Consider the following 57671-nt stretch of genomic DNA (forward strand, 5'->3'; position numbering starts at 1 on the left):
TATTACTACGCCAATCTATTATCCAAGTGGCAAACTGCACATCGGTAACTCGTACACAACGATTGCCTGCGATGCTGTTGCACGTTACAAACGGTTGATGGGCTTTGATGTGTTTTATCTTACTGGAGTGGATGAGCACGGTCAAAAAATCGAAACAAAAGCAGCAGAACTAGGTGTTGAACCACAGGAATATGTGGATAAAATGGCTGCAGACGTGAAAAAATTATGGAAAACACTTGATATCAGTTACGATAAATTTATTCGAACAACGGATGATTATCACAAAGTAGCTGTTCAAAAAATCTTTGATCGTTTACTAGAACAAGGCGATATTTATTTAGGTGAATACGAAGGCTGGTATTCAGTTTCTGATGAAGAATTCTTTACAGAAACACAACTAGCTGAAGTTTACAAAGACGATGAAGGCAACGTGATTGGTGGGAAAGCCCCAAGCGGACATGAAGTTGAATTAGTCAAAGAAGAATCTTATTTCTTCCGCATGAGTAAATACGCGGATCGTTTGCTTGAGTACTATGAAGCACATCCTGAATTTATCCAACCAGAATCACGCAAGAAAGAAATGATTAACAACTTTATCAAACCTGGTTTAGAAGACTTGGCTGTTTCAAGAACGACATTTAGCTGGGGAATCCCTGTGACACGTGATCCAAAGCACGTTGTATATGTTTGGATTGATGCATTATCAAACTATATTACAGCGTTAGGTTATGGTTCAGATGATGATAGTTTGTTTGAAAAATATTGGCCTGCTGATGTCCATATGGTTGGGAAAGAAATCGTTCGTTTCCACACAATTTATTGGCCAATTATGTTAATGGCGCTAGACTTGCCATTACCTAAAAAAGTTTTTGGACATGGTTGGTTATTGATGAAAGACGGCAAAATGTCCAAATCAAAAGGAAACGTTGTTTATCCTGAAATGTTAGTTGAACGTTATGGCTTAGACGCATTACGTTATTACTTATTGCGTGCAGTTCCATTTGGCTCTGATGGTGTCTTCACACCAGAAGATTTTGTTTCTCGTGTAAATTACGATTTAGCCAATGACTTAGGTAATCTATTGAACCGCACTGTTGCGATGATCAACAAATATTGTGAGGGTATCGTTCCTGATTATGCTTCATTAGTAACGCCTTTTGATAGTGAACTGTCAACAACTGCTGCAAACGTAGTTGGACGTTACCATGATGCCATGGAAAAAATGGAATTTAATACAGCTTTAGCTGAGGTCTGGGTATTGATTTCTCGTGCGAATAAATACATTGATGAAACAGAACCTTGGGTATTAGCAAAAGACGAAGAAAAGAAAAATGAATTGGATAGCGTAATGGTTCATTTAGCTGAAACATTACGAATTGCAGCCATTCTGTTGCAACCAATCATGACTGAAACACCAGTCAAAATCTTCAAACAATTGGGATTGGATGCGGAATCCATGAACTTGGAAGGCTTACACTTTGGTGAGTTTCCTTCTGGAACAAAAGTTATTGCTAAAGGTACACCAATTTTCCCACGTTTAGATATGGACGAAGAAGTTGCTTATATCCAAATGAAAATGTCTGAAGGAACCCAAAGTACAGAGGACACAGTGAAGTGGGACCCAGAAGAAACAGAATTTGTTTCTTCAAAAGAAAAACAAATCAAATTTGATGTATTCGACAAAGTTGAATTAAAAGTTGCTGAAGTAATCAGCTGTCAAAAAGTGGAAGGTGCAGATAAATTACTGCAATTCCGTTTAGCCGCAGGGGATAGTCAGGACCGTCAAATTTTATCTGGAATCGCAGAATATTATCCTGATCCAAGTGAGTTAATTGGCAAAAAGCTTGTGATCGTGGCAAACTTAAAACCACGTAAGATGCGTGGTCAAATCAGCCAAGGAATGATTCTCTCAGCAGAAGCACCGGATGGCTCATTGCAAGTAGTTGAAGCGCCAAAAGGCATGCCAAATGGTTCAGAAATTGCGTAAATAAAAAAGGAATCCAATCGTAATGATTGGATTCCTTTTTTATTTACATATAAATGATGTCGTATCACTTTACTGAAGGAAATCTTTTCAATCGTTTTTTCAAGCGAGTAGGTAGCAACGCACTTAAAACGGTGAAAGGAATCGCAAAGATGTACCAAGAAATTGTTCGTCCAATGCCATATCGTTGGTAGAGGCTCATTAACATCAAGTGAAGTAAGCACAAACCAATAATTAACGAACCGGCGAGAAACCATTGATTATCCCATTTGAAATAACGTAAGCTCATGACAAAAACAGGATAAAGGTAAAAATAGATGCCAACCAAGGTGACACGCCAATTTTTAGTAAAGGTTCCAATGTTAAGCAAAAAGAAAATTGCAGATAAAATAATTCCTAGCGGTGGGAAAAGACTAACTAAAAAAGAATAGACGATGCTCCATAGAATCAAACCGGGTCCTCTGAATAACGCGACTAAAATTACTAGACCAGTGAGTAAAAGGAGCTGTTGACTAAACGAAGCGATGGTCAAAAGACCAAAAAGAATCAGCGTGGCCCAATGCCAGCGCGACTGTTGTTGTTCTTTTCGTGTAACTGAAACATGATCTGTGAGAAAATTTGCTAATTTTGGATGTGAACGTTGAAAGTCCAAAAGCAAAACCTCCTTTAAATAGAAACTGGCTAAATTGTAATCAAAAAGGAAAGAAAAAACATCCGACTTAAGGGGGATTTTTTTGAAAACCCTTTATTAGATTTGTGCGTAGCCAAGGGGAAAAAACTCGGTTATACTAGCAATTATATTAATAAAAATAGGAAAGAGGATGAGGAATGGGAAATAAATTAAAACGTGAAATTAATTTGTTTGGCGCATTAGCAACAGTTATGGGAACTGTTATTGGAGCAGGAGTTTTTTTTAAGACCGCTTCAGTAACTGCTAGCACACAATCACCGAGTTTAACACTTTTTGTATGGTTATTGGGTGGCTTTTTGACCATTTGTGCCGGGTTGACTGTTGCAGAATTAGCCACAGCAATTCCAGAAACAGGTGGAGCAGTTAAATACATAGAGGCTGCATATGGAAAATTACCAAGTTTCTTATTAGGTTGGGCGCAAAGTCTGATTTATTTTCCAGCAAACATTGCGGCTCTTTCAATTATTTTTGCAACACAGTTGACGAATCTCTTTCAGTTATCCACTGATTATCTGGTATTGATTGCAGCTGTGACTGCTTTGTCAGTGACTGGATTGAATTTATTGGGGACAAAAGTTGGTGCAACTGTTCAATCTGCTACACTTATTATCAAATTGATCCCGATTGCAGTAATTGTTGTTTGGGGGTTAATGGTTCCCGAATCTGGTACGGTTCAGCTCTTTCCAATTGAAGCGGGTAAAGATGTTTCCTTTATGGAAGGATTGAGTAGTGCGTTACTGGCTACTTTGTTTGCGTATGATGGTTGGCTAGGTGTCGGCGCAATTGCTGGTGAAATGAAAAAGCCAGAAAAAGATTTGCCTAAAGCAATTATTTTAGGATTAAGTTTTGTGACAGTGGTCTATTTGTTGATTAACTTTGTTTTCTTGAAGACTTTACCAATCGAAGGAATTGCTGGAAACTTGAACGCAGCATCGGATGCTTCAGCAGTGATTTTTGGTTCATTTGGTGGAAAGTTAGTTACGATTGGTATTCTGATTTCTGTTTATGGCGCGCTGAATGGCTACACGTTGACTGGAATTCGTGTTCCTTATGCGATGGCCTTAGAAAATGAACTACCATTCAGTAATCAGTTAACAAAATTATCAAAGAAATTCACAGTTCCTTACGTGCCAGCAATGTTTCAGTTGGTGATTGCCTGTATCATGATGACGATGGGTTCATTTGATTTTCTGACAGATATGTTAATTTTTGTGATGTGGCTGTTTAGTTTACTGATATTTATCGCTGTTTTTGTTTTACGCAAGAAAGCGCCAGAGATGAATCGTCCTTACAAAGTGCCGCTTTATCCGGTGATTCCGCTAATTGCGATTATTGGCGCAATTTTTATCTTAGGAATGACAATCTTAACGCAGACATCACTTGCGATGATTGGGATTGGTGTGACGTTATTAGGAATCCCAGTTTACTTATATAAAAATAAGAAATAAATAAAAAAGAGATTGGGGCTTACTCAATCTCTTTTTTACTTGTCTAACGCATTGCTAAGCTTAAAGATGGTTTTTTTAGCACATTTCTTCAGTTTATTCGTAACAAAATAACTTGAAAATGAATTGTTGTTCATCAAGTAGTTTCCTGAAAAAATAAAATAAAAAGCAGTGATTTCTAAAAAGAATTTCTTGTTTGCTAGAATGAGAAACTTGAAGTTCTGAAACTCTCACAATCTTTTTTTCCGTCCCACTTCTGTCTCAACCGTTTATGTGCTAAAGTAGGAAAGAAAAGGAGCGATTTGAATGATATTTGATTCTCATACTCACTTAAATGCGGAACAATTTAATGAAGACATTCCCGAAACAATTGAGCGTGCTAAAGAGCTGGGCGTGACAAAGATGGCTGTGGTTGGCTTTGATCAACCAACGATTGAAAAATCCTTACAGCTTAGTCAAGACTACCCAAATATTTATAGTATCATTGGCTGGCATCCAACTGAGGCTGGTAGCTATACCAAAGAAGTTGAACAACAATTACAAGAACGATTGACGTTACCTAAGGTTGTGGCATTAGGAGAAATTGGTTTGGATTATTATTGGATGGAAGATCCAAAGGAAGTTCAAGCAAAAATTTTTCGTCGTCAAATTGCGATTGCCAAAGAAATGAATTTACCAATTAGCATCCATACGCGTGATGCGATAGAAGATACGTACCAGATTTTAAAAGAAGAAAAAGTCCACAATATTGGTGGAATCATGCATAGTTTTAGTGGTGACTATGAGTGGGCACAGCGCTTTCTTGATCTGGGTATGCATATTTCCTTTAGTGGTGTTGTGACATTCAAAAAAGCTTTAGATGTCCAAGAAGCTGCAACGAATGTTCCTTTAGATAAGATGTTGGTAGAAACGGATGCCCCTTACCTTGCGCCGGTACCTTATCGTGGTAAGCGAAATGAACCTGGGTATACTCGCTATACGGTTGAAAAAATTGCGGAACTTCGCCAAGTACCTTTTGAAGAAATTGCTACACACACATGGCACAATGCACATCGCTTATTTGGGATTTCAGAAAAATGAGTAAATTGACTATTGAAGAAATTGTAGTCGTTGAAGGAAAAGACGATACCAGACGATTGCAAGAAGTCGTGAATGTCGATACGATTGAAACAATTGGTTCAGCAATTAACGAAGCGATTTTGATGCAGATCGAGCATGCACAAGAAACAAGAGGGGTGATTGTTTTTACAGACCCAGATTTTTCAGGCGAAAAAATTCGTAAAACAATTATGGAAGTCGTACCACAAGCGAAACATGCCTTCTTACCTCGAAAGCAAGCTCAGCCAAAGAAAAAGGGTAGCTTAGGTGTTGAACACGCAAGCAATGAAGCCATTCTTGAAGCATTGAAGAAAGTTGTGACACCTAGCGAGGAAGAGTTTGACGAAATCCCTAGACAGATGCTTTTGGACTATGGTTTAATAGCGGGAGCACAAGCCAAAGAAAAAAGAGAAAAACTTGGGGATGAACTTAGGATTGGTTACACCAATGGCAAACAATTAGCGAAACGCTTGAAAATGTTTCGCATTACACCAGAAGAATTGACACAAGCAATGAAAAAAGTGGAGGCAAAACATGACTGAATATCGTGAGATCGCAACACCCTCTCGAACAAAAGAAATCTTGAAAGAACATGGATTTCAATTTAAAAAAAGTTTAGGACAAAATTTTTTAACAGAGCCTAACATTCTACGAAAAATCGTTGAAACAGCTGAGATCAACCATGAAACAAATGTAATTGAAGTAGGACCAGGAATTGGCGCACTGACTGAACAATTAGCCATGAATGGAAATCAAGTCGTCGCATTTGAAATCGATGATCGTTTGATTCCAGTATTAGCAGATACACTTCACCGTTATCCAAATGTTAAGGTTGTTCACCAAGATATTTTAAAAACGGACTTGGCTGCTGCTGTCAAAGAATATTTTACAGAAGATTTACCATTAAAAGTGGTCGCAAATCTTCCCTATTACATTACAACGCCAATCATGATGCACTTTCTTGAATCGGACGTACGTGTGGATGAAATGGTTGTTATGATGCAAAAAGAAGTTGCAGATCGAATTTCTGCAAAGCCTGGTACCAAAGCTTACGGCTCACTTTCAATTGCCGTGCAATATCATATGGATGCGTCCTTAGCATTTATCGTTCCTAAAACAGTTTTTGTACCACAACCAAACGTTGATTCAGCGATTTTAAAATTGACACGCAGAGAAGAACCAGCTGTTGAAGTCACGGATGAAAAAGAATTTTTCCGTTTGACGAAAGCCTCATTCCAATTGCGTCGCAAAACATTATGGAACAATTTGCAACACGCTTATGGAAAAGACGAAGCAACCAAAGCGTGGTTGACTCAAAGTTTAGCTGATGCAGGAATTGATCCAAAACGTCGTGGGGAAACACTGTCATTAGAAGAATTTGCTGCATTAAGCAATGCGATGATGGCGAATAAACAAGGGTAAGAAGTATTGTTCAAAAAATAGTTATCACAGAAAAGCGGAGCAGGATGCTCGCGTTTTTCTGTGATTTTTTTATCAAGTAGGATAAAATTTGGAGGAAAATGCGTACTTATAATAGGGATAGGATGAAAAAAGCAGCACAACTAAGTCACTTTCTAAATCATCTTTCGAATGACGAAAGGATGCTTTAGGAGTAAGTTAGCAACACAATTATTTTAATTGGAAAAGAAGAATGACTTGGTGGCTCTATAATAAAATTGATGAGCTGACAGACATATCCAATTTGAAAAACATTTATACGATCCAACTAAGTGAGTAAAAAAAGAATTTGTCGAAGATTGTTGGCAACTTCTTTAAGTGTCTTGACAGATACATGGAATATCAGTACAATAAACAACATCAATGTGTCAAGACACATAAGGAGAGAAAAAATGAAAAAAAATTCTGTTCGTCACTTAACTATTTCTGCACTGCTGATTGGGATGGGAATCATCATTCCTTTAGTTATGCCAAAAATCATGATTCCACCAGCATCTTTTACCTTAGCTTCGCATGTGCCATTATTCTTAGCAATGTTTTTTTCACCAGGGGTAGCTGTTGCTGTCGCTTTAGGAACAACGTTTGGGTTCTTTTTATCGACACCAGTCATTATTGCATTAAGAGCATTGTCACACATTATTTTTGCAGTAGTTGGTGCTTGGTATTTGCAAAAGAAACCTGGAATCGTCTTGAAGGATGGAAAATTTACGCTAGCAAACTGGAAATTTCAAGGCTTTAATTTTGTCATTGGGGTTATCCATTCAATTGCCGAAATGTTGGTTGTGAGTGCTTTTTACTTTATGGGTAATATGCCTGATACGTATTATTCAGAAGGTTATTTCTACACAGTATTTATTTTGATGGGAATCGGTGGATTGATTCACAGTTTGGTTGACTACAATATTGCTTACTTTGTTGCGGGCACGTTGAGCAAATATTTTGATATTCCTGTATTTACTGCAGCGAAAGAACAGGCGAGGAAGATGGAGAAGCTTGGCTAAAAATAATTGAATGAGAAAAATTGATTAGATTTAGTTATTGTTGAATTTTTCAAATACATTAGTAAAAAATAGGTAACCTAAAACAGATTTTGTTTTAGGTTACCTATTTTTGTTTAACACGTTTGGCTAGTAAGTGAGAAAAAATAGTTGTAAAATCATTTGCGCTAAAATCTTTTGATTCATCAATTGTAAAATGCTGTCATTTGGGATTGAATAAGAAAATTAGTAAGAAAAAAGAAAGTTCACTATTAGCTAAGCTTTGTTTACAACTTGAAGAATGCAAGAGCACTTCCTTTTTTGCATTAGCAATCAATTAGCTTACGGCATCTAGAAAATAGCTGCCAAAAAAAGTGAGCGATTTAATGGAAAAATATTTTTGATTGTTCTTTTAAAATGAATTTTCGAAAAATATTTTTTCTAAAAAAACAAATTTTAAAATAGAAAGTCTAAGATGCGTACCCAAAATTAAAAATAATAAAAAAACTTATTGAAAGCGCTACCTTTTTGTGACATAGTGTAACTGAAGGTGCCTGATAAATAAAATAGTACGATTGAATAAAGAGGTGGTTGGAATAAAAATAACTTTTATTTGGCGTGGTTGGCGTACATATTGTTGTTTAATGGCTATATAATATTGTTATTTATATGCTCAATTATCTTCCTGATTAGTAATTTAGTTCGTTTGCTATGTAAAAAAGCACCAAATGGCTACGATATGTTTTGTAGCAAGCCTACTAGCTATGAATTTTGTCTTAACTTGGTTAACAACTTCCGTTAGTCTGATTGAGACAACTATTTAATGGAGGGAACAAAAATGAGTCTAGGAGACAAACTGAAAGAAGAACGTCTAAAGAATGAGTATACGCAAGAAGATATTGCCAAAATATTGAATGTTGCACGCTCCACTGTTTCAAGCTGGGAAGTGTCGAGAACATATCCTGATCTTTCTTTCCTGATTACTTTAAGTAAATTATATGGAGTAACAGTCGATTATTTAATTAAAGATGAAGAAGAGACAATTGACAACAATCAGACAATAAAAACAATGGGTTCTTTGAATCAGAAACAAAAATATTTTGGATTTGGCTTTTTGGCTTGCTTCATCTGCGCACTGTTGATTGGCTTATTTTTTCTGAATACGGCGAATCAGAGTACAAAAAAAGAAAAAGGACAAAAAGAACCGGTCGAGTATATTATTCCTTTGACGGATATCATGGATGTTACGGTCAAAGAAATCCCTTACGGTAAAGATAATAAATATCAAGTTCCTGAAATAACTGCAAATGTAAAATTACGTGAAGGCTGGAAAGAACCGGGATGGGTTTTTCATTTTGATAATAATACGGGAGCTGCGTATATTCATCTTTCACAAAATAAAGTGTATAAAGGTGAACCTTTTCCGACCAACTATTTTCCAAAATTGAGTTTTGTCGCTGCACAGTATGTGAGGGATACCGAGTACATGGATATTCCTAAAAAGATTATCTTGATTGACGATAATACCGCAGATCCCCCAAGTACAGCAAAAGAGCAACGGGTGATTTGGGAAAAATAAAAAAGGAGTGTTTAGAAATGAAAAAATTTGTTTGTCTGGGCTTGGTTACGTTTGGAATGTTACTGTTTGGTCAGCCAGCACAAGCTGCTGAAATTACTAACGATGTGGCACCAGAATTGGGGAAAATTTACATAGATGAGCGTGAGTCTGACTTGACTGACATTCTTTGTACGACTTCTGAAGGTAGATATGTGATTAATGAGAATAAGCTCGTCTTACTAGATAAAGAAATCCCAGGTGTAACGCCTTTTATCTATCATGATGTACAGCTTTTAAGCGGTGATGTAACAGGCTACAGCTTTACGATTGCAGGAAACACTCGATATACTTACCTAACTACTAATCATAATAGTGATTGGAGTCCGAGAGCAATGATTGTAAATCAAAATGGCGCGCAAATCCAATATTGGGAAGTGTACGGGACACCAGCTTCAATCGCTGATACAACATCAGCTACTGCAACGTATTATTTCGGTTTAAGAAACTTATCTTCCAGTGCCATGAATTATGGAATGAATATGATGTTTTAAAATAAGCAAACGAGTGTCTGGAACATCATCATTTTGATGAATGTTCCAGACACTTTTTTACGAACAAATGATGTTCAAAAAGTAAATTTCTCGAAAAACAAGCCGAATAATTTCAAAAATAGGCAGAGCTATTTCCAAACTGTTTTTCTTTTTTAGAGCTGAACGCGTTTGTCACAAGCTCTTTTATCTTTTTTTGTAATCGAACAAGGCCCTAGTATTGCAAAAAAAAGAACTGCACCGTTGGTTGCGGTACAGCTCTTAAAAAGGGGGCATCAATTAAAATTAAGATAAAGTAATCACATCTTCTGTTTCTTTATCGAAGAAATGTCCTTTATTGATATTGAAAGCAAGGTCAATCATCTCGCCTGGTTTGTGGAAATCACGTGCATCGACTTTTGAAATAAATTCAGTTGAGCCAGTTTTTGTGTAAAGCATTGTTTCTGCACCTAGTAATTCTGAAACCACAACTTCAGAATGAACGACTGCTTCTGGTGAAGCATCTAAAGCAATTTGTTCGCTATGGATGTCTTCAGGACGAATACCGAAGATGACTTCTTTGCCGTTGTAGCCTTTTTCTACTAAGATTTTATTTTTTCCTTCTGGAATGCGAAGTCTTAATCCGTGACCATCAGTAATCACACCGTCATTTAGCGTTACATTGAAGAAGTTCATTGCAGGTGAACCAATAAATCCAGCAACGAAAACATTCACTGGTGTGTCATAAACTTCTTTTGGTGAACCAATTTGTTGAATAAATCCGTCTTTCATAATAACGATTCGATCTGCCATTGTCATCGCTTCTGTTTGGTCATGGGTAACGTAGATTGTTGTTGTTTCTAAACGTTGGTGTAATTTAGCAATTTCTGCACGCATTGCTACACGTAATTTAGCATCTAAGTTTGATAAAGGTTCATCCATCAAGAAGACTTTGGCATCACGAACGATTGCACGACCTAAAGCAACACGTTGACGTTGTCCACCAGATAATGCAGCTGGTTTACGAGATAGGTATTCGGTTAGACCTAAAATTTCTGCCGCATTTTCAACCCGATTTTTGATTTCAGCTTTGTCATATTTTCTCAATTTCAAACCAAATGCCATATTATCAAAAACAGTCATATGAGGATAAAGAGCGTAGTTTTGGAAAACCATTGCGATATCACGATCTTTTGGAGCTACATCATTCATGACTTTTTCGCCAATTTTTAATTCGCCTTCCGTAATATCTTCTAAACCAGCAATCATACGTAAAGTAGTTGATTTCCCACATCCAGATGGTCCAACAAAAACAATAAATTCACGATCTTGAATATTTAGATTAAAATCAGTAACTGAATAATTTTCTGCATTATCGTATTTTTTATAAACATGTGTCAACGCCATTTCTACCATAGTAAATTCCACACTTTCTATAAGTTTTATTTGACTAAAGTATAAATGAAAGCGCTAACCTGTAACAACGGCAGAATGAACAAGAATTTGTCTGTTTTTTGGTCAGAGTGACGAAGAAGCAAAGAAAATCAAAAAAATGGTAACAAAAAATTTAAACGGTTTCCTAAGTTTGTTACACTAAAGAAAAGAAAGGAAGTGTGACTGATGAAAATTGCTTTGATTGCACATGATCGAAAGAAACCATTGATGATTAAATTAGCGACAGCTTATCAAACGATTTTAGCGAAACACGAGCTTTATGCAACTGGGACGACAGGTTTACGAATTCAAGAGGCAACTAATTTGCCAGTTCATCGTTTTAAATCAGGTCCGTTGGGAGGTGACCAACAAATTGGGGCAATGATCTCGGAAGACGAAATTGATTTAGTCATTTTCTTGAGAGATCCACTGGCAGCGCAACCACACGAACCAGACGTAACAGCGTTGATTCGTTTATCAGATGTATACGAGATTCCTTTGGCCACCAATATTGGCACAGCTGAAGTTTTACTGCGTGGATTAGCAGCAGGATATTTAGATTTTCGGACGGTCGTTCATGAAATGGAAAAAGAAGCGATTTCAACGGAACATGAATGAATTTTCGGTATTTTATCCAATAATATGAATAAATACTAATGGAAGTTGTTGAATAGCGAACATAAAAGACGGAAATCATAGTAACATTCAGTTTTCCTGTTTGCTAGTCAATGATAATTATGTTATATTTTGTGAGGGAATTGTTTCCCAAAATAAAATCAGAGTAGGAAATAAAGCGTTAAGTGCTGGGAGGATGGGATGTTGCCACCTGGACGAAGGATAAGGGAACTTATTCGCGGTTTTATTTTCGCATTCGCTGCATATTATTGTGTAGCAGCTCTTAAAGGAGATGCTAAAATGAAAAAAAATCGATTAGACGCACGGATGATAGCGATCATGGGGCTGTTGATTGCCTTAATGGTTACTTTATCACGACTAATATCTATCGAAACACCTTTTATCAAACTCAGTGTAACATTTATTCCACAGGTCATCATGGGGATTTTATTTGGTCCTTTTTGGTCTGGTATTGGATCAGTGTTAGCTGACCTTGTCGGAATGGCATTATTTTCAAAATCAGCATTCTTTATTGGGTTTACCTTGAATGCTTTTATCGAAGGTGCGATTTACGGCTTCTTTTTCTATAGAAAAGAAATTACTTGGAAAAATGCTATCTTAGCAACACTGAGTGTCACGTTGATTATCAATTTGATTTTGACGCCACTTTGGCTAGCTTTGATGTATCATGTCCCACTGTTTAGTTGGGTCGTTTGGGCACCACGATTGTTGAAAACAGTTATTTGGATCCCGCTTCAATCAATTGCAATTTACTATGTTGGACGAAGTATTCCTTATAAAAAGATTTTGCAAAGTCTAACAGTTCGCACGAAATAAAAATAAAAAAACAGGCAATCTTCCCATCCCAGAAGATTGCCTGTTTTTTTATTGATGTGTAAATTGTGCTTGATAAAGCTGATTGTAGTAACCAGCTTTTTTTAATAATTCATCATGTGTACCCATTTCAACGATTTCACCATGATCCATGACCAGAATTTGGTCCGCATTTTTAATAGTGGAAAGTCGGTGCGCAATTACAAAGCTGGTTTTCCCTTCCATCATTGTCAAGAAGGCTTGTTGGATTTTCTTTTCGGTTAGCGTATCAACAGAACTAGTTGCTTCATCTAAAATCAGCATGGGCGGGTTACTAATCATCGTTCGTGCAATCGTTAATAGTTGTCGCTGACCATCGGAAATTTTTAGTCCTTGACCACCGATTTTGGTTGAAAGTTTTTCTGGTAGTCGCTCGACAAATTCATACATATAGGCAGCTTTTAATGCTTCATTGATTTCCTCATCACTAGCACTCGGATTGCCATAGCGAAGGTTCGCACGTAAGGAACTGTCAAATAGCCAAGTGTCTTGTAAAACCATACCAAAGCTTTTGCGCAAAGTCGTTCGTTTGATGTCACGGAGATTGTGACCATCAATCAGAATCCTTCCGCTAGTGGTATCATAAAATCGCATTAAAAGATTGACCAGCGTTGATTTCCCGGCACCTGTTTTTCCGACGATTGCAATTGTTTGCCCAGGTTTTGCTTTGAAATTAAAGTCTTCAATCAAACGCTGATTTGGATCATATGAAAACGAAACGTGTTCAAAAACGACTTCTCCTTTGATTGTGTTGGGATCCAAAGCAAACGCATTAGGGGCGTCAGGTGTCTCTTCGGGCTGATCAATCAACTCGAACGCTCGATCCAATCCAGCAAAGGCCGTTTGAATTTGCGTAGTGATTCCAGATAATTCGATAAAAGGCTTAGAAAATTGACTCGAATAGATGGTAAAACTGGAAATAACACCAACGGTAATTGCTGACCCGCTTCGTAAAGCAAGCAAGCCGCCAACTAAACCAATTGACAGATAAGCTAAATGATCGACAAAACGGGAAGAAGGATTTGTCAAAGAAGAAGAAAATTGAGCACGCTGTCCCTTGACGTAAAGTTCTTGATTCAATGTTTCAAATGCCTGTTGACTAGCTGTTTCTTGTTGAAAAGCTTTTACGATTTTTTGATTTCCAATACGTTCAGTCACAAATCCGGAAATGTCACCAATAATTTTTTGCTGTTGATTAAAGTCGTTTTGGGAAGAACGTGCGACCAGAAAACTGACTAAAAAGATAATCGGGGTGGCACATAAAACGACAACTGTTAGCAACGGACTCAAATGAATCATAAAGATAAAAGATAAAATGATGATCGCAACGCCAGAAAATAATTGATTGAAGGCTGCTGCAATGGCGATAGAAATGTTATCCATATCATTGGTAAAACGACTGACGATATTTCCGTGTGCTGTTTGGTCATAATAGCGAAGAGGCAAACGGTTCAATCGTTCAAAAGCATCTTTTCTCAGCGCCGCTACCGAGAGATAAGCAAGCCGGTTACTTAAGACTTGAATCAACCACTGACTAAGAACATTGACGAGTACTACACCACCAAAGAGTAACAATAAATGAAAGAGTTCTTGAAATTGAACCCGTCCGATACCAATCATCAGATCAATACTTTGGCCAATTTGTAACGTCATGACGACGGTCGCGATACCGTTCAGCAAACCAAAGAAAATCGCTAAAGTAATTTCTTTAGGATAAGCCATCAGGTAGGGGATAAATCGTTTGAATAACTGCATTGAGAATTTTTTTTGTTTCATTTTATTCCTCCTCCTGCGATGCCACGATTTCTTGGTATTCTTTTGATGTACGCAACAGTTCAGCATTTGTTCCTTGAGCGACAATCCGTCCTTGATCCATGACTAAAATAGTTTCTGCTTCTTGGATTGAACGAACTCGTTGAGAAATAATCAGTACGGTACAATCAAGGGAAGTTTTCAAAGCTTTGCGTAAATTCAAATCTGTTTGATAGTCAAGTGCACTTAATGAATCGTCAAGAATTAGTAACGCTGGTTTTGCAATCAAAGCACGTGCGATGGTCAAACGTTGTTTTTGACCACCAGAAAAGTTTTTCCCGTTTTCCATAACTTTGGTGTCCAAACCATCAGGAAGTTGACGAACAAAATCGTCAGCTTGTGCAATTGTTAAAGCTTCCCAACATTCTTCATCTGTGGCATTCGTTTTGCCCCAATGCAAGTTGTCTCGGATGGAGCCAGTGAAAAGCACAGCTGTTTGAGGAACCATGGCAATTTGCGCTCGCAATTTTTCCATTTCCCATTGTCGGACATCTAGCTCGTCAACGAGAACCTCACCATTACTTACATCGTAGAAACGAGGAATGAGCTGAGTCAGAGTTGTTTTACCACTACCAGTGGGTCCAATGATGCCGACAATCGCATTTTTTCTCACTTGAAAATTGATGTTTTCCAAAGACAAACCAGAAGCTGGTGTATAGCGGAAATCAACGTGCTTAAATTCAAGGATTATCTGACTGTCAAGCGCAGGTGTGCTTGCGTCTGGCATTTCTTGGATTGAATTTTCCATGGTCAAGACTTCTTTGACACGTTTTCCTGAAGCTTCAGCACGGGTAAAAATCACGACTAAATTAGAAACAACAATCAAAGCTAACAACATTTGGTTCATATAATTGATTAACGCTAACACTTGTCCTTGCTGTAGTCCGCCAATATTGACTTTGATTCCACCAACTGTCAACAGGCAAATAATGCCTACATTCATGATTAATGTTGTGGCAGGGGTCAAAAGTGCAGAAATATTTGAAACGAGCAAATAATTTTTTGCCAGATCATCGGTACTTTCGTCAAAGGTTTTAACCTCTGTCTTTGTTCGACCAAAGGCGCGAATGACACGAACGCCACTAAGATTCTGACTAACGATTTCGTTTAAGTGATCTAATTTTTCTTGTACTTTTTGGTAAAGAGGAATTGTTTTTTTAATAATGAAATACAAGATTACCGCAAAAATGGGTAAAAAGAGTAAAAAGAACAAGCCAATTTGCCAATCAATGATAAAGGCCATCACGACAGAACCAATGCTTAAAAATGGCGCGCGGATCAATAGCCGGATAACCATCGCTAAAGCTAGTTGCAATTGATTGATATCATTGGTCATTCGGGTAATCAAGGTATCTGTTCCAAAATGATTTAGCTCGCTGTGGGAAAGTGTATTGATTTTTTTCATGAGTTGGTTACGTAACTCCGTACCGAAACCTTGCGAAGCAACTGAGGAATAGTATTGACAAATAATAGCACAAATCAGTCCGATAATTGACATGACAACCATCCAAATACCCATTTGAATGACTACACCTGTATCATTTTTTCTAAGTCCGTTATCAATCAACGAAGCCATCAATAAAGGGAGAATTAATTCAAAAACTGCTTCAAGAAATTTGAAAAAGGGTCCCAAAATGATTTGCTTACGATAGTCTTTTGCATAACGCAATAATTGAATCATATGATTCCTCCTAAGTAGTAAAATTTTCTATATTTATAGTAGAAAGAAAAACGATAAGTACATTACACATTGTAGCTTATGAAATTTGGAATGAAAAGCCAGCAAGCTCTTTCATTAGAGTTTCTTTTCATTTTTCCAGCTTATTGATACAATAAAAAGAAAAAGGAGGCACTTATGACCGAATTTATCCGTGTAGTATTGCTATTTTTTATTTATTCATTTGTCGGTTGGTTATGGGAAACAGTTTACTGTTCCATTAAAGCCAAACATTTCGTGTATCGAGGATTCTTAGTTGGTCCAATTACGCCAATCTATGGTTTTGGGATTTTAGGGGTATTGTATTTTATTGAACCATTCCAATCGAACCTTGTTTTACTGTATGTTTTATCAACTGCTCTGGTCACGATTTTGGAGTACCTGACTAGCTTTGGCTTAGAAAAATTATTTCATGCCACTTGGTGGGATTACCATGATGTTCCATTGAATATCAATGGAAGAGTTGCTTTACCAGTTTCACTTTTCTGGGGTGTGGGCTGTGTCTTGATCGTGAAAGTAATCCATCCGCATATTTTGATTTTGGAACGATTTTTGGCGGAACACTTTAGTTTTTACTTGCCAGTTCTTTTGATTGGGCTAATTATGATGGATCTTGGTTACACATTAGCGAATTTACAAAGTTTCCAAAAAGCAGTCACAGATTTACAGAAAGCAATTAATGAACAAAAAGCAAACTTGCAAGAAGTCTTTGAAAAAACCAAAGACGAATGGGAAGAACGACAAAAAACTTCTGGCACAGTTTTTGGCAAGGGAATTGTCTCAAAACCAGAGAAAAAAGCTGCTGGTGATTGGTTACAAGCATTTAAAGAATCGACGAAAACCAATGATTATTTGCCACGTTTGAATTATACGCAACGACGCTTCTTAAAGAATTTCCCACAATTGTCATTGAAAGAAGGAAAAGATGTCAATGAAATTCGCCAATTAGTAAAAGAATTGCGCAAAAAAAAATAACTAGCAAATTTGCTCAAAAATAAAGCAATTGAACGAAAAAAAGTTCAATTGCTTTTTTATTTTAGCTAACAGTTAATCGAAAATGGATGTGAACGAATTATATTTGTAATAAATTGTAATATTTCTGACATATGAATTGTAATAATCATTTGTATAATGTAAGAGTTGGTATTTTAGGAGAAAGGTGTTGGAGTTCGTGAAGGCAAAAAAAGCCTTAGTTATGCTTGCTGTCTTATTGTCAGCAAATTTAGCACTACCCTTAGTGACTCAAGCAGAATCTCTTGATTCTTTAAATGAAAAAGAACAAGTTGCAAAACGTCAGGGTGAAGAAATCAGTGTCGAAGTACAAGTGGCATTGAATGATGTTAATGAAAAGTATCAAGAAGTTGAAAAAATAAAACAAGAGATTGTTCAAAACAAAAAAACGATTGATCAATCAAAACAAGAAATCAAGGAGACCGAAGCAACGATTGAGAAACGCAAAGAAGCCGTTGCACAACGACTAAAAGATGTTCAAATCAATGGTTCAAACGAGCGAAATTTACAAGCACTTTTAGACGCTGAAACTGTGGCCGAATTTATCAATCGTGCATACGCTGTTCGTGTTCTTCATCAAGCAGAAAAAGATAAAATTGCTAGCTTAGATAATCAAAGACAAAAGTTAGTTGATCTCAATCAAAAATTAGAGGATACACAAACTTCATTAAAGGATAATCAAGTTTCCCTAGAAGTCGAAGCGGACTCTTTGAATGAAAAAGTTGATTCTTTAAAACAAAAACTAACAGATAATCAAGTGACGCTTAGCGAAATTGCTAAGAATAAAGAAGCTGAAAAAACGCGAATTGCTACAGAAAACGCGAAAAAAGAGGCTGCTGAAAAACAAGCAAAAGAAGAAGCAAAAGAAGAAGCCCAAAAATTGGCAGCAGAAAACGCAGAGAAGGAAACTGAGCCAGCCAAAGAAGAGTCAAACGAAAAGCCAAAAGAAGACACATCAAAAGAGGAAGTACCAACGTCAGGTGCTACTCGCATGATGGAATCTACGGCATATTCTTATTCAGAACCCGGTTCAGGACATATCACTGCAAGTGGGTTAGATTTGTATGACAATCCACAAGCAATTGCCGTTGATCCAAGCGTGATTCCACTGAATTCAATCGTAAATGTTGAAGGCTATGGTGTAGCAATTGCCGCTGATACAGGTGGAGCAATCAAAGGAAATATTATTGATGTTCACTTTACAACGGTTGAGAAATGCGTTGCTTGGGGACGTCGTCAAGTAAAAGTAACCGTCATGAGTTAAAACTTTTCATAAATAAAAAAGAGGCTGAGACAAAGCGCATGCGCGTTTTGCCTCAGCCTTTCTTTTTATTGTGCTAAATTAGTCAAGCGATTTCCTTGTTTGACGTTTACATCAATTACATTGTAAAACGCATTTGGTGTGTCATCAATATCCCAAACGGCTAAAACCACGTGGTAGCCTAGATGATCTGTAGGAATTGTTACCTCATGAGTTTTATCTGTTGAAGCAACATCACCATCGTGATCGATTGTATCAATTAATTGTAATTCATCGCGAGTTAATGGTTTGTTTTGATCCCAACCATTTTTCGTAATATAGTAATGCCATTTTGTTGTTGCATGGTCGGCAGTAAATGTCCAAGAAAAATTATTTTTACCGGTGAATACTGTATGTTTGGTCCAACGATCAGCTGTTTGTTTGTCTAAAGTATAATCACCCAATACACCATCAGCTGAAGCAATGTGCCCATCAGCAGGTCCAGCTTGTGGGAACCCTTTTTTTCCTTCCAGTGATTGTGGGTCATCAATTACAGCACCATATTTATCATGCGCGGCACTCCAACCTAGCTGATTTTTGTCTAAAAAGCCTTGATAACCACGACTGGCTGGTTCTTTGACATACCCATGTGCATCAACAGAAACAGTTGTTAATGCAGTCAACCCAGTTGCAACTAAAACGAAACTTAACCCTAGCAGTGTACTCTTTTTCATCTTGAAACCCTCCAAAATAAATAATCTGTTTGAAATAAAACTCAGTTATTTCAACAACAAGTAGTATAAAATGGAACAGTTTTGAAAAATTATTTTGTATGTTATTGCAACAAAAATTATTTAATCAACTATAAGTTGTCTTCAATCGAATGATGAAGTCCGTCATTGCTGTTAGACCTAACCAATCAAAAAAATGAATTCCTTGATCGATTTCGGCAATTGCGCTTTGATCGCCTTGAGCTAAACGATCCAAGGCAGAAAAAATTTTATAATAAGCTATATTTAAGCTATTTGTATGTAATTCTGCTAGTTTTTTTAGTTCAGTAAGAAAAAGAGTTCTTAAAGTAGCTGATGAACGAGTAAAAGACAGTCTGACGCCATTTAAAATAAAATTGGCTAATAAGTTTTGCTGGACAGTTGTATCTTGATAAATCCCCATTTTAGTGACGCTATGATAGAAGGAACGTACGATATAATCTGTTTTAAAAATAAAAAGACATCTTGAAAAGATTGAAAGCTCAAAGCGCCCCCAGGTATCAATATGTTCTAAATAGTTCATAATCAGTTGTATTTCTTTTTTCACCTCAGGAGTGGTTGCTTTATTTTCCAAATGATTAAGGATGATTTTTCGTTGGGCGTAAAGTAAACGGTAAAAAATATTTCCGGTTTTTTCATATTCTTTTAGTAATTCGTCTTCTTGTGCAGAAGTGAGTCCAGGAGTCGTAAGAAAATAATTGGTTAATTTTTGCTTTGGCGACAGCGAACCCTCGTTTAGTAAAAATTCGTATTCCTCTAAGGTCACATTCATTTTTTCTAAATAATTAATCAAAAGCTCAAAACTGATTTTTGTTCCACGAGATTCGAAAGCAGCGAGTGTTCCTCGTTGGGAAATTCCCATGGTCAACTGCTCCTGAGTAAAGCCACGTTCTTTCCTTAACTTCCGGATCAAAAAAGCATGTTCTGGCATCTTCAACACTCCTTTTGTTATTTTATTTCTAGCTTAAGATAACACACTCCAATTCGAATGAAGAAAGTCTTCTTTTGTGCTGCCTTTTTATTAAAAAGTGTGAACACCCTTTTGTTTTAAGGATATTTTGTTGCAATAGCGTACAAAAAAATCTTTTTTACAGGAGGCTGTTTATAATTGAGAAGGATTTTAAAATAAAATAAGTGTTGGAGGGTAAAGAATGCAAAAAAAATTATTGTTATTTTCAATTAGTGTCATGGGAGGATTACTTGGCTGTGCTAATGGTGTTGCTGCGGATACCGCAGATGAAATGCCAAGTATTGCGAACAAGCAAATTTCAGTTGGTTATTATCATAACTGGCCTGGAGAAATGGGGGCAGGTTATGTGGGCGGAGCCCCCGCTGATATCCAATTAGAACAAATCAATCCTTTTTACAATGTCATTTCGGTTGCGTTTATGAAGGGTGAGGGAATTCCAACTTTCAAACCGTATAATATGAGTGATCAAGCATTCCGAAACCAAGTGGCAACCTTAAATGCACAAGATCGTGCGGTTCTTTTATCATTAGGTGGCGCAGATTCACATATTGAACTTTCAACTGGACAAGAACAAGCTTTTGCAAATGAAATTATTCGCTTGGTCGATACTTATGGCTTTGATGGATTAGATATTGATTTGGAACAAACGGCTGTAGCGGCAGGTGATAATGCGAAAGTAATCCCAGCAGCGTTAAAAATTGTGCGCAACCATTATGAACAACAAAATAAACACTTTATTATTTCAATGGCTCCAGAATTCCCGTACTTAAGAACAGCAGGGAAATATGTCCCTTACATTACTGCCTTGGAAAACGATTATGACTTTATTGCTCCACAGCTTTATAATCAAGCAGGAGATGGTATTAGCGTTGGCTCAGAGTGGATTGCTCAAAACAATGATAGCAAAAAGTTTGAATTTTTATATGGAATCTCAGATGCATTTGATAAAGGAAATAATGGCTTCATTCATATCCCAGCCAATAAATTAGCTTTAGGACTTCCAGCAAACCAAGATGCAGCAGCAAATGGTTATGTCAAAGATCCGAATGTTGTCTATCAAGTATTTGAAAAACTAGCGGCAAAAGGGACGCCTTTAAAAGGAATCATGACTTGGAGTGTTAACTGGGACGAAGGAAAAAATTCAGCAGGAATTGGTTACAATGAATCATTTGCACATGCGTATCAAGGATTATTTGAAGAACAGGTACCTGATACAGAGAAACCATCTGTTCCAACCAATTTAACAGCATCTGCGACCTCAAACAGTGTTTCATTATCTTGGAAAGCGTCTACTGATAATGTCAAAGTAGATCATTACACTATTTATGAAAACAATCAGTTAGTTGGCACAAGTAAAACAACAAGTTTTGTGCACACTGGTTTATCAGCAGCAACAAACTATAGCTATACAGTCGTAGCAGTAGATACGTCAAATAACCAATCTGCGCACTCAACTAAGCTAGATGTGATTACAAAAGAGGCATCCGAGTTAAACAAGCCATCTGCACCAACAAATGTAGAAATTAGCAAAGCTACAGCAAATAGTTTAACTTTAGCATGGGACAACAATGCACCAGAAGAAGAAGTAACCACCTATGAGATTTATCGTGAAAATAAAAAAGTGGCAACGACAACTGATAATCAATTCACGGATCAAAATCTAACACCAGAAACAACGTACATGTATCAGATCAAAGCGGTAAATCGAGTTGGTCTATCTGATTTTAGTCAGCAAGTGACAGGAACGACAACATCTGACAGTGGTCAAGTAGGTGAATGGAAAGTTGGCGTGACTTATCATATTGGGGATATTGTGACTCATCAAGGACATCAATATAAATGTTTACAAGAACATACTTCGATTTCCGTTTGGAGCCCAGACCAAGCACCAGCTTTATGGGAAAAGTTAAAAAAATAAATTTGAATCAGTCAATGAAGCAAACATCTAACTACTGAGAAAAAAGGCGTGAGGTCTTTTGATTCGTGGTTAGATGTTTGTTTTTTTAAATAATATCAATTAAGTTGCTTTTTACGAAGTTGAAAGATATTGTTTTTTTGTTTAGTCATTAAAAATACAACATAGTTGCATATTGATGGTTTTATCAACTGATAAATAACGGTAATTAAAAAGCGGAAATTTACAAATAAGACTATAATATTAAATTGTTATTACGTAAGTATTTCTCGAGTATTACACATAACGAATCACCTTTAAATTCTTTATGTTATTCTGTATAATTAAATCAAATATTGCCTTTTTATAGACTGAAAATTGATTTTTTGTCGATTAGTTTGTGTGCATTTTGTGTATAAACTAGGATAGAAAATGTTGATTAGGTGACAAAATTGTTAGGTTGGGAAGGAGTAGTTCAGTGATGAATATATTGAAAAATGGATATATGACCGCTGCAATGCTTTGGCCTAAGAGAAAACTGACCTCGACGATTGTGTACATTATGAGTTTTTCGTTTAATGAAGGCGACTTGATTAAGCAGCTTCACTTGAACTATCCAGGAAAGGTGACTGTTTTTTTTGTAGACAAGTGCCGCGAGTATGCGGAAAAGTTAAAGAGTGAAGGGATCGATGTTCGCCCATTTACGCCCAAAAGTCTTTTTTTAGGAAGAAATCTCACGTTATTAAAACAAGCAAAAGTAATTATTGTTGATAACTACTTTCCTGAGTTAGCCGTGATGACGCCAAATCAAGTAGTCATTCAAGTCTGGCATGCTGATGGTGCAATCAAAAAATTTGGCTGGGATGATCCACAGACGAAACAACGTAGTCGGCAAGACAAAAAAAGATTTCAAAAAGTTTATGACTCCTTCAATTATGTAGTAGTCAATTCGGATAAGATGGCAGAGGTTTTTCAAAAAAGCTACAGTTTAAATCAAAAAGTGATTCAAAAGTTCGGTTCTTTGAGATTAGAAACAGCTCAAAAAGTAGCAGGATCAGTTGAACAAACAAAAAAATTTATTTTATATGCACCAACGTATCGTCCAGAAAAAAAAGATATGGAGCAAATTCTTAGTCAAGTATTAGCTACATTTTCTAAACTACCTGAGGAACAATTTTATGTACATCTGCATCCGACAATTCAGCAAGAAAATTGGGTATTACCTAAAAATGTACATTGGTGGAACCAAAACATTATGAAAAGTTATCCAAATGTCAAACTATTGATTACGGACTACTCGGCAAGTACTTTTGAGTATCTTACTATACAGGAACAGTCAAAAATTATTTTTTTCTGTCCTGATTTTGATAAATATAAAAAAAATCCAGGAATTCAAAATGATTTTCTTGAGTGGGCACCTGGACCAGTCGTGAAGAATCAGGAATTGTTGGGGCAAATAATTCAGACCTATTCATATGAAGCAAATGAACAAGGGGTAAAACAAGCAAAACTGTTATGGAATCAGTATGAAAATGGCAAAACTGTTGGAAAGATAATGGCGTTAGTGAAAAAGGAACTGGGTGAGATTGGTGGAAAAGAAGAGTAGGACAGAATACATAAGTGGAGTCCCTGTTGATAATTTGACCTATCAAACAATTGTGGAGGACATCCCCAAATATCTAGCTGCAAACAAAAAAATGTTAATCACAAGTGTTAATCCTCAAATTACATTGCAAGCTTATCAGTATCCAGAGGTAAAGGCTTATTTAGAACGGGCAACACATCGAATTGCTGACGGGATTGGCGTGGTTAAGGCTTCTAAAATGTTACGAGGAAATATTCGTGAACGGATAACTGGTATTGAAGTGATGGAAAGAAGTTTGCAGTTTGCGAATCAATTTGGCTACCGGATTTTCTTATATGGAGCGAAAAAGGATGTTGTGAATCAAGCTGCACGAAATATTCAAGAAAAATATCCGAATATTGAAGTAGCAGGTACACTTCATGGCTACACAAGTAGAAATACAGAAGAAGTGATTAAAAAAATCAATCAAGCAAACTGTACCTTTCTCTTTGTCGCTTTGGGTTCACCTAAGCAAGAAATCTTTTTGGAAAGAAACGTAGATCAATTGAATGCCAAAGTTTTTCTAGATGTTGGTGGTACTTTTGATGTCCTTGCAGGAGCAGTCAAGCGGGCACCAAAATTTTATTTAGACAACAATCTTGAATGGCTCTATCGTTCGCTTTCGATGAAGCGTTATGATCGTTTGGTGCAGATTCCGAAGTATTTGTATTCGATTGTGCGACATAGGGACGCCAAAATGGAAAACAAGGTGCAACAACTAGATGTAGAAATCAAAAAAGAGATAAAAGAGTGGAGACATGAGTGAGTATAGTGCGAAGAAATCTTGAAATAATTTATCATCGATGGGTGAAAAAAGTTTTTTCTCTCCTTAATAAACATCCGAAAGAAAAACTAATTTTTTTTGAAAGTTTTCATGGCAAACAATATAGTGACAACCCACGTGCTATTTATGAATATATTCGGGAAAATTATCCAGAATACACCTGTATTTGGGCGGTAAAGAAAGGCTTTGAAGCCCCTTTTATTGAAAATGATGTTCCTTATGTCAGACGGATGGGCTTGAAGTGGCTACTAACAATGCCAAGATCAAAATATTGGTTTTTCAATACTAGGATGCCTGGGTGGATGGTTAAAGGTAAAAATATGTATGTTCAAACATGGCATGGAACACCGTTAAAAAGATTAGGCTTAGATATCAAAAATGTAACGATGCCAGGAACGGATACAAATAAGTATCGGGAAAATTTTAAAAACGAAGCGGCCCGTTGGGATTATTTGATTTCACCTAATGCATACAGTACGGAAATTTTTCGAAGTGCTTTTGCATATGAAGGGGAGATCCTAGAAATCGGTTATCCAAGGAATGATATTCTTCTGTTACCTGATAATAGTGAAAAGATCAAACAAATCAGAAAAAAGTTAACTATTGCTGAAAATCAAAAAGTTATCCTCTATGCACCTACTTGGCGAGATAACCAATTTATAAAAAAAGGTGCTTACAAGTTTGATAATCAATTTCCTTTCACTGAAATTTTAGAACAAGAATCAGACACGATTATTTTGACTAGGCTACATTACTTAGTGGCAGAACAATTTGATCCTAAGCAATATGGGAATCGCGTAATAGATGTTTCTAGTTACGAAGATATCAGTCATTTATATTTGATTGCAGACTTGTTGATTACGGACTATTCTTCTGTTATGTTTGATTTTGCTTTAACGAAAAAGCCGATGATTTTTTATATGTATGATTTAGATTCTTACGGACAGGAAATTAGAGGATTTTATGAGGGGGTGTTGAATCAATTGCCAGGACCAATCATTCAGAAACATGCAGACCTTATTTCTGAAATCCATGCAATTAATTCAACATCTTTTACAACTAATAGAGACTATCGTGCATTTTATCAACGTTTTTGTATTGATGATATTGATGCGACTGAGAAATTAATAACGAAAATTTTAGGAGGAACAAAATGAAACGAGTAATTACTTATGGAACATTTGATTTATTACATTATGGTCATATCAATTTATTAAAGAGAGCTAAAGAACAAGGAGATTATCTAGTCGTAGCTTTATCAACAGACGAATTTAACTGGGAGCAAAAGCAAAAAAAATGCTATTTTTCTTATGAAAAAAGGAAACAGTTACTAGAAGCTGTACGGTACGTTGACTTGGTAATTCCAGAAAACGGCTGGAGTCAAAAAGCATCGGACATCAAAGAATATCATATTGATACTTTTGTGATGGGAGACGACTGGGCAGGTAAATTTGATTTTCTGGAAACAGAAACAACAGCTGAAGTTTTCTATTTACCAAGAACACCTGAGATTTCAACTACACAAATAAAGAAAGACTTGAATAAGTAGTAATTTAATTAATGTTGTAAAGTTGAAAAGAGGTGTTTTTTTGAAATACGAATGCTCATTTATCTTACTGAATAATAACAACTTGCGAGGTAGTTTGAAAGACACCTCGCTTCTTGACGTTTTCTCGGAAAATTACTCATTACAAATCAATCAAGAAAATTTCCAGATTGTCAACGTAACGAGAATGCTATTAGCAGATGAGTTTATTTTTCAAATTGAAGTCGATCGAGAATTACCGGTAGAGATTAAAGATAACTCAGTAGTTAAATTAGTTGATAGGAACATGACAATAGTAGAATTAAGGACGCATAATTGGTTCACTGAACAACAGATTCTACAAGAAAATAGATTACCCATATTTGACTGTTTGATTGAAAATCAGCAATTGAAATTTTCATTTTTCGAGTTGAATCAAAATAAGTTTACGATAGATGTCCGCTCAGAGGCTGGAAAACTGTATGAAAAGCTTCCTTATTCTAGAAGTCAAACGGCGGGAATAACGACCGTAGTTATAAATAATCTTGACTTAATTGGTCAAGTAAATGAACTTGGTAGGTACCATTTTTATCTTGAAACTGAAGGCAAAAAATACGAATTTTTACTAGCTAAAATTCATACACAAAAAAATAAATATCTTGATTTTTTATATAGAGATGCTACTCGTGAAGCAATGATCTATGCCTCTCAAAAAACATCGTTATCATTTACAATACAACCACCAGTCAAAATGAATGAACTCCGTTACCATAAGAAGGCTAAGTTGTTAGCTTTGAAGAAAAAGCAATCATTGATTTTAGAAGTTAAGATTCCAATAGAATATCGTGAGGGATTTGCCTATTTGTTAAAAATCCAACACAGAGGAACTTTAACAGCTGCCTATCAAGCACAACCAATAAAGAAAACTGGAAAAAAACTTGTCTTTTCAATTGATCTTGCTGCATATGACTGGGAGTATTATTACTGGGATTTATATTTAGAATGCAAAGGTGAGCAAGAAACCTATGATTGTAGAATAATCAATAAGTCATTCTTTTTATATTTAAAATTACAGTACTTTTCGGGAAGGTATCAGTCAAAAATAGATGATAACATAGTGTATCCATATCAAACAATGAAGTATGCAATCAGTCTTAATTTTCGTCCTTTTAGCGAATATGAGACGAAAAAATACAAACAAAATGAATGGATTGCTTATATCTTGGCTCATACGATAGGACTCTTTTTTTTAGGGAACGATATTTGGCTGATTCATGAAAAATACTCAAATACAGCACAAGATAATTCGTATTATTTTTTCAACTATTTACAAGAAAAAACTAGTCAACGTGCCTATTTTGTAATAAAAAAAGAGTCACCAGAGTATAACAAGTTAAATCACTATCATCGACGTCGAGTTGATTTTATGAGCGTGAAACATTTATTTTTGCTACTTATAGCTAAAAGAGTTGTTGCTTCGGAATCTAAGGGACATGGATATGCTTGGCGTGTACAAACAGGACCAATCAAACCCATTCTAGATAAAAAAAGATATGTCTTTCTTCAACATGGTGTTTTAGGTCTTAAGAAACTTGATAATACATTTAATGCAACACGTTCGAATAATCAGGCAGAGCTTTTTATTACTTCCGCAGAGTGGGAGAAAAAAATAGTTCAAAAATATTTAGAATATGCTCCTCAAAATATTGTGGTAACAGGGTTAGCTAGATGGGATGAGTTACAAAAAAATAAAGGTAATTTGATAAAGAAAAAACAATTTTTAATTATGCCAACTTGGAGAACTTGGTTAGAGGATCTAACCCAAGAAGAATTCATTAAATCAGATTTTTTTCAACAATATTCTCAATTGCTATCAAATCGCGAACTACTAAAATTCTTAGAAATTGAAGAATACACCATTATTTTTTATATTCATCCTAAATTAGCAGAATATATTCAATTGTTTGATGTTTCTGCACATAAAAACCTACGTATTATTCCAATGGGGGACGTTCCGCTAAACAAACTTCTTTCTGAGAGTGAATGCTTAATAACGGATTATTCCAGCATTTATTGGGAGGCCTTGTATCAAGGAATACCAACAATATTTTTCCAATTTGACATAGAAAAATACCAACAAATGCAAGGAAGTTATCTTGATCTTAATGAAGAGTTACAAGAAATTCGCTGTTTTGATGCAAAATCTTTGATTTTACAAATGAAACAAAAAAGTTATCTTTTAAGCGATGTGAGCGCACATGCAAAAACAATCTTTCCCTATATAGATAATCAAAATTCAGCTAGGATTTTTGAAGAAATTAAACGATACAAACCTAGTTTAATAAATAGAATAAAACAAAGAATTAAAAGAAATCGACTAGTTGAAATGGTTAGAATACGCGTCAACGATATCGTCGGATAAAAGGAATTTTTAACATTCCTATATTGCTTATGAGGTGAACAAATTGAAAACAACGTTAGTAGCTAAGAAGCTAATTTATGATAATCAATCAATTTATATTGAATTATCTGGTGAAGAGATAATTGAAAAATTTTACTTGACAGAATGTATATCTGGAAAAACGCATCAAATGCTTGCAAGTAAAGAAGGAATGGGGTATCGCGTTTCTATTCAGGGATTAAATATTTTTAATCGTCCCTTACAAATAGTCACTATTTTTGGAACAATCAAGGTTACTGAGTTAACAGATAGATCAGATAGCTCGCTACCTATCCATTTATTAGAAGAAAAATATTTCTTTATTTCTGAATCGAAGATATTTAACTACATGATTTCTCCAAAGCAAATCGTAAAAAATGATGGACAAATCATAGCTCAATTGACAAATACTCATTTGACAATTGAAGAAATCGCAGACTATCGACAAGTCGATTTCTTTGTTAAAAATGAATCTGGTTACTATTTGAGAATTAATGGCTACCAAAAAGATAATAAACTTTCTGTTAATCTAAACGAAGTGATTCAGGAGCTAACAGTTATCCAAAGCTTCAGTAGTTCTTCTTTGTATCTTGTTGAATATGTATTAGATCAATACGTTGCTACGAAAATTGTCACTTCAGAAGTAGAAAATGGGAATGCTCAATTTTATCCTTTATCAGAATCATTCTTCCTACTAGAAAATGTACAACAAACAATGCTTATCCGAAATAAAGCAGTTGTAACCTCTGTACAGGATATCCAGAATTTACAAAATGTATATATTCAAACGCAACAAGCAGATTATTTTAAGTTGACAAAAGAATGTCTTACTTTGTTACCAAGTCAACAAATCCAACTATTTAAAAAAGAAAATCAAGAATTTGTACCTTATAAGTTTTCCAAAAAAGAATTACATGTCTTAAAAAAATATCCTGAAATCATTGGAAACCAAGTGAAATTTTTTATTAAAGGAAATTCTATTTGGATTGAACCACTCATAAACGCACAACCGGTTTTAAAAAATAATTTTAGTAGCTTAGAAATCAGAATAAATAATCTAGAAGAAATTGCTTTGGAAGGAAAAACAAAAGAACTTTATATTCCTTGGCAAAAATCGGGTGAACGATTCACATTAGATCTATTGGAGACACCTCTTTCACCAAATCAAGAATATAAAATTATAGGAATCAATGGTGTTACAAAGCAAAAAATTTATTTAGACTTAAAAGTTCAACCTCAGAATGTATTAAGCTATTCACTCATTCAACATCACAAGCAAACCACGTTGATAACTTATGATTATGAAACTTTTATAGCTAAGAATTATCCAGTCAAAGTTACGAAATCTGTAGGAATCAAGAATATCTGGTCTGAAGGGGAAAAACTATTTTTAGTACCAGAAAAGAAATTCTCTTTGAAACAAAACTTAATAATGAAACGCCGTGGAAAAAATGACTTGATTTTAATTCATTTGTCCCTGATGGAAGATGGTAGCTATTCTGCTGATCTTTCAGATATAAAGAGCGAACTGGAACAAGATACAAAACTTTATGGTGATTTTTATCTTCAAGAAATCACGTCTGAAGCAATTAAGCGTTCGCCATTAAAAATCAAAGATAGTATAGTTGAGAAACTTCCTGGGAAATTACTGATGGAGTGGGCCGCTCAGGAGGACCAACCTGAAAAATATAATGTTGGTTTGTATGTCAATAAGGATAAAGGAATCAGCTTATTGCAAGATGCATATCCTGCATATTTAAAATTCATGAAAAAAATGATTACGAAAGACTTAGATGTAACAAAATTAACGATGGAGAATCAATTCCTAAACTTAACTATTCCTGAACTAGATGGCATCGAATCTTCTATACAGTTAAAAGTTATCAAACGCGCAACGAAGGAAACATTTATTTTAGAAAGTAAGGCTCGAACAGAAAACGATGCAGCTATCCGTTTTGATTTAACATCACTTATTGAAAACTCAGTAGGAGAGTTTCCACGTCTTGATTTTCGCCTTTCTTTTGAGACGCCTTACTCAAAATATGAGGAATGTAAGTTACGCATGAAAAAGAGTAAAAAGCGTAAGGAAGGATTGAGTTTAACTCAACTAACTGAAGAGCAATCATTCTTAGTTTATACAACAAAAAGTAACATTATTTGTGGCGTATTTTCTACCTATACTGCTGGTGCAAGAGAATACTTTCAAGTGCAAACAAAATTAAAAGGTATGAAAAAAACTGGACACGGCTATGTATTCAAAATAGTAATAGATAGTCAAGAACATTTTGAAGTGGAAAATGCTTATTTGCAATTGCGAAGTAAAGAATATAACATGCAAATCAATTGTAAATTGATCAATCAAACAAAAAATGAATTTGAATTTTCTTTTGAAATGGATTGGGATAAATTTTTCCCGTTGTATTGGGATCTATTCGTTGGAATGAAATTTAATGAAGTGATTTATCCAATTAAAGTAAAAGGGGCACAAAAGGAAATATTGAATCAAGTTGAAGCAGATTATTTGGATAATAGTGTGTTGAACGATGATAAATCTAAAATTATATATCCGTATGTTACGTTCTCTAACGATATTGCATTTATGATTAGAGAAAAAGAGAATTATGAAAATAAATGGACAAGTTTTAAGGATAAAGCAGGCTATTTAACTTATCGTTTGTTCAAAAAGCATTTGGACAAGCAACGTATTTGGCTAGGATTTGAAAAATTTTCTCAAACGGCGCAAGATAATGGCTATGCAATGTTTGATTATGTACAGAAAAATAATCTCAAAAAACAGTATTACTATGTGTTATCAAAGGATTCGAAAGACTATTTAAATGCCAAAAAGGAACATAAAAATATTCTTACTCATATGTCTTATCGCTACTTTGTTATGTTATATGCTTCTAAGTTATTGATTGCATCTGAAACGCCACGACATGTGCATAATATTCGAGTGAGATCTGGTCGTGCTGCAAAAGCAATTCAAGAAAAGAAAAGTGTATTCTTACAGCATGGAGTTACCGCATTAAAACGTTCAGACGTATTTAAGAAAAGCAAAGGACTAGGCAACTTTGATATGGTAGTTGCGACATCCGACTTTGAGAAAGACATTTTACATGAAAATTGGTTATACGATGAAGATGAAATTGCAGTTACCGGTTTTTCACGTTGGGATTTACTAGAAGATCATTCGAATCTGCAAGAACGCAAAAAAATATTTGTTATGCCAACTTGGCGATCATGGATGGAAGATATGCCGAAAGAAGAATTTATCAAGACGGATTATTATAATAACTATATGGGATTTTTATCTTCAAGCAAGTTAGAAACAATTCTAAAAGAGAATAATTTAGAAATTATCTTTTTCTTACATCCAAAATTCAAAAATTACATTTCTGAATTTAGTGCTCCAAGTGAACGAGTACAACTATACGCTTTTGGTGATATTAAAGTAAACGAAATGATTATGGCATCTTCATTAATGATTAGTGATTATTCATCTGTTACTTGGGATATGTTCTACATGGAGAAACCTGTTATATTTTTCCAATTTGATTATGAAAAATATAATGAATATGAAGGAAGCTATATTGACATGGAAACGGAATTATTTGGTAGACGTGCCATAACAGTTGACCAGTTGATTAACACAATTGAACAAACGATTTCTCAAGATTTTGTTTTGGAGGAACCTTATCAAGAATTATATGGAAAGTATTTTAATTATCATGACCGAGAAAATAGTCAAAGAATTTATGAAACAATAGTCAAAGAAAGAGTGGATCAATAATGAACAGTGTACGGATTTTTGAGGGTAGATTCTATATTACAAGAAAAGAGCCTTGTGAACTAATTTCAGTCTCTGGGGAAAGATTTCCTTTTAGAAAAGAAAATACGGATACGTATAGTCTAAATATTGAACATTTTATAACTGATGAATTTAAAATTATCGATAATTTGGGAAATGAAATTTTTCTTGTAGAGGATAAAAGCCAACTGTTTTTAACTGATGAACAAGCCCATAGTTATAGAATTGTTTCGAAGTCGGTAGCGGGATTTTGTATCCAGACTGTCCCGTATCGAAGTACAAATTTCACTGGAGTAATGGCCGAGCCTCTTATAATTGGGAGGAAGGATAATGAACTAGCGACTATTAATCTAAATAAAACTGATAGAAACCCTCAAATATTCTTCTGCTTGGGTGAAGATATCTGTGCAATTGATTTTTTAGTGGATCATAATTATGAGGTGTCTATTGCACAACATTATGTTACTCACGTCAGCGGTCGATTAATTGTATTTGATGGTGTTAAATTTTTAGCAAATAGTAAAATGAAACATACGGAGTACCACAATTTAGAGATGAAAGTAACTAATATAGAAGTGACAAATGAATCAGTTGTTCTGACTGCACCAGCTGTTCACTCAATGGTGGAAGCTTCTCTCTTGATAGGGGAACGTTGGTTATTTGGTAAAGTGAAGGATGGACAAATTACCTTTAAGCGAAACTTTTTTCCTGAATTATGTGGGAAAGTAAAATTATATCTTGGAAATCAGCAAATATTTACTTCAATCAAAAAAGTCTTCTTAGCGGGAGATAATGTTGGAGAAGATTTACTTATAGAAAATAATGAACTTTATTTATTAAAGAAAACGAAAACCCCAGCTTCTTTTACAAATCAAGAATTAAAAAAACATGTTAAAATTAAGTTTTCTAATTTGGAACTAACGGACTATCAGCTGAGCTTTCAGTTAGAAAGACATCTTGAAAATGCGCAATTAATCATCAATAAAAGAGGGCAAGGGTTGAATTATATTCTTCCTTTGAACAACAAGGATGATTATTACTACTGTAGTTTACGCAGTTTCATGGAGGACGAAGCAGCTGAATTAAAAAAAGCTCGCTTTGATTTTTATCTATATGTTTTTAGCGAAGGACAATATCAATTGATGCGTTTGGCCAATAAAGATAAATTACCCAAAGATAAAAAGAATCGGTTTTTTGGGGTAGTCACTTATGGTCAGCATAAGACAGCTTATTCTCAACATTTTGAATTATATTTGACTAACAGCAATACTTTATCGCTTGTAAAAAACAACTTATCTAACTTAGCTAAAGAGCGTTATGAAATAAAAACGCAAGTAGCTGATTTTGTTTATAAAAAACCAAAAGTAAGGTTAACTTGCAAACTAGAAACAAAAAATAAAGAGGAGATATCTGTTCAAAGTGTTTTACTAGTGAAGCGCAATAAAGATACGCTAGAACGGATAAAAATAACTGACTTTACTATTGATCAAAAGAAAAATCACCTTTTAATTAAAACGACAATTGATTTATCAATATATGATTTTGAGCCATTATATTGGGATTTGTATGTTGAGACAAATATAAATGAACAACGTTACTTTGTACGCATAAATAAAGCGAGCAAAGCTGCTAAACGAAATATTAGAAGTAACACACTTAAGTATCAGTATCATACACAAGATGATTTTTTAATGTACCCATACATTACAATTAGTGAGGATATCTCTTTTACTTATCGAAAAAGAGAAAGTTATGAAACCAAGTGGAATAATTTTAAAGAAAAATCTGCTTATTATTTAGCTCGATTGATGAAGCCGTACTTTGCTAAAAAAGATATTTGGATAGGGTTTGAAAAACTAGCTTCCTCAGCTCATGATAGTGGGTATCACTTTTTTAATTATTGTTACGAAAACAAAAAACATGATCAGTTTTATTATGTGATTGATAAATATGCAACCGAAGCAAAATTCTTAGCTGATAAGAAAGATCGTACCCTGAACTTTATGTCGTTTAAATATTTCTTGTATCTATTTTCTTCGACGTTGCTAATTTCTTCTGATACTAAGCGGAATGTTTATAATTTAAAGCAAAAAGAAACTTATATGGGGCGTGTTTTAACAGAAAAACCGTTAGCTTATTTACAACATGGTGTGAACGGTTTGAAGAAAGTTCCCGATTTTTATAAAAATAGAAATGTTTTTGACTTAGTAATTGTACCTTCAGAATATGAAAAACGTTTAGTAATCAATGAGTGGGGGTATGAAGAAGAGGAAGTAGCTGTGACTGGATTGGCCCGTTGGGATGTTATGCGAGACAGAACAACCGAAATTCCCTATCGTCAAATTTTTGTAATGCCAACTTGGCGGACGTGGATGGACGGTCTACCTAAAGAAAAATTTATTCAAACGGATTATTTTAAAGAATACAGTCAATTTTTAGCTTCTAAAGAATTAAAAGAGTTGCTTGTAGCTAACAATGTAAGAATCGCTTTTTTCTTACATCCAAAGTTCAAAGAATATATTGATTTATTTGAAATTGACCCAGAAATAATCGATAAATATGAATTTTTAGAAGTCCCAATGGACGAGTTGATTATGAAGAGTTCAATGATGATTTCAGATTATTCAAGTGTGATTTGGGAAATGTATTACTTAAAGAAACCATGTGTCTTTTTCCAATTTGACATAGAAAAATATTTACAATATGAAGGACTTTACATGGATCCTAAGACTGATTTATTTGGTGACGTAGCATATACTTCAGATAAGTTAATCGCGCTTATTCAAGAAACAATAAAAAATGGGTTCGTAGAAAAAGATATTTATGCAAATATGCGTAAGGAGTATTTCTCATTGATGGATCATGATAATTCGAAGCGGATTTATGAGGCAATCGTAAATTCTAACGTTAAATCGAAAAAAAATGGTGGTATCAGACCTATTACTAAGAAGACCTTGTTAAAAATAATCAAAAGGAAGTGACTTATTAATGAGTGCCAATCTAAAACAAAGAGAAATCTTTTTTCTTAATGATTCTGTTAGTGTGGATTCAGGCGGGCGTGTGCAGTCTATGTTTTTGAGAAGTAAAACATGGGAGAAAGATGTTCTTGCTACACATATTTGTACATTTAATTTTCGCCCGCAATATAGAAATATTTTTAATGATATACACAAGATAAAAAAATTACCAGATAATGTTTTTTTCATGAATATTTACGAATTTTTTTCGGAAGATAAAACTCTTTTCTATAGTGACAGTGTGGTAACTTTTGATGAATACGAAAGAAAAATGAATTTTGTTCAGAGTACGAAAAATGAGCAAGTATTTGAGTACAAGGAGAACAATAAATTATTACAAAGAATCAAGTTGAATACAAATCAATCAATTTCTATGATTGACTATTTTGAAGATAAAAAAAGAATAAAGAGAGAGATTTTTAGAAGTGATGGTATCTTGTTAAGGACAAATTATTTCAACAGCGAAGGATTCTTGGCTCAAAGTGATTTTTTTGCTAGTGACGGAAGAAAATATTTGGCAAGTAAGTATAATGAAGAAGCACAAATGACATATATTTTACATTTTCAAAAGAATGGTAATGTAAATCAATTTGACAATGAAAAGCAATTGAAAGACTATTGGATATTTCAACTGAATGAAATGTCCAATAGACCATATTTTTTTGTAGAAGATCATCGTTTGGATTCTTGTGTCATAGAAAATAGTTTTACAAATAAAATAATGTCAGTAGCAACTATTCACGGAAATATTTACGGCAAGGACGGCTCGTATGGTAGTCCATTAAGAGCATATACAAAAGGAACACTAGAAAATTTGGATAAATTTGGTGCAGTGATTCTTCTTACTGATGAAATGAAAAAACATATTACAAGCCAATTTGGGGAAAGAGATAATTTATTTGTTATTGGACATCCATTTCTTGTAAATAAAACAAGACCGACAGTATCTAAGAATTTGAATCGTGGTGTAATTATTTCAAAATTTAATAAGGGAAAGAGAATTCATTTAGCTATTGAAGCATTTGCCAATGCAGTAAAGGAAGTTCCAGATGCACAACTAGATATTTTTGGGCAAGGGGATGAAAAACAAAGTTATGAACTATTGATAAAAAAATTAGGTGTCGAAAAAAACATACATGTTCATGGCTATACGCAGGATGCAATTGGAGAGTTTCAACGTAGTGGTTTCAGTCTAATGACTTCAAAGGCGGAAGGTTTTGGTATTTCAATTTTAGAAAGTCTTAGTGTGAATACTCCAGTTGTTGCTTTTGATTATAATTATGGACCAAAAGATTTAATCGAAGATGGTCTAAATGGGCGTATTGTTCCTAATGGCGATATTTCTGCATTAAGTAGAACAATCGTTGAATTAGTAAAAAAAACAGACTCTTTAAATAAATTATCTAAAAATACTGGTAAAGTCGTTGAACAATATTCTAAGGATAAGATTCGTGAAAAACTATTATGTTTATTTGACTATCTAGATGATTATCAAGATGAACTTCCAGTGGTAGTGCAGTCACTAAGTCAATCAGTTCACTCTATCATAAAAAGTGATACTGAATTTAAATTAAATCTTGAGATACAAATCAAATTAACAAACACAAAAAATAATCCAGCTTGCTATATTCATGTAATTACTCCAGAAAAAATGGAACCTTTGCTTTATAAAGGAGTGCATGTGGATGGGAAATATCTATTTGAAATTACGCTGCCATTAGAAATGCTACCTATTATTTTGAAATCCCCGTTAGATCCTTTTTTGTTAGGTATACAAAACAAGAAGCACTATCAAATGTTTGATTTACCAATAATAAAAGAAAAGATTCAATCATTTCTAATGTAAAATAAAGATTTGTTAAATATAAAAAATAGTTAATTAAAAAAATAATCTTTGAAAAAAGATTGGAATGGGCAATAAATATGATTGAAAAAACAGTAAAGGTAAGAGCTAAGTATTTAACTAAAGAATATGAACTATTAAAAAAGAAATCTGATAAGCTAAAATCGTTATTTAAATCTACAGCTACAGGTATTCCAAAATTTTGGGCACTTCGAGGTGTTTCATTTGAAGTAATGTCTGGAGAAACTATTGGAATAATTGGAATTAATGGTTCTGGAAAATCTACCCTTTCAAAAATTCTAGGTGGAATTATTCCACCAACTTCTGGCGAGCTAGAAATTAATGGAGAGACCTCGATTGTTGCAATTGGTGCAGGTTTAAAAGCTGCGTTAACGGGCAGAGAAAATATTAAATTAAAATGTTCAATGTCAGGAATGAGTAATAAAGAAATTGATGACAAAATTGACGATATCATCAATTTTGCTGATCTAGGAGAATTTATTGATCAGCCAGTCAAAAATTATTCTAGTGGGATGAAATCAAGATTAGGATTTTCTGTGGCAATCCATCAAAATCCAGATATCTTGATTATCGATGAAGCATTGTCCGTTGGGGATGATACATTTGCACAAAAATGTATTGATAAGATTAATGTATTTAAAAAAGAAGGAAAAACTATCTTTTTTGTTAGTCATTCATTAGGTCAGGTAAAAAAAATGTGTGATAAAACTTTATGGTTACATTACGGTGAAGTAGCTGGATTTGGGCCTACTAAAGAAGTAATTAATGAATATAAAAAGTTTACCAAGTGGTTTAAAGATTTACCTAAAGAAAAACAAAACAATTATCAAAAGTCACAAAAAGAAGCACAAAAAGATTTTTCGTTAGAAAGTATGTATCAAAGTACAATGGAAAAATTACAAAGTGATCATCTGATGACAAGGGTAGAATTAAAACAGTTACAGAAACAAATGGAAAGAAATCAAATTGGCACGCAAATGAAACTATCAACTAAGATTTTGATTATTTGCTTATTCTTTATAATGATTACTTTATCAACTATTAGTTTTAGTGGCCGTTCGTTAACCTATTTCTTTAATAATCCAGTGGAATTTGCAAGAACACACTGGTTAAATAATGAAAGAAAATCTAAGGGAAACATCTCCAACAAATCTTCAAAAGAAAGTAGTAAAACATCTAACTCTACAACTAAAAGTGAAGAATCAGATGCTAGTACTTCAAGTGAATCGATAGAGATGGTTACGCACACGATTGCTCCTGGAGAAACCCTCCTAGGGATTGCACAACAATACAACGTTTCGTTAGAAGAATTAATGAGAGTTAACAATCTGGATAATGAAGTCATCAATGCAGGAGTAGAAATCACTATCCCTGCTTCACAAATCCAACAAGATAGCTCAACTGGAGGTGTGAGTAATGAATGAAGTAGCGATTATTATTAAAGAGCAACTATCAAACCTAGGAATTATTTTTAGAATGTCGAAGTATGAAGAAAAAGCGACATATCAAAATAATTACTTAGGATTACTATGGCAAATATTGAATCCATTAATTCAAGTAGGAATCTATTATATGGTTTTTGGACTAGGTGTTCATGGTGGAAGAACGATTAATGGAGTCCCATATATTATCTGGATGATTATAGGAATTTCTGCTTGGTTTTTTATATCACCATCAATTATGCAAGCGTCAAATAGTATCTATAAACAAGTTGGTTTAGTTTCTAAAATGAAGTTTCCTGTTAGTGTTTTACCATCGATTTCTATAGCGGGACAGCTGACGAATTATTTTTGGTATATGATGATTGTTATCACTGCATTGTTATTAAATGGAGTCTATCCAACGCTGTATTGGTTACAATATATTTATTACTTTTTTTCTATGCTTGTTTTTCTTTATGCATTCGGCATCTTTAATGCAACGATTACAACGCTAGTGCGCGACTATCATGTAATGCTTCAATCAATTTTCAGACTGTTATTTTATATATCTGGAGCAATTTGGAATTTTCAAACAAGAAATCTACCTGAAGGACTAGTAAAGATTTTAGAAATTAATCCGTTATATTATTTAATTGACGGATTTAGAGACTCATTTTTATCTAGAGAATGGTTTTGGAATAAAGGAACGTATGGTCTGATTTTTTGGAGTACAACTCTTTTATTACTGTTGATTGGTTCACACATTCATTTAAAATTCCGAGCAAAATTTGTTGATTATATTTAGGGGGAAGACTAAATGGAGACCTTGTTTGTCATTGATAATAAGCTAAACAGTACTTTTTATTATTATTCATCTGAACATGATAAAAATTTACTCGTTCATGTACTTCCAGAAACGATAACAGAAACCAAGATACATTTAGGTGAGCAGTTCTCCTTGCTCAATAGATCAGATTTTATAGTCTGGTTTTCTACAGAGTTTGATTTACCAGTTAAGACTTATGTGGTGATAACTAAGGAAGAACTTTTAAAAATAGTTATGGAAGAATTAGCTCAAAATGAACTTGTTACTATATCAAATCCCTCTGAATTTGTTCAAGAGAATGTTCGCTTTAAATGTGGCAAGCAAAAAGTAACATTTAAAGAGCTGGATGTCTTTCTTACGTATGATCCAAATGTTTCTGAAGGCAGTTCTATTTTTGTAAGGCAAGAACATATTGTACGCTTATATAAACAAAAAGTTCAGAAAATAAAAAATCCAGTTATACTAGTTAAAAAGTTTAATCAGTTAAAGTCCGCTGTCGATACTAATTTGACTTTTACTGGGATGACGGTAGAAATAAAAGATTTACTAAAAAGGAATAGTCAAAAACTAATCAAGTATGATTTACCTCCAGACAATCTAGCTAAAGCAAAAGAAAAAGTCTTACAATTTATGTCTAAATAGAAAAATACTATAAAAGGGAGCTTAGTTATGGCTAAAAGAACCAAAGAAAAAAAATCTAAAGGCTGGCTCATTGTTGGCATTGTGTTATTATTGATGTTGTTAGTCGGCGGCGGTAGTTTATGGTATTACCAAAATATTTACTCCAAAATATCTCCAGTTTCTGATTTCTCAGCTGTAAATGGGAAATTTTATCTTTCTAAAGGTAAATATCGTGGCGAAGAATTAACATCATTTGATCATGTGAAATGGGAAGATACAGAAAAAAAATTAAGCTTTTCGCCGATTGATAAATCCCATATTTTTATTGGTGTCTATGAGAATAACAAATTAGTTACAGGGAGTACCTTGTCCACAATCAAACAGAAAGATAACTATCTAGGTTTGAAACAAGAAAGTTTTATCGTTTCTGATAGTTATTATAAATCTAAGTTGAAAAAAGAAAATCAAGAATCTTTTGAACAGCTAGACAATAAAACTATTCCAGATTTAACAGCTAGTGAAGACAAGTATTATATTTCAAAAACAGTTCATATTAATCCAGAAATTAAGAGTTATAAATTCTATCTAAAAGGTAAACAATTGATTCGTGAAAATGCACCAGATAATGGTTCTTACTATTATGTTAACTACGAGCAACAATAAGGTAAAATGTTAATATTTACGATTAAATAATTTTTAGATTCACAATTGAAAGGAAGAAATTTAATGAAAAAAATCGCAGTTTTAGGTCCAGGTTCTTGGGGGACTGCCTTAGCGCAGACCTTAGCAGAAAATGGTCATGATGTTCGAATTTGGGGAAACGTTCCTGAACAAATTGATGAAATCAATAACTATCATACCAACAAACATTTTTTACCAGACTTGCAAATTCCTGAATCAATTGTCGGATATAAAGAATTAGCGGAAGCTGTTGATGGCGCCGATGCTGTGTTATTCGTTGTCCCAACAAAAGCGATTCGTTCAGTTGCACAAGAATTGTTAGAAAAAATGAATACGAAACCAATCATCATTCATGCAAGTAAAGGTCTGGAACAAGGGACACACAAACGTATTTCAGAAGTGATTGCAGAAGAGCTTCCAGAAGAAAAACGCCAAGCAATCGTTGTTCTTTCTGGTCCAAGTCATGCAGAAGAAGTTGCTGTTCATGATATCACGACAATTACGGCTGCAAGTATTGATCAAAAAGCAGCAGAATTTGTTCAAGATTTATTTATGAACGATTATTTCCGAATCTATACAAATAACGATGTGATTGGTGTAGAAACAGGTGCTGCATTAAAAAACATTATCGCGATTGGCGCTGGTGCTATCCATGGGCTAGGATTTGGTGATGACGCAAAAGCGGCTATCATGACTCGCGGCTTAGCTGAAATCAGTCGTCTGGGTGTAGCTATGGGTGCTAACCCACTGACATTTATCGGTTTGAGCGGTGTCGGTGACTTGATTGTTACTTGTACAAGTGTTCATTCTCGTAACTGGCGTGCAGGAAACTTATTAGGACAAGGGCATAAATTACCTGAAGTTCTAGAAAATATGGGGATGGTTGTTGAAGGTGTTTCAACAACGAAAGCCGCTGTTGAACTAGCTAAGCAATTAAACGTGGAAATGCCAATCACTGAAACCATCTATAGTGTGTTATATGAAGATAAAGATATCAAGCAAGCTGCAAAAGACATCATGTTGCGCGATGGTAAAACAGAAAATGAATTTATGTAAATATTTAAAAAAAGTAGAACAAAACGATTCCCGTTTTGTTCTACTTTTTTACTGAGTATAAAACCGAAAGAAAGTAGGCTTCCTATTTTACCTCTGCTATAATATTTGAATGAGAACTCTATTTTAAATGGATGATTGTGAGAAAGGAACGAACAAATCATGACAAAAGTTAGAAAAGCTGTGATTCCAGCAGCAGGATTAGGCACACGTTTTTTACCTGCCACAAAAGCGATGGCAAAGGAAATGTTGCCAATCGTTGATAAGCCAACGATTCAGTTTATTGTTGAGGAGGCTTTGGCTTCAGGGATCGAAGATATTTTAATTGTTACCGGAAAAGCAAAGCGACCAATTGAAGACCACTTTGATTCAAATGTTGAATTGGAAACAAACTTACGTGAAAAAGAAAAAAATGAATTATTGAAATTAGTCGAAGAAACGACAGACGTTAATTTACACTTCATCCGTCAATCTCATCCAAAAGGTTTAGGTCATGCTGTATTACAGGCGAAAGCTTTCGTAGGAGATGAACCTTTTATTGTGATGCTGGGGGACGATTTAATGGTGGATGATGTACCTTTGACAAAACAATTGATGAATGATTACGAACAAACAACATCTTCAACAATCGCTGTTATGAGTGTTCCGCATGAAGATACATCGAAATATGGCATTATCAATCCTGGTGAAATTGTTTCCGATGATGTTTACAGTGTGAAAGATTTTGTGGAGAAACCAGATCCAGCAGACGCACCAAGTAATTTGGCTATTATTGGACGCTATCTGTTAAATCCAGAAATCTTTACTATCTTGGAAACACAAAAACCTGGTGCGGGTAACGAGATTCAGTTGACGGATGCGATTGATGAACTGAACAAAAGTCAACGTGTATTTGCACATGAATTTAAAGGTACACGCTATGATGTTGGAGATAAGTTTGGCTACATGAAAACGAGTATCGAATATGGATTGCAGCATCCAGAAATTGGTGAAACGCTAAAAGAATATCTGATTGAATTAGGAAAAGAATTAAAGTAATTGATCGAGTAATTGATTTGAAGTAGAGGCCGGGTTGTTTGGTCTCTATTTTTATGTGTTTGGATGATTTGTTTTAGAACTTTGAGTGATAGCAGAGTGGGGGATGATTTTGTTGCGAAGTGTTCCCCAAGCAACTACTCGCAATAACTCTCAACTGTCCAAAAATATGAATGGCTATTTTTGGTAGTTGCGCATTATTTTTTTGGAGCTGACCGCTTGGAGCCGCAACCTTATCCACGGTGTTCCCAAAACAACTCCTCCATATAGCTTGCATTCATTTCAAAATATGGAAAACTATTTTGAGTGTTTGCTCGCTATCTTGTCGGAGCTAAACGTTTTGCGCCACAACCTTTTTCTATTTGACAGCTGACTGGTTTGCTATAAAATAGATAGCAGACATCATTTTTACTTAAGATTAGTGGAGGGAAGTGTGGGTGGCTGACGTTGTACAAGCCGATTGTGATGAACAAACAAGACAAAGCTTTGAAAAAAGTTGCCCGAATGCAGTTACTTGAACTCTTGAATGAAAATCCTGAGTGGTATCATTCTCAGAAAGTAGCACCTAAAAAAATAAAACAGTTAGCCACACTTTTAGTAGAGAATCAGAAAATAACGAATCGTGTTCCCAAAAAAGAAACAGTAATCAATCCTCGCTATTTTTTATTACTTCATTTTTTGGGTTTTACCAATAAAGAGGTACAAGAAATCTTATTTCCAACGAAACAAAGTTATTTGCTGTGGAAAGAGGACTATGGGTATGACAAATTAAAGAGTACTGCCATTGTGAAAAAGAAACAGTTGTTGATCCAGACGCTGGCAGATCAGTGGCATGTATATGAGCTCGCAGAACATTCAGTGCAAACAGTTAACGATTTTTGGCGAGAACAAAAGGCATTAGCTGAAGCTGGACAGAAAGCTGTGGATGGATTGAGTGTACAAGAAATTAATGAGATTTTAGGTTTTTATGAAGTGTTGGACGGTATTACTGATTTTTCTCGAATTCAAAAACAGCTAATACTGGAAAAAAAGAATCGTTTTGTCTAAGGAAGTGCACGAATCTGTGCTTAAAAGAAGCTTTAATTTTTGCTTAAATGTACAAAAATAGAACGATATTAAAGAAGAAACGTTAACAATTTTTTTGAATTAGTAGTAAACTAGTGAAGAGTTTTTGTCGAACGGAATTTAAATAGAAGGTGTGAAGTTCATGGAGAAACTAATAGCAATCGCTCAATCATTATTAGATGGACTGAAGTGGTTACTGGAAGGAAGCAATTGGCTGATTTTATTACCTTTCTTTTGTGTAAGTTTTTATATCATGTTTCAGATGGTCAGACGCAAAGAAAAAGGATTGATTTTCGTATGGTATTTAGCAACGATTGCACTTGGTAGCTTAATGTTGCAAATAGCAGTTAACATCGAAGTGGCGCTGATCTTTGCAGCCGTTTTGATTAGTTTATATGTAGTAGTTTGTATCCCTTATCTGGGGCATCGAATGCATTTGATCAAAAAAGGAAAGCATGCGGCTCCGTATCGCTCAGTGAAAGAAGAAAAAGAGGTTGGATGAGTAGTCTATTCCAAAAGTTAGATGTTTGATCTAACTTTTGGGTGTACTATGTTGACTCCAGCCTCTTTTTTAGTCATTTTGTAGGTGAGTGTATGTGAATGAAATTTATTTAATTAAATTTTGACTGCTTGTTATTTGAAAAAGTGTTATGATAAAGGCTTTGTAACGGCTGATAAGCTAGTAAAAACAGTATATAATAACAAGATTATAATTATGAAAAGATAACGTGCTCTTGTTTTTTTTAGATTCACCTCTTGCACTCAGCAAATAGTTTCCTTACAATGGTGACAGATAGAAACAGCTGAATAAAAAAAAGGCTCCCTACTTCTTAGTTGGCGCTAAGAAGCAGGGAATGACTTGTCAGTACGCGCTGACCAATCATTTTGCCATAGTCAATGCAGTGCATCGACCTTTTTTATTGTACCTAATCTAAGGTGAAATTTCTACCCCTATGTAGATTTTTGTGAAGGTTGCACGCTTGTTTATTTGCTATGTCAAGGTATTGGGCTAGACGCTCAATACCTTTTTTTGTTGGGGAAAAATAACGACAAGTAAAAATAAGGCGTCAATCACTAATTTGTTGTTTTCCTTTTGGTGGGCAGCTGTTTCTATTGATTTTGATTCGTGGGGGAGACTAATGAGTTTACGTTATTTTGATTATTATCAGCAGTTGGAAGAAAAACTACGAGTAGAAGAACAATTAATGATTCAAGCAGGAACTTGGATTGCTCAGCGGGTAGCTGTAGGGGGACGGTTACAGATTTTTGCTAGTCGAACGTTGGGTGGCGTTGCTTTTGAATTTTGGGAACAGCTTCCAGAGCTTATTCCTGGAAAGTTGATCAAAAATCCAGCTAATGGTATTTATGAGAGGTTAGAGGGAACCGGACAAGCGATTATTGAACAGGTAGATGCCCAGCCGCAAGACATTTTTTTATTGTTGTCAAATGAAGGGCGTAACCCAGCTATTATTGAACTTGCACAGTGGATCAAGGAACATGAATATCCATTAATCATCGTGACGGGTTTTGATTTATCCAGAAGTATAAAATCACAGCACAGCAGTGGCTTACGGTTATTTGAGATTGCAGATTTGGTTTTAGATAATCATGCAAAATTGCATGATACAGTGCTGACTTTACCTGAGTTAGATCCAGCAATTTGTGGAACAGCCTCCATTTCTAGCATGCTTTTACTTCAGCAGATGCTCTATTTCATTGCTCAGTTTTTACTTCAAAAAGAGACATATTCAGATTAAGGGATTGTCAGTCAAAGAGTTTTCCACAGTAATTAGTGTGGAAAATGGGCAAAAATTCTGTGTTCCACAGCGAGAGAAAGAGTTTTATGAAAAGAAAACGATTTTCTAAGGTGTAAATCCGTGACAAGTAATGAATAGTTAGTTATTTTTAGTAGTTAAATAGCTTAAATAATAATGTTTTTATTATATATTCAGTTATTTATTTTGGTGTTTCACAAAAAAGTGTGGATAACAGTCGACCAAATGATTGATGTGGATGAATGGCTGATTGAATAAAAGAATAATCCACAAAAAGTTAAGGCCTTCTTATAGACTTTAAAGCAAACCTTTAATTGTTTGAAATCTCATTGAAAAGTTAGAATCATTTTGGTATCGTTATCTAAGAAAGTGAAGCGAGATCAACTTGTTATCTTAATAACTGTTGAGAAAAAATTAAAGGATAAGTGGGAAAAAAAGATGAGAAGAGCTGAGAAAAAACGAATGGGCACGGGACGAAAAGTTTTTTTATGGATTTTAAGTATTTTGTTGATTATCATTGCGGGGATTGCCGTGTACGCAGGGAAAATTTATTTTGATGTGAAGTCAACAGCGGATAAGACTTATGAAACAGTTGATCGAATTACTGAATCAAAACGAGATAAAAAAATTGATTATGACGCAGGCGATCCATTCTCAATTTTACTATTAGGTGTGGATACGGGAGACTTTGGTCGAACGGATCAAGGCCGTTCGGATTCAATTATGGTTGCAACGGTCAATCCACAGAAGAAGACCACGACTTTAGTAAGTATTCCTCGTGATACCTACACGGAAATCGTTGGGCATGGGACAAGTGATAAAATCAACCATGCATATGCGTTTGGTGGTATGGCAATGTCTATTGCGACAGTTGAGAACATGTTAGATATTCCAATTGATCATTATGCGGAAATCAACATGAAAGGAATGCAAGACTTGGTTGATGCAGTTGGTGGCGTTGATGTAAATAATAAATTGACGTTTAGTTATGATGGAACTGATTTTCCAATTGGTAAACAAACCTTGAATGGCGCAGATGCTGTGAAATATGCACGGATGCGTTACGATGATCCAAAAGGCGATTACGGCCGTCAAGATCGTCAACGTCAGGTGATTTCTGGGATCATCAACAAAGTGAAATCAGTCGATACATTGACAAACTATACAAACTTGCTGGAAGCTTTGGGCAATAATGCAACGACAGATGTTTCTTGGGATACGATTAAAGTGTTAGCGACAAATTATCGTGATGCCTTTTCAACAATTCATTCAGAACAGTTAGCTGGAGATTCATTTACTGGCGATGGCACAACTGGAGAAAATGGCATTTCTTATCAACGAGCAAGCAGTGAAGAATTGGCTCGAATCCAAAAAGAATTAAAAGAACAATTGAAATAGAATAAATAAAAAGGAATTATTAACGAAAAACTCAGAGCAACCTTTTCACTGGTTGCTCTGAGTTTTTTTAGCGATAAGCTGGGGAAGATAAAAAAATAAGGGTCGGCTGAAAGGTTGTTTCCTTTTGTCCAATCCTTATTTTTGTTTGCTGTTAGATTAGATGAGTCCAAAAAATAAAGCGAAAGCAGCCAAGCAAAATGCTTTTGCAAAAGACATGATTTTTCGTGGATCCCGAACGATCGTTTTAGCATCAACAAATGCTTCGGAACTTAAAATATAAGAACTCACAATAATCAATAAAATAGCAATTAGTAATAGTACTAACATAACTCTCACTCCTTCAAGTTCTCAGCAGTAGTATAGCATGCTGACCTAGAAGTTGCGAGTTATTTACAATTTCTTAAATAAATTTATAACAAAATGGGTAAACGATTTAACATGATTACTATTCAAAATCTTGTTGCCCTTCCTGAAAAATGATTTGTTGATATTGGCGAAAAAAAGTGCCACGACGATAATGTTGCTGATGTGTCAAAACCTGTTGGAAGGAACGGACTAACCAGTTTGATTTTGGAAAGAATGGGAAAAATGTTGGACTATTGACTGGCGTGAAGTCTGTGTAGATCATCAAATGACAAGAAAACGCGAGGCGAATTCTTTTTGTTAAGTTTCGCTTCTTGATTGGAGAAAGAAAACGGAGCTGATTCGTTAACTGAATCGTTGTTTGAAAAGCTTGTTCTTCAATTAGCTGAATTTGTAATGGGTTAAACCAAATGGTGGTTACTTTTTTTGCAGATTCTAATGGTAGCAAACTTTGAGTACGAATCGCTGCCGGTAATTTGTAGTGGTTAACGGAAAGAAGTGTGCGCATCGTTTTGAGATACCAGCTTAATTTTAGCTGGTGATGGCTGTCTAGTAGATAAGTAATGATTTCTTGTGCAGAGCTTGCCACTAACATGCATTCATGCTGAAAAACGATCCAGCAACGCTTGAAGTTTGTGGTTGTGTCTGGAAGCAGTGCATAAATTTCGATATCTAAAGGAATTTGGTATAAAAAATAAAGTTGTTCTGATTTGGAAAAGGATTCTTTTCTTTCAATAGAAGAAACAAATGCCGATTCACAATAAATAGTTGTTAAATCATTGATGGTATAACGATTTTTGCAGGATATAATCATAAACTACCTCCAAGAATAATGTCATAATTCCTCGTGTAGCTACAGTTTAGCATATGGGGATAGGACAATTTGTGACGAGTAAAAGCTCTTTTTATTTTTTACAGTGAATTCATTTTTTCTTAAGCTGTGGGTACCGGCCGGAAAAATGGAAAAGGTAGAAAAAGATGGAGCAAAAAGAGTTAGAAGATCTATGTCAGAAATACGAAAAGCTGTATCACAAGGTGGTAATGAAATGTGGGATTTATCAAAACAATCAGGAATACGAGGAGTATGTTCAATTAGCGCGGATTGCTTTCTTTGAAGTGGTACGGGAATTTGCAACGCAAAAAAGTTTTGAAGCGGCTTATCCGATAGGTTATTTATTTCAAAAAATTGTCTGGAAAATAAAAGCACATCAACGAAAATTATGGCGCCAGCAAGAAATTTTAGTAGCAGCGAATGAGGAAAAAGAGCAACAGTTAATAAGTGGACTTTCTACTGGATCATCTGATTCTTCGTATGAATTCGCAGATCAAAGACTGGCAATGTGTTTTCTTTGGCACAAACTATCAGTAAAAGAAAAACGATTTTTGGAGTATCGCTTAGAAAAAGCTCGAAGTAGTCACTATCCTGCGCCAGCAAGTAGACAAACATTAGCCAATTGGCGAAAAAAACTAAAAAAACGGTGGCAGGATGAAAAAATCAACTAAAATTTTGACATTGTTCATTCTGAACGCGTTACTAGTGGTGTGAGTAAACGAATGATGAATGAACCGGTGCATACGTTGTTCAAACTACTTACGAATCAAGAAGGGAGAAACTGATGGAGAAAAAATTAGAAAGTACCAAATTAACAATTTATTTTACAAATTTGGAAACAGAGGAAGAATATCGTCAAACGATTGGGTCGATCATTCCTAATCCAGAAGATGAAAAGGTGTTGGCTTTAGGAGATATTTTTCAATTATTGACGCCAAAAGAAGTAAAATTCGCTTCTGTGTTGAAAACGGAAGCAACGAGTTATCGAAAGAGTTAAGGGAGAAGAGAAAATGAAAAAACTACAGTTGATCTTTTCAGATAGTGAAGGGAAAAATCAAAGAATCAACCCCGTAATTGCGTCCCATTCATTGACAGCGGAGGAGGTTCAGGAAATGATGCGTCGCTTAAGTGAATTGAATCTTTCAGTCAAGGAAGGTGTGACGCTTTATGCGTATCCATTAGGTGCGAAGTATATTGAAACAACTGAAACGGTCTTGTTTTAACCAAAAATAAAAAGGAAAAGAGAGAAGAAAGAATTGTTGCCAATTCTTTCTTCTCTCTTTATACACGTTGATGAAAGAGTCTTCCCCAAAACTCTTTACACCATGATTATAATACATTTGTTATCAATTATGCAACGAAGTTTACCTTTTGTAATAAAAAAGTTTACAGATCAAGGTTTTACAGATAATGCATGTTATTTTTTCTGGTTATTAAAAAGAAATGTTAAGATTATTCGTTTGTTTTTAATGAAACAGTATGATAAATCCGTGGGAATTTTGGTTTAAATTTGCTTGGTGACGAAAAAAATTCTAATGAATTGGTTGCTTAATACAATGAAGTCAATGGTTTGTGTTGTATTATTCACTTATTATTTTCTAATAAATTATTCATGTGAGTGAAGAAGTTTTCCTGTATAATCTTTTTGATTATCCATTTTTTATTCATCACAATATCATTGTGAACAGAAAGGAAGAAACTACTTGAAGAAAAATCCTTCTTCGGAAAAAAACAAGCGAGACCTCACCAAGTTAACGACACCACATACGTATGTCATTATTTTTGGTGTAGTAATCTTTGCTTGGATCTTAACGTTTTTGGTACCAGCTGGTCGATTTAGCACACAGGAGATCGAATACCAAGACGCAAACGGAGAAACAAGTACACGAACAGTACTTCGTCAAGACTCTTTCCGTTATGCTTATGCACTTGATAAAGGGTATGTCTTCGATCAATTAGAAAAATTACAAGATAATCCAGCGGAACGTGAGAAATTGGATGTTCCAGAAGCCGGATTAGAAGATGTACTTGCTGCTGGCGAAAAACAGTTAACACAAGAAAAATTAGATGAGATTGCTTTAACAGATGAAGTACTTTATGACGAGTACGGAGATAATATTTATGACACGTCGAAAAAACTACACAAAACAGCAAGAGTTTGGGGAACGGACGATTTTGGTGGATTTGGCTTCCTGAATTTTGTGTTTGAAGGGTTAGTTTCCGGTGATAAATATGGTTCTGCAGTCGGAATTGCGGCACTGATCTTGGTTGTTGGTGGTGCTTTTGGGATTATCATGCGAACGGGTGCAATCGATGCAGGAATTTATGCCATTATTAGTAAAACAAAAGGACTTGAACGTTTAGCCTTACCGCTATTATTCTTTGCTTTTTCTTTTGGGGGCGCGACGTTTGGAATGGCAGAAGAAGTTATTCCGTTTTCAATGGTCATGGTACCGTTCGTCATTGCGCTGGGGTATGACTCGATTGTCGCAGTGACGGTCACCTACGTTGCTTCGCAGATTGGGAATGCAACATCTTGGATGAGTCCATTTAGTGTTGCAGTTGCGCAAGGGATTGCTGGGATTCCAGTATTGTCTGGGGCAACTTTCCGTTTGATTATGTGGGTGATCGTAACGGGGTTATCAGCTGTTTACTTAATGATTTATGCGGAACGAATTCGTAAAAATCCAGCTAGTTCTGTGACCTATAAATCAGATGCTTACTTCCGTGATCATCTTGAAAAAACAACAGACGAGAAAAAAGCTTTCACACTTGGTCATAAATTGATCTTAGCTGAAATGTTGATCGTTTTAGTTTGGATCATTTGGGGAGTAACACAAAAAGGATATTATATCCCAGAAATTGCTTCACAATTCTTTGTCATGGGATTAGCTGCAGGGATCATTGCAGTAATCTTTAATCTGAATGATATGAAGATTAATGATGTTGCTTCTTCTTTCCAATCAGGTGCAGCTGATTTAGCTGGAACAGCGATTGTTGTTGGTATGGCAAAAGGAATTTTACTCGTATTGGGTGGTTCAGATGCTTCGGTTCCTTCCGCATTGAATACGATACTGCACAGTATTGGAACAGTCTTAACTGGTGTACCTGCTGTGATTGGTGCATGGGCAATGTACCTGTTCCAAAGCTTGTTCAATTTAGTGGTCACATCAAACTCTGGTCAAGCAGCATTAACAATGCCAATCATGGCACCACTTGCTGATTTGGTTGGTGTTTCAAGACAAGTTGCTGTCTTAGCTTACCAGCTTGGTTCTGGATTTATGGATGCCTTCACGCCAGTTTCGGCTAGTTTGATTGGTGTGCTAGGTGTTGCTCGAATCGAGTGGGCCAAATGGGCGAAGTTCCAAATCAAAATGCAAGGCTTCTTATTTATTTTGGGAACAATTTTTATTATGATTGCGATTGCAATTGGGTTACAATAAAAAATAAAGTGAAGGGATGGACAGGTCAGCTAGCTGAGCTTCGTTCATCCTTTTTTTAAAAGAAATGGAGGAAAATCATGAAAATTATTCGACAGGCACAAGTTTATGCACCAGATTATTTAGGCGTAATGGATGTTTTACTTTCAGGAAATGAAATCATTGCCATGGAAGAACAATTGACTGGTGATTTTGCAGAAGTTGAGCTAGAAGAAATTGATGGTCAAGGGAAAATCTTGACTCCAGGTTTTATTGATGGTCACTTTCATATTTTAGGTGGTGGCGGTGAAGGTGGTTTTCAAAATCGGACGCCGGAAGTAACTCTTAGTCAGTTAACTAGTGCTGGCGTGACGACAGTCGTTGGATGTTTGGGAACTGATGGTCAAGGACGTGATATGACTGCGTTGATTAGTAAAGCACGAGGACTGGAAGCAGAGGGAATCACGACATATGTTTATGAAGGTTCGTATCGTTTGCCAGTCAAAACGATAACAGATTCATTGATCAAAGATTTTCTAGTAGTTGATAAAGTAATTGGAATTGGAGAAATTGCGGTTTCTGATCACCGTTCTTCCCAACCAACATTTGAAGAATTTTCTCGAGCAGTTGCAGATGCACGCGTTGGCGGTATGTTGTCTGGCAAAGCAGGAATTACCAACGTCCACTTAGGTGGTGGTTCAAGAAAACTGGAATTGTTGACACGTGTTGTGGAAGAAACTGAAATTCCAATTACACAATTTTGGCCAACGCATGCGAATCGAACAGCAGATTTATTTGAAGCTTGTTTAGCGTTTGCTAAGCAAGGGGGAACGATTGATTTTACCGCAAGTGAAGATCCTGATTTTTGGGAAAAAACCGATGGCGAAATTCGGTTTAGTCAAGCTTTAAAGCGAGTGATTGAAGAAGGTGTTTCTCTAGATAACTTTACGATGACTTCGGATGGTCAAGGAAGCTTACCTTACTTTGATGAAAATAATCATTTCTTAGGAATGGGTATTGGAAGTGCCCGCGCATTATTGGTTGGAATCAAAGAAGCAGTCGAGAAAGAGAATATTCCGTTGGAAATCGCACTAAGAGCAATCACTTCTAATCCGGCACGTGTGCTGAAGCTAGCTAAAAAAGGACAAATCAAAGTCGGAAATGATGCTGATTTATGTTTACTTGATGCAGACACACTGGCAATTGATACAGTGATCGCCAAGGGAAAAGTAATGGTCCAAGAAAAAGAAGTCAAGGTGTGGGGAACATTTGAACAACTTCGTTAATGAAAAAATAATGGACTGAGGTGTTCTATTTGTCTGAATAATTGGTTGATGTTACTCTATAAATAGAACAAACATTAATCATTATTTATCAAGGAGGAAGCATCATGGCAGATTTAAAAGGACGTTCAGAAGACTTGAAGGACAAAGTAGTCGGTGAAGGTAAAGAAGCTTATGGTAAAGCAACTGGTGATAAATCAAAAGAGGTTGAAGGTAAAGCACAATCTTTAGGTGCAGATATCAAAGAAAAAGTTCGTGACCTTGGTGACGATATCAAAGAAGGCTTTGAAGATGTCAAAGATAAGCTTTCAAAAAAAGATAAATAGGTCATTACTTTTGATACCTTAGACTAAAAAATAAAGGATGGAGCAAAACGTCATTGCGTTTTGTTCCATCCTTTTGTTTTTATTATTCAAACATGCTTGTAATTGAGTCCCACAGGCCACTGAAAAAGTTTTTGATTTGTGCCCAGAGTCCTTTAGATTTCTCTTCAATTTGTTTTTTAGTTTCAGTTAAGTCTAGTTCATTCACGAAGTCTTCAAAAATATTTTTGTCTTTCATATCGCTCATGAGTGAAGTTAATTCACTGACTTGATCTGTCGTCAGAATGTCTGCAAGTCCGTGATCCTTTAAAGCTGTTTCGACAGTTTGCTGAATTTCCTCTTTGGTTAGTTGCTGGCCGTCTTTGGTTTTAGTTGCTAATTCTGCTTTGGCTTGTTCTTGTGCTGCATTCAAGGCCTCATCAGAGTAGCCTTCTTTGTCCTTGTTTTCTTCGGTGATTGAAGAAAGAACATTCATCTCATCTTGCGCAACTTCTACGCGGTCTTTGTTGATGATTCCGCCAGACTCTTCGACGATTTTGTAGACACCGGCTAGTGCACCAGAACCGTCGATTGGAACAGCAGAGGCAATCGTTAGCTGAGCATCCGTGATTCCAGCTGTCAAAGCAGCATTTTGATATTGTGCTGCGGTAATTTTGGTAATATTTTCGGGTGTGGCAATGTCAACGTTGATTCCTTTTCCATCTGCCAAGGTTTGCATACGAACCGAACTGTAGACTGCCCATTCTTGATTAAAGCCACCATCAGGAATATAGTTCATTAGATCAGTTCCGTTGGTTGTGTAAATTGGTGTTTCACCTTTGATTCCTAATTTATTCAAGGTATAGTCTTGTTGCTCTTTTGTTAATGCGTTGCCAAGTGCAACAGCATTGATTTGAATTTTTTCTGATTGGCTGCTAGATTGACTCGTTTCTTGATTTGTTGTTGAAGTAGTCGCAACGGTTTCACTTGTTGTTGTGTCTTGAGCAAAAGCTAACGGTGTACTTAAAAGGACCTGACCTGTGATTAAAGTTGTGGCAAGCAGTGTCCATGTTTTTGGTTTAGTTTTTTTCATGTTGACCTCCAAAAGTTGTTAAAAATGAATTGAATAAGTAATTCAATGATTTCACTTAGTTTACTACAAGGTGCTTGAGAAAACTTGGGACTAGAGGCGGATTTAGGGAAATTTAAAAAAGGTTGTGGCTCAAAACGCTTAGCTCCGACAAGATAGCACGTAAGCACTCAAAATAGATTTTCATATTTTGCAGTGCTTGCAAGCTATATCAAGGAGTTGTTTTGGGAACACCGTGAGTAGAGGTTGTGGCGCAAAGCGATTAGCTTCAAGCAATAAGAAAGCTTTTCAAAAATAGCTTTTCATATTTTGGGAACATCGTCTATTCAAAAAAAGGCTGCGACAATACGTTTGTCACAGCTTTTTTGGTTTCATTATTCGTGATCAAAAGAGAGCATTTTACGAGTGAATTCTTTGTTTTTTAACTCATAAACTTCATCACATTTTTTGGCGACTTCTAATTCATGAGTAACAAGGATGATGCAACGATTTTGTTCATGTGCGATTTCTTGGAACAACTGAACGATTTCTTGAGACGTTGTTTCATCCAGATTTCCAGTGGGTTCATCAGCGACAATCAACTGATGATCACAACAGATTGCGCGAACGATAGCTACTCGCTGCTGTTGTCCACCGGAGAGTAATGTTACTTTTTTTTGAGCCATTTGTTCATCAATGCCAACTCGTGCTAAGTGTTCAAGTGCGATTTGGCGCCGATTTTTTTGTTTTGTTTGAGAAATTTCCATGGCTGCCACAACGTTATCGACTGCAGAAAGGTAAGGAAGCAAGTTGTACGCTTGGAAAATAATCGAAACGTCATTTTTACGATAATTTCGCAGACCAATTTTTGCTAAGGGCCGATCTTCATAATACACTGTGCCTTCTTTAGGATTGTCTAAACCAGAAATCAATGAAAGAAACGTTGTTTTTCCGGAACCACTCGCCCCTAAAATTGCATACATTTTGCCTGTTTCAAAAGTTAAAGCCACAGCTTGATAAAGTGCATCTGCTGGATTTTGATACCAAAATCCTAAGTTTTCTGTTCGTAACATGTGTGTACCTCCTTTAATTCAATAAAATTTTTCGTGGATTCAAACGCAAGATTCCGATCGAAGCTAAGCAAACGGAAAGTAAGCTGATTCCTAAAGCAACTAAGGCAAGGAAACCGATTTGCGTTGGCGTTACATTGATAGAAAGTTCGCTGACTTCATCGGAAACAGCGAATGGATTACTGTTGCTACCAGGTGCACCCATTTGCCCACCGCGTCCACCAGGATTTTCGCCGTCTGGTCGCTGAGATTTTGCATCATTGGTTTGTGTGTTTTGATCAGAGTTTGTTTGTTGCTCTAGCAGTTGTTGCCCAACCACATTGGCAACTACGTTTCCGCTAACTGCTGCCACACCTAGGGCTAAAATCATACATAAAGCTACTTCAGTGAATAATTGTAAAATGATTTTGATTCGAGATTCGCCTAATGAAAGTAAGACACCAAGTTCATGACGACGTTCACGGATGGTGATCATGATGATCAAAGTCAAGATAATAATGCCGGCAACAGCAACTAACAAGACCACATTTTTGGAAAAACTTGCGACATTGTTCAAAGGTTCTAACATTGATTGGTAAGCCGCATCATTTGATTGCAAGCTGAAAGTATCTGTATCAATTAGTTTTTTTGCTTTTGCTAAAAAATCATCCATGTTTTCTGGGTCGGCTAGCGTATAGACAGCAGAATCAATTGTATTGTCTTCGGCTGTGCCATTTAATTCATTGGCTAATGTGTAAGAAGTATACAAAGTATTTGAGGGATTCATCATACTGAATTGCATGCCCATACTATTACTGCTTGCACTAGATTCATAGATTCCTTTTACGGTCAGTTCATAAGTCGTTTCTTCGTCCTCAGAACTAGTAATCGTAAATGTATCACCAACAGCTAAATCATTGGCAGTTGCTAATGTTTGTTCAATCAAAACCTGATTCGTATCTTTATCGCTTTCATCAATTCCTTCACCATCAGTAATCGTGGCTGTTCCACTTGAAAAAGTACTGTTTTGTGCGGAAGCTAAAACACCAGTGACTTGAAAGTCGGCTTGTGTCATTTGACCACCACCAGGCATGCCGCCTCCCATTGGCTGATTTGCATCGGTTGATTCTGCAGAACTATCTGTTGAATCAGAACTTGAAATGGCTGTGATCCCATCACTTGCTAATGCAGAAGCGGAACTTTCAAAAGAGTAGCTCTTAACATCTGCTAAATCAGCAATTTTTTGCGCATCTTCTAATGAAACAGGTGTTAATGAAAAGCTTCCCGGGTCAATTCTTTCTTGGGTTGTCCCATCTGAATCTGTTTCGCTAGTTGCTGTTTCAGCTGGTTTTTGGAAACTTGCCTCGCGATTAGCACTTAGTGTGACGGTTGCTCCGACTTCTTTTTGTGCTTCGCTAGCGGCTTGTTCTGCTGCACTGCGAATGGTTAGACCCGCGAGAACAAAGACTAGAATAGCTGTAAAAACGGCGAATAAGAGGAGCGAACGCCCCCATTTCACCTTGGTACTTTTTAGTGCGCGTTTGATAAAATTCATTGTTTTCAATCCCTCCTATAGTGTTGCATTGCCAAATTGTAAAAGGTCTAACTTAAATGAACCTTAATGACGAGGAAAGAAAATCAAAGGAAATCAATCGGAATAAAAACAAGCTATAGTTATAGTTCAAAATGTGCTAAAATGTAACAAGTATGTTTCGAGCAAGTGGCAAAAAATCAGTAAGAGCGAAAATTGCAGGTGCTGGTCCATTCAAGTCTTTCCTGTCTTTGATTGTGTTGAATGAAAAGAAAAAAGGTCTAGGACTTTTTTAGAAGGCTGTAGGAAACAAATTGTAGATGCTAGCGATTTGCTGATTTTGTTGTATAATGATAGCGACAGCTAAATTATTTGGCTTGGATGCAATCAGTTATTGCTTAAGGAAAGATTCATTGTAAAGCGAGAAACACTTATCCAAAACGAACAAGATGAATAATGGCAAAAGAATAGATAGGAAAGCAACAGTTCTATGTAAGGATTGCCTTTAGAGTCTCGTTGACTTTTGTATAAGCAATCAAAAAAATAGTTTTATTTTTGATTATTTACTGCAATGAATCAGTCAGCAATAAAGTAATTCGTTAATAAATTAGTAGTTAAATAGATTAGTAATTAATATAAGTAGAGAATTGGCATCATCTGAAAGTGATGTCATAGAAGAGGTGAAATTTGTGAGTACCATTAAAATTATTCCATTAGGCGGTGTCCGCGAAAATGGGAAAAATATGTATGTCGCAGAAGTTGGAGAAGATATTTTTGTATTAGACTGTGGATTGAAATATCCAGAAAAT

49 protein-coding genes and 1 riboswitch (2 of these 50 cut by a window edge) are annotated in these 57671 nt (G+C 35.4%); of the genes, 38 read left to right on the forward strand and 11 right to left on the reverse strand.

Annotated features, from left to right (window positions below):
- A protein-coding gene (gene metG, locus RV17_RS07175; protein ID WP_071868866.1) for a methionine--tRNA ligase crosses the window boundary here: on the forward strand, positions 1–1987 show its 3' portion. The gene continues 23 nt to the left of window position 1, outside the view; the window shows 1987 of its 2010 coding nt (coding positions 24–2010); the start codon falls outside the window, past its left edge; its stop codon occupies positions 1985–1987.
- 64 nt (positions 1988–2051) lie between these two features.
- On the opposite strand, the gene RV17_RS07180 is transcribed toward metG, so the two are convergent.
- Positions 2052–2636, reverse strand: a complete 585-nt coding sequence (locus tag RV17_RS07180) for a hypothetical protein (protein ID WP_071868867.1) — start codon at positions 2634–2636, stop codon at positions 2052–2054.
- A gap of 176 nt (positions 2637–2812) precedes the next feature.
- On the opposite strand from RV17_RS07180, the gene RV17_RS07185 reads away from it, so the two are divergent.
- The 7 genes from RV17_RS07185 to RV17_RS07215 all read left to right on the forward strand — a co-directional run bounded on the left by RV17_RS07185 (position 2813) and on the right by RV17_RS07215 (position 9762).
- Positions 2813–4123: an APC family permease gene (locus tag RV17_RS07185; protein WP_071868868.1), complete on the forward strand. Its 1311-nt coding sequence runs from the start codon at positions 2813–2815 to the stop codon at positions 4121–4123.
- Positions 4124–4426: 303 nt separating this feature from the next.
- Positions 4427–5200 carry a TatD family hydrolase gene (locus tag RV17_RS07190; protein WP_067482569.1) on the forward strand — a complete coding sequence of 258 codons (774 nt, stop codon included), beginning with the start codon at positions 4427–4429 and terminating at the stop codon, positions 5198–5200.
- Complete coding sequence (gene rnmV, locus RV17_RS07195) at positions 5197–5760, forward strand: ribonuclease M5 (protein ID WP_067482567.1); 564 nt, start codon at positions 5197–5199, stop codon at positions 5758–5760. The genes RV17_RS07190 and rnmV overlap by 4 nt, the downstream gene beginning before the upstream one ends.
- Entirely contained in the window at positions 5753–6640 is an 888-nt protein-coding gene (rsmA, locus tag RV17_RS07200) for a 16S rRNA (adenine(1518)-N(6)/adenine(1519)-N(6))-dimethyltransferase RsmA (RefSeq protein WP_067482565.1), read from the forward strand. The genes rnmV and rsmA overlap by 8 nt, the downstream gene beginning before the upstream one ends.
- Positions 6641–7068: 428 nt before the next feature.
- Positions 7069–7677, forward strand: a complete 609-nt coding sequence (locus RV17_RS07205; RefSeq protein WP_067482563.1) for a hypothetical protein — start codon at positions 7069–7071, stop codon at positions 7675–7677.
- An 814-nt stretch (positions 7678–8491) separates the two neighbouring features.
- A complete protein-coding gene (locus RV17_RS07210) occupies positions 8492–9232 on the forward strand; it encodes a helix-turn-helix domain-containing protein (protein ID WP_071868869.1) in 741 nt (246 codons plus the stop codon).
- On the forward strand, positions 9220–9762 hold the full coding sequence (locus tag RV17_RS07215) for a hypothetical protein (protein WP_140444166.1): 543 nt from the start codon (positions 9220–9222) through the stop codon (positions 9760–9762). The genes RV17_RS07210 and RV17_RS07215 overlap by 13 nt, the downstream gene beginning before the upstream one ends.
- 282 nt (positions 9763–10044) lie before the next feature.
- Here RV17_RS07215 and RV17_RS07220 read toward each other — a convergent pair whose 3' ends face one another.
- Complete coding sequence (locus RV17_RS07220; protein WP_071868871.1) at positions 10045–11154, reverse strand: ABC transporter ATP-binding protein; 1110 nt, start codon at positions 11152–11154, stop codon at positions 10045–10047.
- 204 nt (positions 11155–11358) lie between these two features.
- On the opposite strand from RV17_RS07220, the gene RV17_RS07225 reads away from it, so the two are divergent.
- Positions 11359–11790: a methylglyoxal synthase gene (locus RV17_RS07225; RefSeq protein ID WP_067482555.1), complete on the forward strand. Its 432-nt coding sequence runs from the start codon at positions 11359–11361 to the stop codon at positions 11788–11790.
- Positions 11791–11947: 157 nt separating this feature from the next.
- Positions 11948–12051: riboswitch (THF riboswitch) on the forward strand.
- 36 nt (positions 12052–12087) lie between these two features.
- Complete coding sequence (locus tag RV17_RS07230) at positions 12088–12624, forward strand: folate family ECF transporter S component (protein ID WP_067482553.1); 537 nt, start codon at positions 12088–12090, stop codon at positions 12622–12624.
- A gap of 48 nt (positions 12625–12672) precedes the next feature.
- Here the strand turns inward: RV17_RS07230 and RV17_RS07235 are convergent, their stop codons facing one another.
- Together RV17_RS07235 and RV17_RS07240 are read right to left on the reverse strand one after the other, a co-directional pair.
- Positions 12673–14436 (reverse strand): ABC transporter ATP-binding protein, encoded by a 1764-nt coding sequence (locus RV17_RS07235; RefSeq protein ID WP_071868872.1) that lies wholly within the window; start codon positions 14434–14436, stop codon positions 12673–12675.
- 1 nt (position 14437) lies between these two features.
- On the reverse strand, positions 14438–16153 hold the full coding sequence (locus tag RV17_RS07240; protein ID WP_067482549.1) for an ABC transporter ATP-binding protein: 1716 nt from the start codon (positions 16151–16153) through the stop codon (positions 14438–14440).
- A 174-nt stretch (positions 16154–16327) separates the two neighbouring features.
- Between RV17_RS07240 and RV17_RS07245 the strand changes: the two genes are divergently transcribed.
- A complete protein-coding gene (locus RV17_RS07245) occupies positions 16328–17164 on the forward strand; it encodes a putative ABC transporter permease (protein WP_071868873.1) in 837 nt (278 codons plus the stop codon).
- A gap of 196 nt (positions 17165–17360) precedes the next feature.
- Positions 17361–18464 (forward strand): 3D domain-containing protein, encoded by a 1104-nt coding sequence (locus RV17_RS07250; RefSeq protein ID WP_071868896.1) that lies wholly within the window; start codon positions 17361–17363, stop codon positions 18462–18464.
- Between the two features lie 65 nt (positions 18465–18529).
- Here RV17_RS07250 and RV17_RS07255 read toward each other — a convergent pair whose 3' ends face one another.
- Positions 18530–19174 (reverse strand): lytic polysaccharide monooxygenase, encoded by a 645-nt coding sequence (locus tag RV17_RS07255; protein WP_067482545.1) that lies wholly within the window; start codon positions 19172–19174, stop codon positions 18530–18532.
- Between the two features lie 124 nt (positions 19175–19298).
- Positions 19299–20141 carry an Rgg family transcriptional regulator gene (locus tag RV17_RS07260; RefSeq protein ID WP_067482543.1) on the reverse strand — a complete coding sequence of 281 codons (843 nt, stop codon included), beginning with the start codon at positions 20139–20141 and terminating at the stop codon, positions 19299–19301.
- Positions 20142–20361: 220 nt separating this feature from the next.
- Between RV17_RS07260 and RV17_RS07265 the strand changes: the two genes are divergently transcribed.
- From RV17_RS07265 to RV17_RS07355, 19 genes are all read left to right on the forward strand, one after another.
- Positions 20362–22098, forward strand: a complete 1737-nt coding sequence (locus tag RV17_RS07265) for a fibronectin type III domain-containing protein (RefSeq protein ID WP_067482541.1) — start codon at positions 20362–20364, stop codon at positions 22096–22098.
- A 457-nt stretch (positions 22099–22555) separates the two neighbouring features.
- Positions 22556–23680: a CDP-glycerol glycerophosphotransferase family protein gene (locus tag RV17_RS07270; RefSeq protein ID WP_082294015.1), complete on the forward strand. Its 1125-nt coding sequence runs from the start codon at positions 22556–22558 to the stop codon at positions 23678–23680.
- Positions 23664–24464, forward strand: a complete 801-nt coding sequence (locus RV17_RS07275; RefSeq protein WP_082294016.1) for a WecB/TagA/CpsF family glycosyltransferase — start codon at positions 23664–23666, stop codon at positions 24462–24464. The genes RV17_RS07270 and RV17_RS07275 overlap by 17 nt, the downstream gene beginning before the upstream one ends.
- The gene (locus RV17_RS07280) at positions 24461–25639 is read left to right on the forward strand and encodes a CDP-glycerol glycerophosphotransferase family protein (RefSeq protein ID WP_249024357.1); all 1179 of its coding nucleotides are present in this window, start codon (positions 24461–24463) and stop codon (positions 25637–25639) included. Before RV17_RS07275 ends, RV17_RS07280 begins: the two co-directional genes overlap by 4 nt.
- The gene (gene tagD / locus RV17_RS07285; protein WP_067482535.1) at positions 25636–26031 is read left to right on the forward strand and encodes a glycerol-3-phosphate cytidylyltransferase; all 396 of its coding nucleotides are present in this window, start codon (positions 25636–25638) and stop codon (positions 26029–26031) included. Before RV17_RS07280 ends, tagD begins: the two co-directional genes overlap by 4 nt.
- 40 nt (positions 26032–26071) lie before the next feature.
- Positions 26072–28429 carry a CDP-glycerol glycerophosphotransferase family protein gene (locus tag RV17_RS07290; protein ID WP_067482533.1) on the forward strand — a complete coding sequence of 786 codons (2358 nt, stop codon included), beginning with the start codon at positions 26072–26074 and terminating at the stop codon, positions 28427–28429.
- A 43-nt stretch (positions 28430–28472) separates the two neighbouring features.
- A complete protein-coding gene (locus RV17_RS07295) occupies positions 28473–32240 on the forward strand; it encodes a CDP-glycerol glycerophosphotransferase family protein (RefSeq protein WP_071868874.1) in 3768 nt (1255 codons plus the stop codon).
- Positions 32240–35239, forward strand: coding sequence for a CDP-glycerol glycerophosphotransferase family protein (locus RV17_RS07300; protein WP_071868875.1), 3000 nt, complete (start codon positions 32240–32242; stop codon positions 35237–35239). Before RV17_RS07295 ends, RV17_RS07300 begins: the two co-directional genes overlap by 1 nt.
- 7 nt (positions 35240–35246) lie before the next feature.
- Complete coding sequence (locus RV17_RS07305; RefSeq protein ID WP_067482527.1) at positions 35247–37121, forward strand: glycosyltransferase; 1875 nt, start codon at positions 35247–35249, stop codon at positions 37119–37121.
- Between the two features lie 77 nt (positions 37122–37198).
- On the forward strand, positions 37199–38563 hold the full coding sequence (locus RV17_RS07310; RefSeq protein WP_082294024.1) for an ATP-binding cassette domain-containing protein: 1365 nt from the start codon (positions 37199–37201) through the stop codon (positions 38561–38563).
- Entirely contained in the window at positions 38556–39365 is an 810-nt protein-coding gene (locus RV17_RS07315; protein WP_067482525.1) for an ABC transporter permease, read from the forward strand. Before RV17_RS07310 ends, RV17_RS07315 begins: the two co-directional genes overlap by 8 nt.
- Before the next feature lie 12 nt (positions 39366–39377).
- The gene (locus RV17_RS07320) at positions 39378–40028 is read left to right on the forward strand and encodes a hypothetical protein (protein WP_067482523.1); all 651 of its coding nucleotides are present in this window, start codon (positions 39378–39380) and stop codon (positions 40026–40028) included.
- A 27-nt stretch (positions 40029–40055) separates the two neighbouring features.
- Positions 40056–40670 carry a hypothetical protein gene (locus RV17_RS07325; RefSeq protein WP_071868876.1) on the forward strand — a complete coding sequence of 205 codons (615 nt, stop codon included), beginning with the start codon at positions 40056–40058 and terminating at the stop codon, positions 40668–40670.
- 63 nt (positions 40671–40733) lie between these two features.
- Positions 40734–41744, forward strand: coding sequence for an NAD(P)H-dependent glycerol-3-phosphate dehydrogenase (locus RV17_RS07330; protein WP_071868877.1), 1011 nt, complete (start codon positions 40734–40736; stop codon positions 41742–41744).
- 159 nt (positions 41745–41903) lie between these two features.
- Complete coding sequence (galU, locus tag RV17_RS07335) at positions 41904–42779, forward strand: UTP--glucose-1-phosphate uridylyltransferase GalU (protein ID WP_067482517.1); 876 nt, start codon at positions 41904–41906, stop codon at positions 42777–42779.
- 444 nt (positions 42780–43223) lie between these two features.
- The gene (locus RV17_RS07340; RefSeq protein ID WP_071868878.1) at positions 43224–43823 is read left to right on the forward strand and encodes a hypothetical protein; all 600 of its coding nucleotides are present in this window, start codon (positions 43224–43226) and stop codon (positions 43821–43823) included.
- A gap of 160 nt (positions 43824–43983) precedes the next feature.
- Positions 43984–44343, forward strand: a complete 360-nt coding sequence (locus tag RV17_RS07345) for a hypothetical protein (protein WP_067482513.1) — start codon at positions 43984–43986, stop codon at positions 44341–44343.
- Between the two features lie 637 nt (positions 44344–44980).
- Complete coding sequence (locus RV17_RS07350) at positions 44981–45598, forward strand: SIS domain-containing protein (protein ID WP_067482511.1); 618 nt, start codon at positions 44981–44983, stop codon at positions 45596–45598.
- 456 nt (positions 45599–46054) lie between these two features.
- A complete protein-coding gene (locus tag RV17_RS07355; protein ID WP_244897437.1) occupies positions 46055–47014 on the forward strand; it encodes an LCP family glycopolymer transferase in 960 nt (319 codons plus the stop codon).
- Positions 47015–47170: 156 nt separating this feature from the next.
- Here RV17_RS07355 and RV17_RS13450 read toward each other — a convergent pair whose 3' ends face one another.
- Positions 47171–47341 (reverse strand): hypothetical protein, encoded by a 171-nt coding sequence (locus RV17_RS13450; protein ID WP_157495844.1) that lies wholly within the window; start codon positions 47339–47341, stop codon positions 47171–47173.
- Between the two features lie 118 nt (positions 47342–47459).
- On the reverse strand, positions 47460–48191 hold the full coding sequence (locus RV17_RS07360) for a hypothetical protein (protein WP_071868879.1): 732 nt from the start codon (positions 48189–48191) through the stop codon (positions 47460–47462).
- Positions 48192–48355: 164 nt separating this feature from the next.
- Between RV17_RS07360 and RV17_RS07365 the strand changes: the two genes are divergently transcribed.
- The 6 genes from RV17_RS07365 to RV17_RS07395 all read left to right on the forward strand — a co-directional run bounded on the left by RV17_RS07365 (position 48356) and on the right by RV17_RS07395 (position 53237).
- The gene (locus tag RV17_RS07365) at positions 48356–48880 is read left to right on the forward strand and encodes a hypothetical protein (RefSeq protein WP_067482507.1); all 525 of its coding nucleotides are present in this window, start codon (positions 48356–48358) and stop codon (positions 48878–48880) included.
- Positions 48881–48993: 113 nt separating this feature from the next.
- Entirely contained in the window at positions 48994–49206 is a 213-nt protein-coding gene (locus RV17_RS07370; protein ID WP_067482505.1) for a hypothetical protein, read from the forward strand.
- A gap of 13 nt (positions 49207–49219) precedes the next feature.
- On the forward strand, positions 49220–49432 hold the full coding sequence (locus tag RV17_RS07375; RefSeq protein ID WP_067482503.1) for a DUF2922 domain-containing protein: 213 nt from the start codon (positions 49220–49222) through the stop codon (positions 49430–49432).
- 480 nt (positions 49433–49912) lie between these two features.
- Complete coding sequence (gene yfcC, locus RV17_RS07385) at positions 49913–51652, forward strand: putative basic amino acid antiporter YfcC (protein WP_071868881.1); 1740 nt, start codon at positions 49913–49915, stop codon at positions 51650–51652.
- A 77-nt stretch (positions 51653–51729) separates the two neighbouring features.
- A complete protein-coding gene (gene iadA, locus RV17_RS07390) occupies positions 51730–52914 on the forward strand; it encodes a beta-aspartyl-peptidase (protein WP_067482499.1) in 1185 nt (394 codons plus the stop codon).
- A gap of 104 nt (positions 52915–53018) precedes the next feature.
- Complete coding sequence (locus RV17_RS07395) at positions 53019–53237, forward strand: CsbD family protein (protein ID WP_067482497.1); 219 nt, start codon at positions 53019–53021, stop codon at positions 53235–53237.
- Between the two features lie 82 nt (positions 53238–53319).
- Here RV17_RS07395 and RV17_RS07400 read toward each other — a convergent pair whose 3' ends face one another.
- The 3 genes from RV17_RS07400 to RV17_RS07410 form a co-directional block, all read right to left on the reverse strand.
- Positions 53320–54306, reverse strand: coding sequence for a DUF1002 domain-containing protein (locus tag RV17_RS07400; RefSeq protein ID WP_071868882.1), 987 nt, complete (start codon positions 54304–54306; stop codon positions 53320–53322).
- A 371-nt stretch (positions 54307–54677) separates the two neighbouring features.
- The gene (locus tag RV17_RS07405) at positions 54678–55355 is read right to left on the reverse strand and encodes an ABC transporter ATP-binding protein (protein ID WP_067482493.1); all 678 of its coding nucleotides are present in this window, start codon (positions 55353–55355) and stop codon (positions 54678–54680) included.
- 13 nt (positions 55356–55368) lie between these two features.
- The gene (locus RV17_RS07410) at positions 55369–56886 is read right to left on the reverse strand and encodes an ABC transporter permease (protein ID WP_071868883.1); all 1518 of its coding nucleotides are present in this window, start codon (positions 56884–56886) and stop codon (positions 55369–55371) included.
- Between the two features lie 665 nt (positions 56887–57551).
- Between RV17_RS07410 and RV17_RS07415 the strand changes: the two genes are divergently transcribed.
- Positions 57552–57671, forward strand: partial view of a ribonuclease J gene (locus RV17_RS07415; RefSeq protein ID WP_067482489.1) — the beginning only. The gene runs 1560 nt beyond the window's last position; 120 of the gene's 1680 nt are visible here — the first part of the coding sequence; its start codon is at positions 57552–57554; its stop codon lies off the right edge, out of view.

Source organism: Enterococcus thailandicus, assembly GCF_001886265.1.
Taxonomy (GTDB): Bacteria; Bacillota; Bacilli; order Lactobacillales; family Enterococcaceae; genus Enterococcus_B; species Enterococcus_B thailandicus.

Bases quoted from the DNA above. Each gene is read 5' to 3' on its own strand.
- RV17_RS07370 (WP_067482505.1), top strand. From the start codon at position 48,994: ATGGAGAAAAAATTAGAAAGTACCAAATTAACAATTTATTTTACAAAT.
- RV17_RS07255 (WP_067482545.1), bottom strand. From the start codon at position 19,174: ATGAAAAAGAGTACACTGCTAGGGTTAAGTTTCGTTTTAGTTGCAACT.
- RV17_RS07190 (WP_067482569.1), top strand. From the start codon at position 4,427: ATGATATTTGATTCTCATACTCACTTAAATGCGGAACAATTTAATGAA.
- RV17_RS07245 (WP_071868873.1), top strand. From the start codon at position 16,328: ATGACCGAATTTATCCGTGTAGTATTGCTATTTTTTATTTATTCATTT.
- RV17_RS07400 (WP_071868882.1), bottom strand. From the start codon at position 54,306: ATGAAAAAAACTAAACCAAAAACATGGACACTGCTTGCCACAACTTTA.
- iadA (WP_067482499.1), top strand. From the start codon at position 51,730: ATGAAAATTATTCGACAGGCACAAGTTTATGCACCAGATTATTTAGGC.
- RV17_RS07205 (WP_067482563.1), top strand. From the start codon at position 7,069: ATGAAAAAAAATTCTGTTCGTCACTTAACTATTTCTGCACTGCTGATT.
- galU (WP_067482517.1), top strand. From the start codon at position 41,904: ATGACAAAAGTTAGAAAAGCTGTGATTCCAGCAGCAGGATTAGGCACA.
- RV17_RS07360 (WP_071868879.1), bottom strand. From the start codon at position 48,191: ATGATTATATCCTGCAAAAATCGTTATACCATCAATGATTTAACAACT.
- RV17_RS07240 (WP_067482549.1), bottom strand. From the start codon at position 16,153: ATGATTCAATTATTGCGTTATGCAAAAGACTATCGTAAGCAAATCATT.
- rnmV (WP_067482567.1), top strand. From the start codon at position 5,197: ATGAGTAAATTGACTATTGAAGAAATTGTAGTCGTTGAAGGAAAAGAC.
- RV17_RS07265 (WP_067482541.1), top strand. From the start codon at position 20,362: ATGCAAAAAAAATTATTGTTATTTTCAATTAGTGTCATGGGAGGATTA.
- RV17_RS07230 (WP_067482553.1), top strand. From the start codon at position 12,088: ATGAAAAAAAATCGATTAGACGCACGGATGATAGCGATCATGGGGCTG.
- RV17_RS07185 (WP_071868868.1), top strand. From the start codon at position 2,813: ATGGGAAATAAATTAAAACGTGAAATTAATTTGTTTGGCGCATTAGCA.
- RV17_RS07235 (WP_071868872.1), bottom strand. From the start codon at position 14,436: ATGAAACAAAAAAAATTCTCAATGCAGTTATTCAAACGATTTATCCCC.
- RV17_RS07315 (WP_067482525.1), top strand. From the start codon at position 38,556: ATGAATGAAGTAGCGATTATTATTAAAGAGCAACTATCAAACCTAGGA.
- RV17_RS07220 (WP_071868871.1), bottom strand. From the start codon at position 11,154: ATGGTAGAAATGGCGTTGACACATGTTTATAAAAAATACGATAATGCA.
- RV17_RS07310 (WP_082294024.1), top strand. From the start codon at position 37,199: ATGATTGAAAAAACAGTAAAGGTAAGAGCTAAGTATTTAACTAAAGAA.
- RV17_RS07365 (WP_067482507.1), top strand. From the start codon at position 48,356: ATGGAGCAAAAAGAGTTAGAAGATCTATGTCAGAAATACGAAAAGCTG.
- RV17_RS07375 (WP_067482503.1), top strand. From the start codon at position 49,220: ATGAAAAAACTACAGTTGATCTTTTCAGATAGTGAAGGGAAAAATCAA.
- RV17_RS07330 (WP_071868877.1), top strand. From the start codon at position 40,734: ATGAAAAAAATCGCAGTTTTAGGTCCAGGTTCTTGGGGGACTGCCTTA.
- RV17_RS07225 (WP_067482555.1), top strand. From the start codon at position 11,359: ATGAAAATTGCTTTGATTGCACATGATCGAAAGAAACCATTGATGATT.
- RV17_RS07305 (WP_067482527.1), top strand. From the start codon at position 35,247: ATGAGTGCCAATCTAAAACAAAGAGAAATCTTTTTTCTTAATGATTCT.
- RV17_RS07210 (WP_071868869.1), top strand. From the start codon at position 8,492: ATGAGTCTAGGAGACAAACTGAAAGAAGAACGTCTAAAGAATGAGTAT.
- RV17_RS07410 (WP_071868883.1), bottom strand. From the start codon at position 56,886: ATGAATTTTATCAAACGCGCACTAAAAAGTACCAAGGTGAAATGGGGG.
- RV17_RS07405 (WP_067482493.1), bottom strand. From the start codon at position 55,355: ATGTTACGAACAGAAAACTTAGGATTTTGGTATCAAAATCCAGCAGAT.
- RV17_RS13450 (WP_157495844.1), bottom strand. From the start codon at position 47,341: ATGTTAGTACTATTACTAATTGCTATTTTATTGATTATTGTGAGTTCT.
- RV17_RS07345 (WP_067482513.1), top strand. From the start codon at position 43,984: ATGGAGAAACTAATAGCAATCGCTCAATCATTATTAGATGGACTGAAG.
- RV17_RS07325 (WP_071868876.1), top strand. From the start codon at position 40,056: ATGGCTAAAAGAACCAAAGAAAAAAAATCTAAAGGCTGGCTCATTGTT.
- RV17_RS07260 (WP_067482543.1), bottom strand. From the start codon at position 20,141: ATGCCAGAACATGCTTTTTTGATCCGGAAGTTAAGGAAAGAACGTGGC.
- RV17_RS07395 (WP_067482497.1), top strand. From the start codon at position 53,019: ATGGCAGATTTAAAAGGACGTTCAGAAGACTTGAAGGACAAAGTAGTC.
- RV17_RS07355 (WP_244897437.1), top strand. From the start codon at position 46,055: ATGAGAAGAGCTGAGAAAAAACGAATGGGCACGGGACGAAAAGTTTTT.
- RV17_RS07270 (WP_082294015.1), top strand. From the start codon at position 22,556: ATGAATATATTGAAAAATGGATATATGACCGCTGCAATGCTTTGGCCT.
- RV17_RS07300 (WP_071868875.1), top strand. From the start codon at position 32,240: ATGAACAGTGTACGGATTTTTGAGGGTAGATTCTATATTACAAGAAAA.
- rsmA (WP_067482565.1), top strand. From the start codon at position 5,753: ATGACTGAATATCGTGAGATCGCAACACCCTCTCGAACAAAAGAAATC.
- RV17_RS07320 (WP_067482523.1), top strand. From the start codon at position 39,378: ATGGAGACCTTGTTTGTCATTGATAATAAGCTAAACAGTACTTTTTAT.
- tagD (WP_067482535.1), top strand. From the start codon at position 25,636: ATGAAACGAGTAATTACTTATGGAACATTTGATTTATTACATTATGGT.
- RV17_RS07350 (WP_067482511.1), top strand. From the start codon at position 44,981: ATGAGTTTACGTTATTTTGATTATTATCAGCAGTTGGAAGAAAAACTA.